Origin of the sequence: Azovibrio restrictus DSM 23866, from assembly GCF_000429665.1 — a bacterium.
Taxonomy (GTDB): Bacteria; Pseudomonadota; Gammaproteobacteria; order Burkholderiales; family Rhodocyclaceae; genus Azovibrio; species Azovibrio restrictus.
On record NZ_AUCH01000009.1, the window covers coordinates 1 to 55,365 of the forward strand.

Annotated in this window: 58 protein-coding genes (1 of these 58 only partly in view); 26 read left to right on the forward strand and 32 right to left on the reverse strand. The window is 64.0% G+C overall.

Going from position 1 to position 55,365, the window contains the following annotated elements; genetic code table 11:
• Positions 1-1,445, forward strand: a 1,445-nt coding sequence (locus tag G474_RS20390; RefSeq protein ID WP_043464022.1) for a choice-of-anchor U domain-containing protein, incomplete at its 5' end; no start/stop codon positions are given.
• Positions 1,446-1,522: 77 nt separating this feature from the next.
• Here the strand turns inward: G474_RS20390 and fdhE are convergent.
• Positions 1,523-2,386: a formate dehydrogenase accessory protein FdhE gene (gene fdhE, locus G474_RS0110295; RefSeq protein WP_026686901.1), complete on the reverse strand. Its 864-nt coding sequence runs from the start codon at positions 2,384-2,386 to the stop codon at positions 1,523-1,525.
• Between the two features lie 328 nt (positions 2,387-2,714).
• Between fdhE and fdnG the strand changes: the two genes are divergently transcribed.
• The 4 genes from fdnG to fdhD all read left to right on the forward strand — a co-directional run bounded on the left by fdnG (position 2,715) and on the right by fdhD (position 8,316).
• Positions 2,715-5,762 carry a formate dehydrogenase-N subunit alpha gene (gene fdnG / locus G474_RS0110300; RefSeq protein ID WP_084513702.1) on the forward strand — a complete coding sequence of 1,016 codons (3,048 nt, stop codon included), beginning with the start codon at positions 2,715-2,717 and terminating at the stop codon, positions 5,760-5,762.
• Positions 5,763-5,773: 11 nt separating this feature from the next.
• The gene (gene fdxH / locus G474_RS0110305) at positions 5,774-6,679 is read left to right on the forward strand and encodes a formate dehydrogenase subunit beta (protein WP_026686903.1); all 906 of its coding nucleotides are present in this window, start codon (positions 5,774-5,776) and stop codon (positions 6,677-6,679) included.
• A complete protein-coding gene (locus G474_RS0110310; RefSeq protein WP_026686904.1) occupies positions 6,676-7,296 on the forward strand; it encodes a formate dehydrogenase subunit gamma in 621 nt (206 codons plus the stop codon). Before fdxH ends, G474_RS0110310 begins: the two co-directional genes overlap by 4 nt.
• Before the next feature lie 66 nt (positions 7,297-7,362).
• Complete coding sequence (fdhD, locus tag G474_RS0110315) at positions 7,363-8,316, forward strand: formate dehydrogenase accessory sulfurtransferase FdhD (RefSeq protein WP_026686905.1); 954 nt, start codon at positions 7,363-7,365, stop codon at positions 8,314-8,316.
• Positions 8,317-8,329: 13 nt separating this feature from the next.
• On the opposite strand, the gene G474_RS0110320 is transcribed toward fdhD, so the two are convergent.
• From G474_RS0110320 to G474_RS0110335, 4 genes are read right to left on the reverse strand one after another with little or no spacing between them, the layout of a single operon-like run.
• On the reverse strand, positions 8,330-8,629 hold the full coding sequence (locus tag G474_RS0110320; protein ID WP_026686906.1) for a DUF167 domain-containing protein: 300 nt from the start codon (positions 8,627-8,629) through the stop codon (positions 8,330-8,332).
• Entirely contained in the window at positions 8,626-9,159 is a 534-nt protein-coding gene (locus tag G474_RS0110325; RefSeq protein WP_026686907.1) for a YggT family protein, read from the reverse strand. Before G474_RS0110325 ends, G474_RS0110320 begins: the two co-directional genes overlap by 4 nt.
• Positions 9,159-9,971: a pyrroline-5-carboxylate reductase gene (proC, locus tag G474_RS0110330; protein ID WP_026686908.1), complete on the reverse strand. Its 813-nt coding sequence runs from the start codon at positions 9,969-9,971 to the stop codon at positions 9,159-9,161. The genes G474_RS0110325 and proC overlap by 1 nt, the downstream gene beginning before the upstream one ends.
• The gene (locus tag G474_RS0110335) at positions 9,968-10,675 is read right to left on the reverse strand and encodes a YggS family pyridoxal phosphate-dependent enzyme (protein ID WP_026686909.1); all 708 of its coding nucleotides are present in this window, start codon (positions 10,673-10,675) and stop codon (positions 9,968-9,970) included. Before G474_RS0110335 ends, proC begins: the two co-directional genes overlap by 4 nt.
• A gap of 72 nt (positions 10,676-10,747) precedes the next feature.
• Between G474_RS0110335 and G474_RS0110340 the strand changes: the two genes are divergently transcribed.
• Both G474_RS0110340 and G474_RS0110345 read left to right on the forward strand, forming a co-directional pair.
• Positions 10,748-11,791, forward strand: coding sequence for a type IV pilus twitching motility protein PilT (locus tag G474_RS0110340; protein ID WP_026686910.1), 1,044 nt, complete (start codon positions 10,748-10,750; stop codon positions 11,789-11,791).
• Between the two features lie 36 nt (positions 11,792-11,827).
• Positions 11,828-12,994, forward strand: coding sequence for a PilT/PilU family type 4a pilus ATPase (locus tag G474_RS0110345; protein WP_026686911.1), 1,167 nt, complete (start codon positions 11,828-11,830; stop codon positions 12,992-12,994).
• A gap of 80 nt (positions 12,995-13,074) precedes the next feature.
• Here G474_RS0110345 and G474_RS0110350 read toward each other — a convergent pair whose 3' ends face one another.
• Genes G474_RS0110350 through G474_RS0110360 form a run of 3 tightly spaced genes read right to left on the reverse strand, consistent with a single transcriptional unit; the run spans position 13,075 to position 15,553 of the window.
• Positions 13,075-14,232: a THUMP domain-containing class I SAM-dependent RNA methyltransferase gene (locus G474_RS0110350; protein WP_026686912.1), complete on the reverse strand. Its 1,158-nt coding sequence runs from the start codon at positions 14,230-14,232 to the stop codon at positions 13,075-13,077.
• A gap of 10 nt (positions 14,233-14,242) precedes the next feature.
• Positions 14,243-14,659 carry a CopD family protein gene (locus G474_RS0110355; RefSeq protein WP_026686913.1) on the reverse strand — a complete coding sequence of 139 codons (417 nt, stop codon included), beginning with the start codon at positions 14,657-14,659 and terminating at the stop codon, positions 14,243-14,245.
• Positions 14,660-14,674: 15 nt separating this feature from the next.
• On the reverse strand, positions 14,675-15,553 hold the full coding sequence (locus tag G474_RS0110360) for an SDR family oxidoreductase (protein WP_026686914.1): 879 nt from the start codon (positions 15,551-15,553) through the stop codon (positions 14,675-14,677).
• 49 nt (positions 15,554-15,602) lie between these two features.
• Here G474_RS0110360 and G474_RS0110365 point away from each other — a divergent pair, with 49 nt between their 5' ends.
• The 5 genes from G474_RS0110365 to G474_RS0110385 all read left to right on the forward strand — a co-directional run bounded on the left by G474_RS0110365 (position 15,603) and on the right by G474_RS0110385 (position 19,194).
• The gene (locus G474_RS0110365) at positions 15,603-16,619 is read left to right on the forward strand and encodes a CDP-6-deoxy-delta-3,4-glucoseen reductase (protein WP_026686915.1); all 1,017 of its coding nucleotides are present in this window, start codon (positions 15,603-15,605) and stop codon (positions 16,617-16,619) included.
• 579 nt (positions 16,620-17,198) lie between these two features.
• On the forward strand, positions 17,199-17,336 hold the full coding sequence (locus tag G474_RS24585) for a BPSL0067 family protein (protein WP_156919242.1): 138 nt from the start codon (positions 17,199-17,201) through the stop codon (positions 17,334-17,336).
• A 68-nt stretch (positions 17,337-17,404) separates the two neighbouring features.
• Entirely contained in the window at positions 17,405-17,851 is a 447-nt protein-coding gene (locus tag G474_RS22080; RefSeq protein ID WP_342663576.1) for an STY0301 family protein, read from the forward strand.
• Complete coding sequence (locus G474_RS22085; RefSeq protein ID WP_156919231.1) at positions 17,838-18,887, forward strand: hypothetical protein; 1,050 nt, start codon at positions 17,838-17,840, stop codon at positions 18,885-18,887. The genes G474_RS22080 and G474_RS22085 overlap by 14 nt, the downstream gene beginning before the upstream one ends.
• Before the next feature lie 13 nt (positions 18,888-18,900).
• On the forward strand, positions 18,901-19,194 hold the full coding sequence (locus G474_RS0110385; protein WP_026686916.1) for a helix-hairpin-helix domain-containing protein: 294 nt from the start codon (positions 18,901-18,903) through the stop codon (positions 19,192-19,194).
• Between the two features lie 449 nt (positions 19,195-19,643).
• Here G474_RS0110385 and rsgA read toward each other — a convergent pair whose 3' ends face one another.
• On the reverse strand, positions 19,644-20,762 hold the full coding sequence (gene rsgA / locus G474_RS20405; RefSeq protein ID WP_211228100.1) for a ribosome small subunit-dependent GTPase A: 1,119 nt from the start codon (positions 20,760-20,762) through the stop codon (positions 19,644-19,646).
• On the opposite strand from rsgA, the gene G474_RS23375 reads away from it, so the two are divergent.
• Positions 20,761-21,132 carry a hypothetical protein gene (locus tag G474_RS23375; RefSeq protein WP_156919232.1) on the forward strand — a complete coding sequence of 124 codons (372 nt, stop codon included), beginning with the start codon at positions 20,761-20,763 and terminating at the stop codon, positions 21,130-21,132. The two genes, rsgA and G474_RS23375, sit on opposite strands and share 2 nt — an antisense overlap.
• Positions 21,133-21,387: 255 nt before the next feature.
• Positions 21,388-21,978, forward strand: coding sequence for a hypothetical protein (locus G474_RS23380; protein ID WP_156919233.1), 591 nt, complete (start codon positions 21,388-21,390; stop codon positions 21,976-21,978).
• Here the strand turns inward: G474_RS23380 and G474_RS0110400 are convergent.
• From G474_RS0110400 to G474_RS0110410, 3 genes are all read right to left on the reverse strand, one after another.
• On the reverse strand, positions 21,941-23,113 hold the full coding sequence (locus G474_RS0110400; RefSeq protein WP_026686918.1) for a hypothetical protein: 1,173 nt from the start codon (positions 23,111-23,113) through the stop codon (positions 21,941-21,943). The two genes, G474_RS23380 and G474_RS0110400, sit on opposite strands and share 38 nt — an antisense overlap.
• Positions 23,110-24,618 carry an SH3 domain-containing protein gene (locus tag G474_RS0110405; RefSeq protein WP_026686919.1) on the reverse strand — a complete coding sequence of 503 codons (1,509 nt, stop codon included), beginning with the start codon at positions 24,616-24,618 and terminating at the stop codon, positions 23,110-23,112. Before G474_RS0110405 ends, G474_RS0110400 begins: the two co-directional genes overlap by 4 nt.
• Positions 24,619-24,879: 261 nt before the next feature.
• A complete protein-coding gene (locus G474_RS0110410) occupies positions 24,880-25,746 on the reverse strand; it encodes an AraC family transcriptional regulator (RefSeq protein ID WP_026686920.1) in 867 nt (288 codons plus the stop codon).
• Positions 25,747-25,881: 135 nt separating this feature from the next.
• Between G474_RS0110410 and G474_RS0110415 the strand changes: the two genes are divergently transcribed.
• Positions 25,882-26,100, forward strand: a complete 219-nt coding sequence (locus tag G474_RS0110415; protein ID WP_026686921.1) for a hypothetical protein — start codon at positions 25,882-25,884, stop codon at positions 26,098-26,100.
• A 143-nt stretch (positions 26,101-26,243) separates the two neighbouring features.
• Here G474_RS0110415 and infA read toward each other — a convergent pair whose 3' ends face one another.
• The 4 genes from infA to G474_RS0110440 all read right to left on the reverse strand — a co-directional run bounded on the left by infA (position 26,244) and on the right by G474_RS0110440 (position 29,522).
• On the reverse strand, positions 26,244-26,501 hold the full coding sequence (gene infA / locus G474_RS0110420; protein ID WP_026686922.1) for a translation initiation factor IF-1: 258 nt from the start codon (positions 26,499-26,501) through the stop codon (positions 26,244-26,246).
• Positions 26,502-26,636: 135 nt separating this feature from the next.
• Complete coding sequence (locus G474_RS0110425; protein ID WP_026686923.1) at positions 26,637-26,999, reverse strand: hypothetical protein; 363 nt, start codon at positions 26,997-26,999, stop codon at positions 26,637-26,639.
• Between the two features lie 367 nt (positions 27,000-27,366).
• Positions 27,367-27,570 (reverse strand): cold-shock protein, encoded by a 204-nt coding sequence (locus G474_RS0110435; RefSeq protein WP_026686924.1) that lies wholly within the window; start codon positions 27,568-27,570, stop codon positions 27,367-27,369.
• Positions 27,571-27,920: 350 nt separating this feature from the next.
• Entirely contained in the window at positions 27,921-29,522 is a 1,602-nt protein-coding gene (locus tag G474_RS0110440; RefSeq protein WP_245589344.1) for a peptide chain release factor 3, read from the reverse strand.
• Positions 29,523-29,729: 207 nt separating this feature from the next.
• On the opposite strand from G474_RS0110440, the gene G474_RS0110445 reads away from it, so the two are divergent.
• Positions 29,730-30,107 carry an oxidoreductase gene (locus tag G474_RS0110445; protein WP_026686926.1) on the forward strand — a complete coding sequence of 126 codons (378 nt, stop codon included), beginning with the start codon at positions 29,730-29,732 and terminating at the stop codon, positions 30,105-30,107.
• A 12-nt stretch (positions 30,108-30,119) separates the two neighbouring features.
• On the opposite strand, the gene G474_RS0110450 is transcribed toward G474_RS0110445, so the two are convergent.
• From G474_RS0110450 to G474_RS0110490, 9 genes are all read right to left on the reverse strand, one after another.
• Positions 30,120-30,824: an ABC transporter ATP-binding protein gene (locus G474_RS0110450; RefSeq protein ID WP_026686927.1), complete on the reverse strand. Its 705-nt coding sequence runs from the start codon at positions 30,822-30,824 to the stop codon at positions 30,120-30,122.
• Complete coding sequence (locus G474_RS0110455) at positions 30,817-31,593, reverse strand: ABC transporter ATP-binding protein (protein ID WP_026686928.1); 777 nt, start codon at positions 31,591-31,593, stop codon at positions 30,817-30,819. The genes G474_RS0110450 and G474_RS0110455 overlap by 8 nt, the downstream gene beginning before the upstream one ends.
• The gene (locus G474_RS0110460) at positions 31,590-32,681 is read right to left on the reverse strand and encodes an ABC transporter permease subunit (protein ID WP_084513703.1); all 1,092 of its coding nucleotides are present in this window, start codon (positions 32,679-32,681) and stop codon (positions 31,590-31,592) included. The genes G474_RS0110455 and G474_RS0110460 overlap by 4 nt, the downstream gene beginning before the upstream one ends.
• Complete coding sequence (locus tag G474_RS0110465) at positions 32,678-33,601, reverse strand: branched-chain amino acid ABC transporter permease (protein ID WP_026686930.1); 924 nt, start codon at positions 33,599-33,601, stop codon at positions 32,678-32,680. The genes G474_RS0110460 and G474_RS0110465 overlap by 4 nt, the downstream gene beginning before the upstream one ends.
• 71 nt (positions 33,602-33,672) lie before the next feature.
• On the reverse strand, positions 33,673-35,022 hold the full coding sequence (locus tag G474_RS20415; protein WP_051282212.1) for a branched-chain amino acid ABC transporter substrate-binding protein: 1,350 nt from the start codon (positions 35,020-35,022) through the stop codon (positions 33,673-33,675).
• 119 nt (positions 35,023-35,141) lie between these two features.
• Positions 35,142-35,447: a c-type cytochrome gene (locus tag G474_RS0110475; protein WP_026686931.1), complete on the reverse strand. Its 306-nt coding sequence runs from the start codon at positions 35,445-35,447 to the stop codon at positions 35,142-35,144.
• A 154-nt stretch (positions 35,448-35,601) separates the two neighbouring features.
• The gene (locus G474_RS20420; protein WP_043464030.1) at positions 35,602-36,231 is read right to left on the reverse strand and encodes a LysE family transporter; all 630 of its coding nucleotides are present in this window, start codon (positions 36,229-36,231) and stop codon (positions 35,602-35,604) included.
• A 52-nt stretch (positions 36,232-36,283) separates the two neighbouring features.
• Positions 36,284-38,149 carry a dihydroxy-acid dehydratase gene (gene ilvD, locus G474_RS0110485; protein ID WP_026686932.1) on the reverse strand — a complete coding sequence of 622 codons (1,866 nt, stop codon included), beginning with the start codon at positions 38,147-38,149 and terminating at the stop codon, positions 36,284-36,286.
• Positions 38,150-38,304: 155 nt separating this feature from the next.
• Positions 38,305-38,523, reverse strand: coding sequence for a Nif11-like leader peptide family natural product precursor (locus G474_RS0110490; RefSeq protein WP_026686933.1), 219 nt, complete (start codon positions 38,521-38,523; stop codon positions 38,305-38,307).
• 213 nt (positions 38,524-38,736) lie between these two features.
• Here G474_RS0110490 and lgt point away from each other — a divergent pair, with 213 nt between their 5' ends.
• The 10 genes from lgt to mnhG all read left to right on the forward strand — a co-directional run bounded on the left by lgt (position 38,737) and on the right by mnhG (position 48,754).
• A complete protein-coding gene (lgt, locus tag G474_RS0110495) occupies positions 38,737-39,537 on the forward strand; it encodes a prolipoprotein diacylglyceryl transferase (protein WP_026686934.1) in 801 nt (266 codons plus the stop codon).
• Positions 39,534-40,916 (forward strand): malonyl-CoA decarboxylase, encoded by a 1,383-nt coding sequence (locus tag G474_RS0110500; protein WP_026686935.1) that lies wholly within the window; start codon positions 39,534-39,536, stop codon positions 40,914-40,916. Before lgt ends, G474_RS0110500 begins: the two co-directional genes overlap by 4 nt.
• A gap of 84 nt (positions 40,917-41,000) precedes the next feature.
• Positions 41,001-41,480, forward strand: coding sequence for a VOC family protein (locus G474_RS0110505; protein WP_026686936.1), 480 nt, complete (start codon positions 41,001-41,003; stop codon positions 41,478-41,480).
• Entirely contained in the window at positions 41,455-42,594 is a 1,140-nt protein-coding gene (locus tag G474_RS0110510; protein WP_026686937.1) for a FimL-related protein, read from the forward strand. The genes G474_RS0110505 and G474_RS0110510 overlap by 26 nt, the downstream gene beginning before the upstream one ends.
• A gap of 117 nt (positions 42,595-42,711) precedes the next feature.
• Positions 42,712-45,600 (forward strand): monovalent cation/H+ antiporter subunit A, encoded by a 2,889-nt coding sequence (locus tag G474_RS0110515; protein ID WP_026686938.1) that lies wholly within the window; start codon positions 42,712-42,714, stop codon positions 45,598-45,600.
• On the forward strand, positions 45,600-45,944 hold the full coding sequence (locus tag G474_RS0110520) for a Na+/H+ antiporter subunit C (RefSeq protein ID WP_026686939.1): 345 nt from the start codon (positions 45,600-45,602) through the stop codon (positions 45,942-45,944). The genes G474_RS0110515 and G474_RS0110520 overlap by 1 nt, the downstream gene beginning before the upstream one ends.
• Positions 45,941-47,554: a monovalent cation/H+ antiporter subunit D gene (locus G474_RS0110525; protein WP_026686940.1), complete on the forward strand. Its 1,614-nt coding sequence runs from the start codon at positions 45,941-45,943 to the stop codon at positions 47,552-47,554. The genes G474_RS0110520 and G474_RS0110525 overlap by 4 nt, the downstream gene beginning before the upstream one ends.
• On the forward strand, positions 47,551-48,045 hold the full coding sequence (locus G474_RS0110530; protein WP_026686941.1) for a Na+/H+ antiporter subunit E: 495 nt from the start codon (positions 47,551-47,553) through the stop codon (positions 48,043-48,045). Before G474_RS0110525 ends, G474_RS0110530 begins: the two co-directional genes overlap by 4 nt.
• A gap of 4 nt (positions 48,046-48,049) precedes the next feature.
• Positions 48,050-48,328, forward strand: coding sequence for a K+/H+ antiporter subunit F (locus G474_RS0110535; protein ID WP_026686942.1), 279 nt, complete (start codon positions 48,050-48,052; stop codon positions 48,326-48,328).
• A gap of 24 nt (positions 48,329-48,352) precedes the next feature.
• The gene (gene mnhG, locus G474_RS20425) at positions 48,353-48,754 is read left to right on the forward strand and encodes a monovalent cation/H(+) antiporter subunit G (RefSeq protein WP_043464033.1); all 402 of its coding nucleotides are present in this window, start codon (positions 48,353-48,355) and stop codon (positions 48,752-48,754) included.
• Here mnhG and hemF read toward each other — a convergent pair.
• From hemF to purD, 7 genes are all read right to left on the reverse strand, one after another.
• Positions 48,727-49,641 (reverse strand): oxygen-dependent coproporphyrinogen oxidase, encoded by a 915-nt coding sequence (hemF, locus tag G474_RS0110545; protein ID WP_026686943.1) that lies wholly within the window; start codon positions 49,639-49,641, stop codon positions 48,727-48,729. The two genes, mnhG and hemF, sit on opposite strands and share 28 nt — an antisense overlap.
• A gap of 266 nt (positions 49,642-49,907) precedes the next feature.
• Positions 49,908-50,405, reverse strand: a complete 498-nt coding sequence (locus G474_RS22765; protein ID WP_084513705.1) for a DUF4240 domain-containing protein — start codon at positions 50,403-50,405, stop codon at positions 49,908-49,910.
• A gap of 202 nt (positions 50,406-50,607) precedes the next feature.
• Entirely contained in the window at positions 50,608-50,997 is a 390-nt protein-coding gene (locus G474_RS0110555; RefSeq protein ID WP_026686945.1) for a hypothetical protein, read from the reverse strand.
• A gap of 107 nt (positions 50,998-51,104) precedes the next feature.
• Positions 51,105-51,635, reverse strand: a complete 531-nt coding sequence (locus G474_RS22770; protein ID WP_084513706.1) for a GNAT family N-acetyltransferase — start codon at positions 51,633-51,635, stop codon at positions 51,105-51,107.
• A gap of 171 nt (positions 51,636-51,806) precedes the next feature.
• Positions 51,807-52,298: a hypothetical protein gene (locus G474_RS23925; protein ID WP_211228101.1), complete on the reverse strand. Its 492-nt coding sequence runs from the start codon at positions 52,296-52,298 to the stop codon at positions 51,807-51,809.
• A gap of 142 nt (positions 52,299-52,440) precedes the next feature.
• Positions 52,441-53,970: a TIR domain-containing protein gene (locus tag G474_RS0110565; RefSeq protein ID WP_026686947.1), complete on the reverse strand. Its 1,530-nt coding sequence runs from the start codon at positions 53,968-53,970 to the stop codon at positions 52,441-52,443.
• A gap of 332 nt (positions 53,971-54,302) precedes the next feature.
• Positions 54,303-55,365: the 3' portion of a phosphoribosylamine--glycine ligase gene (purD, locus tag G474_RS0110570; protein WP_026686948.1), read on the reverse strand. The gene runs 215 nt beyond the window's last position; the window shows 1,063 of its 1,278 coding nt (coding positions 216-1,278); its start codon lies off the right edge, out of view; the stop codon is at positions 54,303-54,305.

Here is a 55,365-nt window from a genome sequence, read left to right on the forward strand (position 1 = left end):
CCGATGCCGACCCAGGCATCCCGGGCATTCAGCTCTCCGGCTCCGCCGCTCACATCAATGCGCTGCTCGCCAATGCCACCTTCTCCGCTACTGCCGCTGGCGCCGCTTCCATTTCCTTCTCCCTCTCCGATGGCACTGCCCCTCCCGTCACCGCTTCCTACCTCCTCAGCGCTTCTTCCGGTGGAACTCCCGGGGGGGACCCCGGTAACGGTAATCCCGGCGGCGGCGACCCCGGCGGCGAAACAACCGATGATGGGGACGATGTCCCCGATACCATCGAGGATGATGTCCCGGCTCTGCCTCCCTCTAATGGCGCCTCACCCGTCGCCGGCGACGGTAACGGCGACGGCATCAAGGACAGCTCTCAGGCCAGCGTCACTTCCCTGACCTTCCTCGATACCGATACTGCCGTCAGCAATCCCGGCAATGCCCCTACTACCTATGTCTCTCTCGTCGCCGATTCCAACAGCGGCATCCCCAATAATCAGTCCGGCGCCACCATCACCCACATCGCCCAGCTCGATGCCCCCGCCTCCCTCCCTTCCGGCGTCCAGATGCCCCTCGGACAAATCGCCTTCTCCGTCGACCTCCCTGCCTCCGGCATCACCGAAACCTTCAGCCTCTTCGTCGATGCCGACTCCGGCATCAACAGTTACTGGAAGCAAAACACCGACGGTATCTGGGTCGATATCGCCTCACAGGTCACTTACATCGGTAACAAGGTCCGCATCGATTTCAGCATCACCGATGGCGGCCCCTTCGACAAGGACGGCATCGCCAACGGCGTCATCGTCGACCCCGGCGCCCTCGGCGTCGCATCCCGGCCTCTGCCTACCACCGCTCAACTCGTCACCGGCCTTTATGTCGGCTACTACGATCGTGCCCCCGATGCCGAAGGCCTTGCCTACTGGGTCAGTCAGATCGACCAAGGCACAGCTTCCCTCGATGACGTCTCTTCCCTCTTCTCCTCTCATCCCAGGTTCGCCCAGGAGTATGGCTCTCTCTCCGATGCTCAGTTCGTCGCCGCACTCTACGAGAACATCCTCGGCAATACCGGCGACGCCGAGGGCCTTGCCTTCTGGCAGAACCAGCTCGCATCCCTTTCCAAGTCCCAGCTCGTCACCCAGTTCGTCTACAGCTCCCTTAGTGCCGATCTATCTGCCGCACTCCAGAACGGCGACCTCTCCCAGAGCGAGTTCCTCTCCGCTTATCAGCGCCAGTCCCTCTTCGACAACCAGGTCGATACCGGCCTTGCATTCGCCGACCTCGGCAGTCTCACCGTCCCATCCCATGATGCCAACCACCTCGGCGACGATGTCGCCTATCTCGCCGCCATCCGCGTCCTCGAAAACATCTCTTCCGACTACGCTTCCTTCTCCGATATCTCCGTCACCCTCGCCGGACTACACAACAATCCAGATGCCATGAATATCATCATGGCCTAACCCCCCCTCTCACACCCCCCCGCCTGGCCGGCGGGGGGGGCAAGGACTGTCACACCAAAATTCCAGCGAGCTTGGCCTCACTCCCCCATCAGCAAGAAGGGGTTGATGCCGATGCGCTGGTAGTTTTCCTCGCTCACCAGGATGTCCAGGGCCAGGCTGGCCAGGTCGTCGGCGATGGGGTCCAGGCCCGGGGCCTTTTTCTCCACCAGAAGTTTCAGGTAGCTGCGGCAGCCGTCGCAGGTTTCGGCCTGGGCGCCGCCCTCCTGGCCGTCTATGGATTGATAGCTCAGGTCCTTGGCGTCGCCGCAGCTGACGCAGGTGGCCCGCACGTGGTGCCAGGCCGTGTGGCAGAGACCGCAGTGGAGATGGCGCTGGCCTTCCACTTCGGCGCCACTGTGGATGACGCCGGCCACGGGGGCGCTGCCGCAGACGGGGCAGGCGCGGGCGGTGGCCGTGGCGGCGATGCTGCCCGGCGTGAGGCTGGCCGCATGGCGGCTCCAGGCCAGTTGCAGGGCCGCCATGGCGAAGGGAGCGTGGATCATGTCCGCCGCCCCCAGCTGGCCGCCGATGATGCGGCCCGCCAGGGCCTCCTGCTCAGCCGCGCAGCTGCCGGCCAGCGCGGCCCGGGCCGCTTCGGCGGTTTGCGGCAGCCGGCCCGCCAGCTGTTGCAGCAGGGCGGCCAGGTCGTGGCGCCATTGCTGTTCGGGGCTGTCGGCCTGGGCCGGCTGGGTGGCCACCAGGTGCTGGGCATCATTCAAACAAGCCACGAAACCCATCCAGTCTTCCAGGGGGTTCCCCGGAGCCAGCTGCCGCAGGCGCCCGGCCCGGGCCTGGAACAGGCGGCCGGGATCGGGCAGGCGCAGGGGCACCGGGGACTGGCCGGGGACTAGGCCGGCGGCTTCCATGGCGGCAGCGGTGTCATCGGAGGGGTGCAGGGACATGGGTGAATCTCCAGGAAAAGGGGGCCGGAGCTTCCGGCTCCGGGCAAAGGCGGAACGATAGCAAAAAACGGGCGCGCCCTGCCTGCGGCGCCAGCAGGGGCGGCGGCCGCTCCAGCCGGCTGCCCGACCGGGCCATTTTGTCCCGCCTCCTGGACAAAATGGCCCGGTCGGAACCAGGGTTGGCGGGAATATCCCTTGCAGCAACAAGGATTCAGCCCGTGGCATGGAACCTGCCTGTAGGGCGGCTCAAGCCGGGGAGAAAGGGGCTTTCCACGGCCCCCGAGGGGCAACAGGAATCCCGGCAGGTTCCGCACATAAGGGAGGTTTCATGCAAGTCACTAGACGGCAGTTTTTCAAGGTCTCGGCCGCAGGTCTTTCTGCTTCCAGCCTGGCTGTCCTGGGTTACGCACCCGGCACGGCGCTGGCCGATGTCCGCCAGTACAAGCTCAACCGCGCCACCGAGACCCGCAACAATTGCACCTATTGTTCCGTGGGCTGCGGCATTCTGATGTATAGCCTGGGCGATGGCGCCAAGAACGCCACGAAGAAGATTTTCCACATCGAGGGGGACCCGGACCATCCGGTCAGCCGCGGCTCCCTCTGCCCCAAGGGCGCGGGCCTGATCGACTACATCCATAGTCCCCAGCGCCTCAAGTATCCCGAGGTGCGGGAAGCCGGCAGCAATGAATGGAAGCGCATCTCCTGGGACGAGGCCATCGAGCGCATCGCCCGGCTGATGAAGGATGACCGGGACGCCAACTTCATCGAGAAGAACGAGAAGGGCCAGCTGGTGAACCGCTGGACCACCACCGGCATGTTGGGCTCCTCCGCCGCCAGCAACGAGACCGGCATCCTCGACGTGAAGTTCGCCCGGGCCCTGGGCATGGTGCACCTGGAAAACCAGGCCCGCCTCTGCCATGGCCCCTCCGTGGCCGGCCTGGCGCCCTCCTTCGGGCGCGGTGCCATGACCAACAACTGGGTGGATATCAAGAACGCCAACGTGATCCTGGTGATGGGCGGCAACCCCGCCGAAGCCCACCCGGTGGGGTTCAAGTGGGCCGTGGAAGCCAAGATCAAGAACAACGCCTACATGATGGTGGTGGACCCCCGCTTCAACCGCAGCGCCGCCGTGGCCGACTTCTACGCCCCGATCCGGGCCGGCGCCGATGCCGCCTTCCTGCTCGGCATCGCCAACTACCTGCTGGGCAACGACAAGATCCAGCACGAGTACGTCAAGGCCTACACCAACGCGCCCCTGATCGTGCGCGAGGATTTCAGCTTCGAGGAAGGCCTGTTCAGCGGCTACGACGCCGAGAAGCGCAGCTATGACCGCTCCTCCTGGGCCTACGAGCTGGGTGCCGACGGTTATGCCTTGCGCGACGACACCCTGCAGCATCCGCGCTGCGTCTTCAACCTGCTCAAGAAGCACGTGGAGCGCTACACGCCGGAGATGGTCAGCAGCATCTGCGGCACCCCCAAGGAAGACTTCCTGCACGTCTGCGAGAAGCTGGCTGCCACCTCGGCACCCGACAAGACCACCAGCATCCTCTACGCCCTGGGCTGGACCCATCACGTGGGCGGCTCCCAGATCATCCGCGCCTCGGCCATCGTGCAACTGCTGCTGGGCAACATCGGTATGCCCGGCGGCGGCATCAACGCCCTGCGCGGCCACTCCAACGTCCAGGGCTTCACCGACCTGGGCGTGCTCACCACCATGCTGCCCGGCTACCTGACCCTGCCCAACGAGAATCAGGAATCCCTGAAGACCTACCTGGAGCAGCGCACCCCCAAGACCCTGGTGGACAAGCAGATCAACTTCTGGAAGAACACCCCCAAGTTCATGGTCAGCTTCCTCAAGGGCATGTGGGGCGAGCATGCCACCGCCGAGAACGAGTGGGGCTACCACTGGCTGCCCAAGTGGGACCGCAGCTACGACGTGATGGCCTTCGTCGAGCAGATGGCCAAGGGCAAGGCCAACGGCTACCTCATCCAGGGCTTCAACGTGATCGCCGCCGCCGCCTCTTCGGGCAAGGTGCGCGAGGGCCTGGCCAAGCTCAAGTACATGGTGGTGATCGACCCCCTGCAGACGGAAACCTCCTCCTTCTGGCAGAACCACGGAGAGTTCAACGAGGTGAACCCGGCCGAAATCCAGACCACCGTGTTCCGCCTGCCCTCCTCCTGCTTTGCCGAGGAAACGGGCTCCATCGCCAACTCCGGCCGCTGGCTGCAATGGCACTGGGCCGGCCAGACGCCTCCCCACGAAGCCTGGCACGACGGCAAGATCCTCGGCACCCTGCTGATGAAGCTGCGCGAACTCTATGCCAAGGAAGGCGGCGTCTGCCCCGAGCCGCTGATGAACGTGGACTGGCATTACCACGATCCCAAGGACCCGCATCCGGAAGAGGTGGCCAAGCAGATGAACGGCTACGCGCTGGCTGACCTGTTCGACGACAAGGGCAACCAGATCGCCAAGAAGGGGGACCTGCTCGCCAGCTTCGCCCACCTGCGCGACGACGGCACGACCACCAGCCTGTGCTGGATCTACACCGGCCAATGGACCCAGGCCGGCAACATGATGGCGCGCCGGGACAATACCGACACCGGCTTTGGCAACACCCCGGGCTGGGCCTTCGCCTGGCCGGCCAACCGGCGCCTCTTGTACAACCGCGCCTCCGCCGACCCGGCCGGCAAGCCCTGGGACCCGAAGCGCCAGTTCCTGAGCTGGGACGGCGCCAAGTGGAGCGGCGCCGACGTGCCCGACTACCCGATCACGGCAGCCCCCGGCAGCGGGGTGAGTCCCTTCATCATGCTCCAGGACGGGGTGGGCCACCTGTTCTCCCTCGGGGCCATGACCGACGGGCCCTTCCCCGAGCATTACGAGCCCGAGGAAAGCCCGATCCCGGCCAACCCCCTGCACGAGAAAAACGGCCAGAGCCCGGTGGCGCGCATCTTCAAGGATGACAAGCCCAGCTTCGGCAGCCGGGAGGAGTTCCCCTACGTGGCCACCTCCTACTCGATCACCGAGATGTTCCGCCACTGGACCAAGCACGCCCGCCTGAACGCCATCGCCCAACCCGAGCAGTTCGTGGAGATCAGCGAAAAGCTGGCCGCCAAGAAGGGCATCAAGGCCGGCGACCTGATCAAGGTCTCCAGCAAGCGCGGCTTCATCCGCGGCAAGGCCGTGGTCACCAAGCGGGTGATGACCCTGCAGGTGGCCGGTCAGGAAGTGGAACAGGTGGGCATTCCCGTGCATTGGGGCTTCGAGGGCACGACCCGCAAGGGCTTCCTGGCCAACACCCTGAGCCCCCGCGTCGGCGATGCCAACACCCACACCCCGGAATACAAGGCCTTCCTGGTCAATGTTGAAAAGGCTTGAGGAACAACACCATGTCCATGCAATCCCAAGACATCATCCGGCGCTCGGCCACCTCCGGCCTGACGCCGCCCCCCCAGGTCCGCGACCACAAGCTGGAAGTGGCCAAGCTCATCGACGTGTCCATCTGCATCGGCTGCAAGGGCTGCCAGGTGGCCTGCTCCGAATGGAACGACATCCGCGACGAAGTGGGCCACAACCACGGGGTCTATGACAACCCGGTGGACCTTTCCGCCAAGAGCTGGACCGTGATGCGCTTCGCCGAGCACCAGGACGAAGGCGGCCGGCTCCAGTGGCTGATAAGGAAGGACGGCTGCATGCACTGCGCCGACCCGGGCTGCCTCAAGGCCTGCCCCTCCCCCGGCGCCATCATCCAGTACGCCAACGGCGTGGTGGATTTCCAGTCCGAGCAATGCATCGGCTGCGGCTACTGCGTCGCTGGCTGCCCCTTCAATGTGCCGCGCATCAACAAGGACGACAACAAGGCCTACAAGTGCACCCTGTGCTCGGACCGGCTCGCCGTCGGCCAGGAGCCTTCCTGCGTCAAGACCTGCCCCACCGGCGCCATCCAGTTCGGCACCAAGGAGGACATGAAGCAGGTCGCCGCCCAGCGCATCAAGGACCTGCAGGCCCGGGGTTTCAAGAACGCCGGCCTCTACGACCCGGAAGGGGTGGGCGGCACCCACGTGATGTACGTGCTGCACCACGCCGACCGGCCCGAGCTGTACAGCAACCTGCCCAAGGACCCGCAGATCAGCACCACCGTCAGCCTCTGGAAGGGCATGTTGAAACCCCTGGCCACCATCGGCATCGCCGCCGCCGGCCTGTTCGGCTTCCTGCACTACACCACGGTCGGCCCCAACCGGGCCGAAGAGGAGGACGAGCATGAACAACACGAAACCGAAGAGGTGAGCAAATGAAGGAACAGCTGATCCAGCGCTACAGCGCCGCCGAACGCATCAACCACTGGGTGGTGGCCTGGTGCTTCATCTTCCTGGCGATTTCCGGCCTGGCCTTCTTCTACCCGGCCTTCTTCTGGCTCACCGGCATTTTCGGCACGCCCCAGCTGGCCCGCATCGTCCATCCCTTCATCGGGGTGGTGATGTTCCTGGGCTTTGCCCGCCAGTTCTTCCGCTACTACCACCACAACTTCATCAACAAGGAAGACGTGAAGTGGATGAAGGCCGTGGGCGAGGTGATGAAGGGTAACGAAGTGGGCGACATCGGCCGCTACAACGGCGGCCAGAAGGGCATGTTCTGGCTGATGGTGGGCTGCATGGTGGTGCTGATGGCCACCGGCTTCATCGCCTGGCGTCCCTATTTCGCCGGCCTGTTCCCGATCCCGGTGATCCGCCTGGCCCTGCTGCTGCACGCCAGCGCCGCCCTGGCCCTGATCGCCGGCATCATCGTGCACGTCTATGCGGCCATCTGGGTCCAGGGCACGATCCGCGCCATGGCCGAAGGGGTGGTCACCCACGCCTGGGCCAAGAAGCACCATCCCCGCTGGTTCCGGGAAATGACCGGACGCAAGTCCTGAGTCCCATCCGGCAGGCGGGGCCTCCGGGCCCCGCCACCTTCAGCTGAACTCCGCACTGGACAGACCATGAATCTGGAATCCCGCAAGCTGCTGCCCCAGGAGGGCTACGACGACGAGGCCGATACCGGCGAATACGCCACGGTCTGCCGCACCACGGTATTGCGCCTGGATGGCGGCGAGGCCGACACCTGCGACGATCACGTGGTGGAAGAGGTCCCGGTGGCCCTGGTGTACAACGGCATTTCCCACGCGGTGATGCTGGCCACGCCGGACAATCTGGAAGACATGGCCCTGGGCTTTTCCCTGACCGAAGGCATCCTGGCAAGCCCGGGCGAGCTGTACGGCATCGAGCTGGTATCCGGCTGCCAGGGGCTGGAAGTGCACATGGAAATTTCCTCCCGCCGCTTCGCCGCCTTGAAGGAGCTGCGCCGCAGCCTGTCCGGGCGCACCGGCTGCGGTCTGTGCGGGGTGGAAAGCCTGGCCGCCGTGGCCCGGCCCTACCGCCCCCTGCAGCGAGGCCTGCTGCTGCCAGCCGGGGCCGTGGCCCGGGCCCTGGGCCAGCTGCCGGACTGGCAGCAGTTGCACCGGATCACCGGCGCCGTACATGGCGCCGCCTGGGTGGATGGCCTGGGTCAGATCCATGCCCTGCGGGAAGACGTGGGCCGCCACAATGCCCTGGACAAACTGATCGGCTGGATGGCCAAGCACCGGATGGACCCGTCCAGCGGCTTCGCCCTGGTATCCAGCCGGGCCAGTTACGAGATGGTGCAGAAGTGCGCCACGGCGGGCATCGGCTGTCTGGTGGCCATTTCCGCGCCCACCGGTCTGGCTGTGCGCATGGCTACGGAAGCAGGGCTGACCCTGGCCGGCTTTGCCCGGGGCCAGCGCCTGGTGGTCTATAGCCACCCGGAATATCTGGCCGCTGAAGGCGTGAGCGCCTCCCGTCCCCTGGGGCCCTGCCAGGATGACGTGGCCCAGGAACCCCTGCCCCCCAGGAGCGGCGGCCGCACCCTGATGTGAGGCAGGAGCGGTCCTAAGCCGCCAGGCTGGCCAGATCGGCCAGCCTTTTTTCGTCCACGCCTTCCACCCGCAGCACCTTCTGCCGGGAAGTCTGGCCGCTCTTCAAGCTCACCGCGGCCCGGGGCAGCTGCAGCAGTTCCGCCACGAAGGCCACCAGGGCCGTATTGGCCTTGCCATCCACGGGAGGCGCGGCCAGGCGTATCTTCAGGGCCTCCCCGTGCAGGCCGGCGACGCTGCTCTTCTTGGCGCCGGGCTGGATGTGCAGGGAGAGGCAGAAAGCCCCGTCCCGGTCCTGACGGTACCAGCTGCTCACAGATACATCAGCAGCAGTTGCAGCAGCAGGATCAGCGCCAGGGGCGAAAGATCGATGCCGGAGATGGGCGGAATCAGGCGCCGGAAGGGCGCCAGGAAAGGCCGGGCCAGCTGGCTCACGGGAGCGGCGATGGGGGAATAGGGATTGACCCAGGACAGGACGGCCTGGAGGATCACCACCCCCATGACGATATAGACGAACAGGCGCAACAGGCCCCGCACTGCCAGCATCAGCAGCATCAGGACCATGCCGAAGCCGTCGGCGCTCAGGACGGCGCTGGAGAGGGACAGGATCAGCCCCGCCAGCAGCAACTGCAGCCACAGGGCGGCGATCAGGCTGGCCCAATCCACCCCGCCCACTCCGGGAACGATGCGGCGCAGGGGCTTGACCGCCCAGTTGGTGAGCTTGACCACGAAATCCCCCAGCTGCCCGGAGAAGGACACCCGGCCCCACTGCATCATGAAACGCAGCAGGAACAGGGTGCTGAAAAATCCCACCAGGGCATTGGCCAGGAACAGCAGCGCCTCCATCACGAGGCTCCCAGCTGCTGCGCCAGCTCCCGGCCCCGGGCCTCGGCGGCCTTGGTGCCGGCGACGATGCCGGCAGCCACGCCCTGCTCCTGCATCACCTTCAGGGCCGCTTCGGTGGTGCCGCCCTTGGAGGTCACCCGCTGGCGCAGGACGCTGGCAGGATCAGGGGAACCGGCCGCCAGCCGGGCCGAACCCAGGGTGGTTTCCAGGGCCAGGAGACGCGCCTGCTCGGCGGAAAAGCCCAGCTCCAGGGCAGCCTGCTCCAGGGCCTCGATGAACAGGAAAAGATAGGCAGGGCCGCTGCCGGAGATGGCGGTCACCGCATCCATCATGGCCTCGTCCTCCACCCACAGGGTGGTGCCGGCGGCCTGCAGCACCCGCTCGGCCGCCAGCCGCTCGTTCAGGGCCACATCGGGCAGGGCGCACAGACCAGCCACCCCGGCGCCGATCAGGGCCGGCGTGTTGGGCATGGCGCGCACGATGCGGCGGTAGCCCCCGAGCCAGCGGGACAGGGTGTCCAGGGTCAGGCCAGCGGCGATGCTGACCACGATCTGGTGCTGCAGCCGCCCGCTCATGGGCGCCAGGGCCTCGCGCATCTGCTGGGGTTTCACCGCCAGCACCAGGAGTTCGCAGGCCAGGGCCTGGGCGCCGGCCTCGGCCAGACAGGTGACTCCATAGCTGTCCGCCAGCTTCTGACGCTGCTCGGGCAGCAGCTCCACCACCTGGATGTCCGCCGGGGCAAAGCCCTGCTTGATGAGGCCGCCGATCAGGGCCTGGGCCATGTTGCCGCCGCCGAGGAAAGTAATCTTCATGGGGTGTTTCTCGCTCCGAAAATGGCTGTGCCCACCCGCACCAGGGTGCTGCCTTCCAGCACGGCAGCCTCCAGGTCGTGGGACATGCCCATGGACAGGGTATCCAGCGCCAGCCCCCCGGCCTGCAGGGCAGTCAGCAACTGCCGCAGCTGGCCCAGGGGAAGCCGCTGGGTTTCTAAATCGTCGGCCGGGGCCGGGATGGTCATCAGCCCCCGCAGGCAGAGACGCGGCAGGGCCGCCACCGCCCGGCACAGGGCTTCCACCTGGTCCGGGGCGCAGCCGCTCTTGCTGGCCTCGCCGGACACATTGACCTGGACACAGACCTGCAGGGGCGGCAGATGTTCCGGGCGCTGCTCGGAAAGCCGCTGGGCCACCTTGAGCCGGTCTATGGAGTGAACCCAGTCGAAATGCTCGGCCACCGGCCGGGTCTTGTTGCTTTGCAGGGGCCCGATGAAATGCCAGACCAGAGGGGCGTGGTCAGCAGGCAGCAGCTGTTTCAGGGCGAGAATCTTCTCCACCCCTTCCTGCACGTAGTTTTCGCCGAAATCCCGCTGCCCGGCCAGGGCCGCCTCCAGCACGTCGCCGGCCGGCTTGGTCTTGCTCACCGCCAGCAGGGTCAGTTCCCCGGGCTGGCGCCCCGCGCGCCGGGCGGCCTGCTCCAGGGCCTGGCGTACGGCTTGCAGGTTGGCGGGTATTGCGCTCATAATCGTCTGGAATTAAGTAGGCTTTTCCAGTATACCGCCCATTCTTCCCCAAGGACGAAATCAGGACCTTTCATGGACATCACCGAACTGCTGGCTTTCAGCGTCAAGAACAAGGCTTCCGACCTCCACCTTTCCTCCGGCCTGCCCCCGATGATTCGGGTCCACGGGGATGTGCGCAAGATCAACCTGCCCCCCATGGAACACAAGGACGTGCACTCCATGGTGTACGACATCATGAACGACGGGCAGCGCAAGATCTACGAAGAAACCCTGGAATGCGATTTTTCCTTTGAAATCCCCAATCTGGCCCGTTTCCGGGTCAATGCCTTCGTGCAGCACCGGGGCGCTTCCGCCGTGTTCCGGACCATTCCTTCCAAGGTGCTGACCCTGGAAGACCTGAACTGCCCGCGAATCTTCAAGGACATCTCCGAGTACCCCCGGGGCATAGTGCTGGTCACCGGGCCCACGGGCTCGGGCAAGTCCACCACCCTGGCGGCCATGGTGAACCACATCAACGAAAACGAGTTCGGCCACATCCTCACCGTGGAAGACCCCATCGAATTCGTGCACGAGCCCAAGAAGTGCCTGATCAACCAGCGGGAAGTGGGGCCTCATACCCTGTCCTTCTCCAACGCCCTGCGCTCCGCCCTGCGGGAAGACCCGGACGTGATCCTGGTGGGCGAAATGCGCGACCTGGAAACCATCCGCCTGGCCATGACGGCCGCGGAAACGGGCCACCTGGTGTTCGGCACCCTGCACACCTCCTCGGCCGCCAAGACCATCGACCGGATCATCGACGTGTTCCCGGCGGCGGAAAAGGAAATGATCCGGGCCATGCTGTCCGAATCCCTGCGCGCCGTCATTTCCCAGACCCTGATGAAGACCAAGGACGGCAGCGGCCGGGTGGCGGCCCACGAAATCATGATCGGCACCCCCGCCATCCGCAACCTGATCCGCGAAGCCAAGGTGGCCCAGATGTATTCCGCCATCCAGACCGGCCAGGCCCTGGGCATGCAGACCCTGGACCAATGCCTGATCGACCTGGTGCGCCGCAACGTGGTCTCGAGTTCCGAGGCCCGCAGCAAGGCCGCCAACAAGGATGCTTTCCCGGCCTAAGCACGGCCCCACCACATTCAACCGGAGCTCCACAGGATGGAACGCGATCAGGCCCTAAAATTCATGCACGACCTTCTGCGCTTGATGAGCAGCAAGAAGGGTTCGGACCTTTTCATCACCGCCGGCTTCCCGCCGGCCATCAAGATCGACGGCCGGGTCACCCCGGTATCGAACCAGGTGCTGACCACCCAGCACACGGCGGAACTGGCCCGCTCGATCATGAACGACCGCCAGGCGGCGGAATTCGAAGCCTCGAAGGAATGCAACTTCGCCATCTCCCCCACCGGGATCGGCCGCTTCCGGGTCAACGCCTTCATCCAGCAAGGCCGGGTCGGCGTCATCTGCCGGACCATCAACATGACCATTCCCACCCTGGACGACCTGAACCTGCCCCCGGTCCTGAAGGACGTGGCCATGACCAAGCGCGGGCTGGTGATCTTCGTGGGCGGCACCGGCACCGGTAAGAGCACCTCCTTGGCCGCCCTGGTGGATTACCGCAACCAGAACAGCTACGGCCACATCATCACCATCGAAGACCCCATCGAATACGTGCACGAGCACAAGAACTGCATCGTCACCCAGCGGGAAGTGGGGGTGGATACCGATGACTGGGGTCCGGCCCTGAAGAACACCCTGCGCCAAGCCCCCGACGTGATCCTGATGGGGGAAATCCGCGACCGGGACACCATGGATTACGCCATCGCCTTTGCCGAAACCGGCCACCTCTGTCTCGCCACCCTGCACGCCAACAGCGCCAACCAGGCCATCGACCGGATCATCAACTTCTTCCCCGAAGAGCGGCGCTCGCAGCTGCTCATGGACCTCTCCCTCAACCTGCGCGCCCTGGTCTCCCAGCGCCTGCTGGTGAAGAAGGATGGCAAGGGCCGCATCGCCGCCATCGAGATCATGCTCAATTCGCCCCTGATTTCCGACCTGATCTTCAAGGGCGAGGTGCACGAGATCAAGGAAATCATGAAGAAATCCCGGGAACTGGGCATGCAGACCTTCGACCAGGCCCTGTTCGACCTCTACGAAAACGGCATGATCAGCTACGAGGACGCGCTGCGGAACGCCGACTCCCTCAACGACCTGCGCCTGCAGATCAAGCTGCACGGCAAGGAATCCGTGGACCGGGACCTGACCGCCGGGATCGGCCACCTGGCCCTCACGGAAGAAGCCAAGGAACAGCAGGGCATGTTCTGACCCGGCACCGCCGCCGGCCAGCAAAAAGGGAGGCGCCGCCTCCCTTTTTCACGTCTGCCGGCCAGGCCGGAAGGCGAACCTTACTCCCCGTCCCGGACCTTGCGGTTGCTGCCGGCCACCAGCTCGATTTCGTACAGCCGGCATTCCAGGGCGCCGTTGAAGAGCGGCGTCTTGCGCCGGGGCTTCAAGCGCAGCAGTTTCGGGAAACGGGTATCCGCCGTGAAGAAGCAGGCGGTCCAGCCGGCGAAGTTGCGCTTCAGGGTGGCGCTCATGGCCGGGTACAGCTCGGCCAGCTGATCCAGCTCGCCGATCCGCTCTCCGTAGGGAGGATTGGCCACCAGGATGCCCTCGGGCGCCGGCGCCGCACAATCCAGAAAATCCTGCTGCTCCACCTGCACCACGCCCCCCAGGCCCGCCTGCTGCAGGTTGCGTTTGGTGGCTCGCACGGCCCGCTCGTCCAGGTCGCTGGCCCAGATTTGCTGGAAGGAGGCTTCCTGCACCCGGGCCAGGGCGGCATTGCGGATTTCCAGCCAGACGTCGCGCTGATAGTGCTTCAAGGCCTCGAAGCCGAAACGCACCCGCTCCAGGCCCGGAGCCCGCTGCAAGGCCATGCAAGCGGCTTCCAGGACAAAGGTGCCGCTGCCGCACATGGGGTCCAGCAGGGGCGTGCCCGGCTGCCAGCCGGACAGCTTGAGGATGCCCGCCGCCAGGTTCTCCTTGAGGGGGGCCTCCACATTGGCATGGCGCAGGCCCCGCTGCCACAGGGGAGCGCCGGAAGTGTCCAGGTACAGGGTGCAGTCCCGCTCGGTGAGGAACACCTGGACCCGCACATCCGGCTCCCGGGTGTCGATGCTGGGGCGTTCGCCCACCTGGTCCCGGAACCGGTCGCAGAGGGCATCCTTGACCCGCAGGGTGACGAAATCGATGCTCTTCAGGGGGCAGCGGATCGCCGTGGTCTGGACCCGGAAGGTGCGGAACACATCGAAATGCCGCTCCCAGGCCAGCTTCAGGGCCAGGCGGTAGATGTCCTCCTCCCGTTCATAGGGCGCCCGGGCCAGGTACCAGAGGATGCGGGTGGCCAGGCGGGATTCCAGATTGGCCCGGTAGCAGGTGGCCCATTCCCCCTTGAACTGGACCCCGCCCGGCACGACCCGGACATCCTGGGCGCCGACGCCCTGCAGCTCATCGACCAGCAGGGGCTCCAGGCCCCGGGGACAGGTGGCGAAGAATTTTTCCATGAAGATTCGCTCAGAAAGGTTTCAGGACCACCAGGAACACCACGGTGAACAGCACCAGCACCGGCACCTCGTTGAAGAAGCGGAACCAGACGTGGTTGCGGGCATTCTGCTGGGCCTGGAACTTGCGCAGCAGCTGGCCGCAATACAGGTGATAGGCGATCAGGAACACCACCAGCAGGGTCTTCACGTGCAGCCAGCCTCCGGCAAAATCGAAGCCGAACCACAGCCACAAGCCCAGAACCACGGCCAGGACGCCCAGGGGCGTCATGAACCGGTAGAGCTTGTGGGCCATGAGCAGCAGGCGCTGTTCCTCGGCCTTACTGCCTTCCGGCACCATGGCCAGGTTCACGAAGATGCGCGGCAGGTAAAAGAGCCCGGCAAACCAGGCCACCACGAAGGAAATGTGCAGGGCTTTGAGCACGAGCAACATGGAACGATCCTCTCAGTCAGGGTTAGGGGACAAGGCCGCCAGACCGGCCGCCACGGTGGGATAGCCAAGGCGCAGGCCCAGTTCCGCCTTGATGCGGCGGTTGCCGATGCGGCGCGACTCGGCCATGAAGGAAAGCTGCAGGGGCGACAGGTGCGCGGCCAGGTCTGCCCGGGCCAGGCGGGGCGGCCGGGGCAGGCCGCAGGCATCGGCCACAGCATCGAAGTAATCCCCCATGGGCAGGAGACTGTCATCCACCACGTTGTAGCAACGGCTGGCACCGCCCCGGAACAGGGCAAGGCAGCAGGCCCGAGCCAGGTCTTCGGCGTGGATGTGATTGCTGAACACATCGTCGGAGCGCGCCAGGACCGGCAGGCCCATCCGCAAGCGCTCCAGGGGCAGGCGTTCAGGGGCATAGATACCGGGTGCCCGCAGGATCAGCACCGCCACCCCGTTGCGGGCGCCCCAGCGGCGCAGCTGCTGCTCCGCATCCACCCGGCGCCGGGCCCGGCCGGAATCCGGCCGGCAGGGGCGGGTCTCGTCGATGGCAGCGCCGCCGCAATCGCCGTAAACCCCCGTGGTACTGATGTAAACCAGGCGCCGTGGTAGACTCCGACCCCGGCTCAGGGCCGCCAGCAAATGGCGGGTCCGGGTATCCCCAAGCCCTTCCCGGGGCGGTGGCGCCAGATGCAGGACCCGTTCCGCCAGCCCGCCCAGACGGATCAGACTGGCCGGATCGTCCAGATCACCGAATACGGGCTGCACCCCCAGGCGCCGCCAGGCATCCGCCCCCGCCTCATGGCGCAACAGGGCGGACACCCGGAAGTGCCCCGTGAGCCAGGAAGCGGCGCGCCGGGCCACATCCCCGCTGCCGACGATTAACAGTCTTTGCACGGCGGCATTCTAGCCCATCCGTGCCCGGACCAAGGGACCAGAGCACAACATGAGCTATCAGATCACCGTTCAGCCCAGCGGCGCCAGCTACAGCGCCGAACCCGATGAAACCCTGCTGGATGCGGCCCTGCGCCAGGGCCTGAGCATGCCCTACGGCTGCAAGGACGGCGCCTGCGGCGCCTGCAAGGGCACCGTCCAGAGCGGCACCGTGGACCTGGGCCGCTACCAGGCCCACGCCCTCACCGCCGAAGACATCGCCGCCGGCAAGGTGCTGTTCTGCTGCGCCCGGCCCACCAGCGACCTGAGCATAGAAAACCGGCAGATGATCCGCATGGGCGACATCCAGGTGAAGGTCATGCCCGCCCGGGTGGAAAAGCTGGACAAGGTGGCCCCCGATGTCATCGAACTGCATCTGCGCCTGCCCGCCAGCGAGAAATTCCAGTTCTACGCGGGCCAGTACATCGACTTCCTGCTCAAGGACGGCAAGCGGCGCAGCTACTCCCTGGCCAGCGCTCCGGAAAAGGAAGGGGTGCTGGAACTGCACATCCGCCACGTGCCCGGCGGCCTGTTCACCGACCAGGTGTTCGGCACCATGAAGGTGAAGGACATCCTGCGCTTCGAAGGCCCCCACGGCGGCTTCTTCCTGCGCGAGGAAAGCAGCAAGCCGGTGATCCTGCTCGCCTCCGGCACTGGCTTCGCCCCCATCAAGTCCATCGTCGAACACGCCCTCGCCCAGGGCAGCAGCCGTCCCCTGCACATCTACTGGGGCTGCCGCAAACAATCCGACCTGTACATGAACGCCCTGCCCGAAGACTGGGCCGGCAAGTACCCGCACGTCCAGTACACCCCGGTGCTCTCCGAACCGGAAGCCGGCTGGACCGGACGCACCGGCTTCGTGCACCAGGCCGTCATCGCCGACTACCCCAGCCTCGCCGGGCACCAGGTGTACGCCTGCGGCGCCCCGGTGATGATAGACGCGGCCCGCAAGGATTTCCTCGCCCAGTGCGCCCTGCCCGAAGAGGAGTTCTACTCGGACGCCTTCACCTTCTCGGCCCCGGGCAAGTGATCCCGATTTGAGGCCCAGCAAAAAGCCCGGCTGCGTGCCGGGCTTTTTGCTGGGAGAGGGTTGCTATCCATGCGACGGGATTTGATCATGGTTTTCTCCGCAAGCGCATCGAATCGGTTTCAGGGTTCCGCCGTCGGCGCGGGCTGCCGGTTTTCCCGGCAAGCCCCCGCCGATTCTCACAGCTAGCCTCAATACTCGTGCCGCCGCCCCTTCGCCTTGCCGGCGGCGCGCTGGATGGCGCAACCCGGCTCGCGCTCGTGGGTGCAGTCGGCGACATCGGCACCCGCGGTAGGAGGCCAACCCCGCACTAACTGCCGCCAGGTCTTGTCGGCGTGCGAAGACGCGGAAAAGGGGACTGACTCAGCTCCCTAAACATCTCTGCGCGTCCTTGGCGTGCTCTCCCTATCCTTGGAAAAGCCTCGGGAGGCCGTTTTGTCATTCTTTTCTTGCCCGGCTATCGATGATGAATTCATAATATGCCATTGTTTTTGCGGCACTGCTGCTCGGTTCGCCAATCCTCATGGCCGGGGGCTGCGGGGTCATCGACGCGAAACCCAGTAGCATCCCAGGGGCACGGCGATCGCGACTTTCGACAAGAATGGCCGTTATCCGACCGATTCCCATGGCAGGCATGCTGCCATCTACTTGAGCCATGATGCGAGCGGGATTCGGGTGCTCGACCAGTGGAACAAGCAGGCGAGGTGCTGGAACGGGTGATTCGTGTCAACCAGCCGGAATTTCCGCGCAGCAATGCAGCGATCCATTTTTACGTGATCGAGTGAATGATGAAGCATCAAGGAATGATCCTCCTGCTCACGGCGATGGCCTTGCCAGGCGCTGGCGCGGTGGCGGGCGAATTGCGGATCGACTGTCCGGAGAGCGTCGCCGCGCTCGAGTCCCTGGACGGGGCAGGCGAGGCGTGGCGGGTCGAAACCGATCTCGGGAAGCGCGGCAAGTTTCTCGATTCGATCAGCGTCTTCTCCGGGCCGCCAGCGGAAATGGCCAGCCTGGTTCCCGACCGGACGCGCCGCAAGAAGCAGTTGCGGACCTCCACCTGGCAGTTCGCCGCGCCGTCGACGGCCGCCTACTGGGTGGCCTGCACCTATACCAACAGCACGCTGCAACTGACCCGGCAACTGCCGAGCGGGGTGCGGCGCTGCGAGCTGGGCGAGCGTCTGTTGCCGAACGGCGTCAGGCTCGGCATCGACGGCATGAAGTGTGAACTCGATTGAAACCCATGCCGTGCCGGCTCGCTGGCGCGGAAATCCGGACAAGGAAGACAGGCATATGCGGGCGAGCGGTGGAACATGGCGACGGAGATTGGCCGGTGGATTGCTCCTCGGGTTGGCGGGGACGATGGCCCAGGCGGCACCTTATCTGCAGATCGGCGAAGGTCATCTGGCCTATGTCTATCGCTGGTTGTTGCCCGATGGCACGGTCCTGAAGCAGGGGATGACCGACAAGCGGGGGCGGGCCAGCCTGGTTGCCCGGCCTGGCGTCACCGACTACGTGCTGGAAACCATGTGGGGCATCTATCGGGTCAAGGTGCCGGAACAATGCTGGAAGGCGAAAGCGGACCAGTTCGCGGCCTGCATCCAGGTATCCGAACGCGAGGATAGCGAGGAGCAGAAGCGCCAAGCGGCAGCCAGCGCCCGCGCGGCCGAGGCGCAACGGGAGTTGCGGCAGGCGCGTGCCGAATGGGTGGAGAAGGAGATTTCGCCGGCGCAGCAGGAGCAGGTGCTGCAGGAAGCCTTGCGCGAGCAGTATTCCTGGGTGAATACGCCGGCGGCGCGTTTTCCCGAGGCGGACTTTGTCTGCCACTCGCTCGATCTGCCGCCGCCGTCGGCGGAAGCGGCGGAATGGTTCGATCTGGCACTGGGCAAGCCGCGCGGCCAGGGGCAGGAGATGGCCTACGTCGAGGCGGCCACGCGGGGCCACTGGCGGGCCGCGGCGCGCCTGGCGAGTTCGGCCCTGGACGACGAAGACTGGGAGGCGGCGCAGCCGGTCATCGCCTGGTTGCTCAAGCACCAAATTCCCTCCGGCTACGCCAAACTGGCCGAGCTGCTCGCCGCCACCTCGGCTTACGACGGCGCGCCGGTGGCGGAATCGACGCAGTCCATGGTCACTTCCCTGCGCTGGCGGGCGGCCCAACTGGGCGACCCGGTGGCGCTGGCGGCGATGAGCCGCCATTTCGCGCGGCAAGGCCGGACGCAACTGGCGGACGAGTTGCTCGCCTGCGCCCAGCGGCAGAATCCCGACATCCGCTGAGACGGGCAGGAAAATGAACCCGGCCAAGGTCGACCGCGCCAGCGTGCGCAAATTCACCGACCTGCCCAATGTCGGGCCGGCGCTGGCGGCGGATTTGCGCTTGCTCGGCTATGCGTCGCCCGGCGAACTGGCCGGGCAGTGCCCGTTCGCGATGTACCGGCGCCTGTGCGAAATCACCGGCCAGCGCCAAGATCCCTGCGTGATCGACGTCTTCATGTCGGTCGTCGACTTCGTCGATGGCGGGCCGCCGCGCCCCTGGTGGGAATTCACGGCGCGGCGCAAGGCCCGCCTGGCGACCTCGTCCTGAACCGACGCCCCTATTCGTCCAGCCCAAACACCCACAGCGCGTCGCATTGCGCATCAAGTCCGGCGGGAAAAGGGTGGGGAAAGGGGAAAAAGGGGTCTGGCTCGCTTTATCAATTCCGTCCGCCTCGCCCAGGGCATTCTTTACCGTGGCGCCGGCCTCGACATCGTCTGGCAGGACCTTGTTGCGATGACCGCCATCGGCGCAATCTTCTTCGCCATTGCGCTGGCCAGGTTTCGCGATACGGTGACGTGGAATCAAGGCTGAGAAGGGCGCGTGAAGCGGCCGCCGCCAGCCGCGAGCAAGCACTTGACCGGCCGATGCCACCGATTACGACGAAGCGGCTGGAAGCGTGACATGTTCCACAACCGCATCGAATCGGTTTCGGGATCCCGCCGTCGGCGCGGGCTGCCGTTTTCCCGGCAAGCCCCCGCCGATTCTCACAGCTAGCCTCAATACTCGTGCCGCCGCCCCTTCGCCTTGCCGGCAGCGCGCACCAGCTTGCCGAAGGCCCGATCCTTGTCGCGTTTCTCGTGCAGGGGCATCTCGTGAAACGCCGATTCCCGCAGCAACTTCTGGTAGTTGCGGAAATGCTCGGCGTCCATTTCACCCTCGGCGATGGCGCGCTGGATGGCGCAACCCGGCTCGCGCTCGTGCGAGCAGTCGGCGAAGCAGCAATCGGGCGCCAGCGCCCGGATGTCGGCAAAGCTGTCGGCGATGCCCCCGCTGACATCGAGCATGCCCAGTTCGCGCATGCCCGGCATGTCGATCAGGCTGGCACCGCCCGGCAACGGGATGAGCTGGCGGCGCGTGGTCGTGTGCCGGCCTTCGCCGGACTGGCTGACTGCGCCGGTCGCCAAACCCTCGTCGCCGAGCAGCCGATTGACCAGCGTCGTCTTGCCGACCCCGGACGAGCCAAGCAGGCAGCAGGTCTGGCCAGGCTGGATCAGCTCGCGGATGGCCGCCATGCCCTCGCCGCTGACATTGCTCAGCGCGACGATGCGGGCGACGATGCCGGCCTGGCGGATCTGCGCGATGAGCTGCTCCAACTCCGCCGCGGCGATCAGGTCGGTCTTGGTCAGCACAACGACGGGCTCGATCTTCCCCTCGCTGGTCAGCACCAGATAGCGTTCCAGCCGGCGCACATTGAAATCGAAGTGGCAGGACTGGACGATGAAAGCCAGGTCGATATTGGCGGCGATCATCTGGAACTCGACCGCGCTGCCCGGCCGCTTGCGGCGCAGGAAGGAGCGGCGCGGCAGCACCGCCAGGATGCTGGCGTGGGCGCCGCCGTCGTGCATCCTGACCCGCAGCCAATCGCCCACGCAGGGCAGGTCGACGGCGGAAACACTGGTGTAGGCCGCCCGGCCGGTGAGCCGGGCCGGAATTTCGCCGGCGGCGACATGGATCAGGTACTGGTCACGGTCGACCGCCGTCACCCGGGCAATCGCCTCGTCCGGGCCGCAAGGCACGGCGGGCGGCGCCCCAGTTTCCCGACAGTCGGCAGCAGAAAAAGTGGATGGGTCGGCCGGCGCGGACAAAGGCGCGGCCATCGGTTTGGAAATCGTCATGTTGGTCTTCCATTGGCGTCATTTGAACGAACAGAAACGGCAAACCACCAGCGGGTGGTCTGCCCGGTCTTTCGATCCCGATAACCTCAATTCCCTGCGGCAGCAGGGATCGGGGTTATCGGATGACGGCAAGCTCCAACATCCAAACCTCTATCAAGTCAGGCGCGCCAAAACGGACAACGCCGGGCGCATGGTAGCCAGGGGGCGGGGGGAAGGCAATGAAGATGGACAAGCGAAGGCATGCAATCGAGAAGCTGTCTGCAATTTCACGACACAAGCACCGCAGGCGATTCGCGGCAGAATTTTCTACAAGGAGAAGTTATTCAATAAATCTGAAGCTGACCCCAATGGTTGTACATGCGAGAACTAACGACGAAAGGGGCATGCCTCAAATTATCGATGCATCCCGCCTAAATGCTCGGCGACGACTGGTACACTTTGGGCGACTGGGGCATAGAGCCGAGAAGCACAAAACGCAAAAGGGGCTAGCTCACATTTCCGGGAAAGAAAGCATTTCGACGCACATAGCATGCCTGTGCAGTGGTCGATTGTCCGCTAATGCGACGAGAGGGGCCTAGCTCAGATTATCGCTCTTTCCGCCGACGATACCGCAGCAGGAGGGGTAATGAAACATCCGGTACGCTGGCCAGCCCGACTGGTTTGCACTGTGGCGCTGGCGATTCTGGCAGCTCTGATCGGACTAAGCTGGCCGGATCTCGAAATTGGCCTGGCGCTTGAGCAATCGCCATTGGGCTGGCTTCAGGCTGCCTGCCTAGTGGCATGCGCATCGGTGACAGGAACACTGGCCTGTCAGAGTGAAAGGCGTGAGGCCGCAGGCTGGTGCCTGATTGCGCTAGCCTTTTTGGCAACTGCACTCGATGAACGTTTCATGGGACACGAGCGCCTTCAGGAATGGTTGTACTACGCTTGGTTAAAGGATATCGAGGGTGGATTGCGCTGGGCGCAGTCGGTAATGGGTGTGTATGGTCTGGCTGGACTGGCTCTGCTGGGCTGGCTGAGGCTGCACATGGACGCACAGGCACGGCGATGGGGTGTGGCGGCAGTGCTAGTCGGTTTGGCGGCAGTAGCCATGGATTTGACCTTCGAAACAGTAACGGCGCAGGTGCTTGAGGAAGTACTGGAATATTTGTCCGAGACCTTGCTACTGGCCGGATTATTTACCGAGGCAGGCATTCGGGCGTACCGGCCGCGCTGATGCGGGCGAGTTGCCCCTGCTCCGGCACGGCGGTTTCTATAATGGTGCCCCAAGCGGTCCCAAGGATTGGCGGTGTTTCTTTTTCCCGTTGAGGGTATTTTCTCCATTGGAACTTCTTGGCAGAAACAGTGAGCATTGGCAGACGCATGTCCGGCCAAGAAACTGTCAATTTGCTGTGCATGGCAAGTAGATAGGGATCGGAATCCGGCTCAGGCTTCAGTCGCTCGATAATGGCTGCACTGGCGCGAACCTCCTCTGGCAAGAAGAGAATGGCCCAGATGGCCGGCCTTAAACCGGCGCCAGCTTCCAGTTCCAGCCAGCCTCCGCCGAGGCAGGGATCACCGGTGTGCAGACTGGTCAGTCTTGCCGCAACCAGCCCCTGCGGGGTAACAAGCCAAACCGGGATGTTGGTTTTGGCGAGAATGGGTAACGGCTTTACGCTATCGAGCGGCTTGCTTGCATCCAGGGACAGTTTCAGTGGCAAACCGCGCTGGTAAGCCCAAGCCACAAGTACTTTAAGGGAATTCTCCTGCGTGCGGGAAACACGGATGCGCGTATGGCCATCGTTTTCCACATATTGTGCATGGTCGCGCACCGCCGGCCCCGCCCAAGCCATCGCTGCGAATTCGAGTTCGGTGTAAGCGGACTTCTCGGGTTCGTACCATGGTGAGTACTGCCAGCGCAGAGGGCGCACTGGCCGCTTGGCAGCCCCACCCTGTAGCCCAAGTTGCTGCACGCGACGAACCAACGCTTCGGTCAACCATTCCGGCACACTTCGCTCACTAGCGACAGCGTAATTAGTGATTCGGATACCAAGCAAATCCAGATCACCGTCGTAAGGGTTTGCCATCGTGCCATATCCCCAGCGTAATGCTGGCAACAATTGAGACAGTGGATAATCCAGTTGGTCGAGCGAAATGGCTGCCACGTTGTCCAGAAGCCGCTGACGGTGCTTATCCGGAAAGGCAATGGCTTTTAGTTGCTCTTCGCCCGACTGACGCGGTAGCGGGGCTAACAGGGAGCTTTGCCAAAGCTTGCCAAGCTGTTGCGCAACTTCATCGTCGCCTGCCTTTGCCGGCAGCACCAACAGCACTCCAGTCAGCATAAGAACCCTGGAAAACAAAGACCGCCTCATGTGCAAGTTACCAGGTTGTACAGCGACAGCGAATGCCAGCGGCCATTCTCGTTAACCTCCAGCTGATAGATATTTTGCTCATACCAGCCGGCAACCGGGCGCAAATACCAGCCCCGCCAGGCGGAGCCGGATGCACCAGCCAGCTGTGGGAAATTCCGTTGGCTGACCGAGTGATCCTCTTTGATCGTGGTCCGCAAGTCCACTACCCCGTCACCGTCAAGATCAATTTCAGCCTGGATGCGGTGACTGAAAGTCGTCTCGTCGGAATACAGCGGTTCAAGCCAGGTGCGCCGCTTCAGCGTAACTCTGGCCTGCGCCGGGTCTATCGGCACGCTGCTGATGAAGGCCGCGTGCAGCGTACCTGCGACAGGTTCAGGAAAAACAAGCTCGGCATTGGTCGCTTCGCTGCCGTCCGAGCAGCTACCCCCACCATAGCTGACCTTGCGAAGCTGCCCGCGTACTAATCCCTTATCGGTCACTCCCCAGACCGGCAGAGCGGTAGCCAACGTAACAAATTCGAATTTCCCATCCCAGCCGGTTTGCATCCGGGAAAGGTCGCCAGATGAGTCTTCACGCTGGAAAGTGGTACTGACCGCCGCGCGATGTACTTTGGCCATTTCGAAGACATCAGCGAGGGACGCAGCACTGTTTCCGTCGAACTTTATGCGATACCCAACGCCCTGGCCTAAAGGCATTTTGAAACGCCCAACGAGCGGCCCTCCTGCCCAGCCGACAGCCCAGCGTTCGTCATGGAAAAAGGAGCGCTCAGCCTTCTGGGAAAGCCGAGATTGTTCTGTATAACGCGCCGCCTGGCGCGCCTCCAGTACTTCACCCAAGGTTGCCGTGATGGCCCGGCGAACAAGGGGAGTGCTACCAGACGAGAAATCCGCCGTTAGCGCCTTGCGCATCGCGCGCAACTGTTCCGCGCGCGCTTTATATAAGGCCTCGAGCTTTCCCGGCATGGGCTTGAGGCTATGTGCCGGCAACCAGGTAAGCCCCGCCAGCAATCGCTCGTAATCAACATAGGTGCGAAGGGAAGGCGAGAGGGCGAAGTGCTTTTCGAACTGCTGGAACAATTGCTCGAAGATGCGCTGGAATTCGACCGGAGATTTTTCATAAGCCCAGCCCCAATCGACTGATTCGCTGGGCAAATCATGCCGGGAACGAGCCGCCAACCGGTTCAGTTCGAGAATGAGGTCGGCTGTTTCTGTTTCTATGGCGGCCAACGTCAGAGCCTGGCGGGCAAGGTACTGGCAATCCGTATAGCCAGGCCGCTCAAGTGCTGACGCTGTAATCTCGCACCAACGGCCGTTGCTATTACGCAGGGTGACCGCTTGGTTGATCTTCAGGCGTGCCTGCACGGGGGCGCCCACAGACGGTTGAGCACGCACGTTGAGCGTAGTCGCGTTGACATAACGAATGTCCTCCACAGCAGCGCCGACTGGCTGTACCAACAGCAAAGCAAGCAGCCATGGCAGCTTGTCCGCGACCTTATTGAGAGCCATAAAATGAATCGTTTTGCTGAAATGTACGGATAATCGGAAAAGCGCGAAGATTGGCTCAGCGCCTTTACTTATGCCAGTATCTTGAGGCTAAAAACAGCTGTCAAGAATGTTCTTGAAGGAACCCATCAAACCGAGTGCCATGGGGCCATGCTCTTTTTTCGGGGACGAAAGCATTTAGTACGCTAAGCATATCGGTACCGGAATCGACTGTCCGTGCCGCTGCCCGGACCGCCCCCGGCGGCTACCGGGCAGTGCAATCGGCTACTTCAACGGCAGATAGATGTCCGTCAGCAGATCCGCTTCCGCAGTTTGCGGGAGCAGATTCAGATATTGAAAATACAGCGGAAAGTCGCGCAGTTCCTCGCCGCTTGCCGGTAGCCACTCGCGATACAGCGGGTAGATGCTTTCGCCGATGCGGGTATGCGAGCCGACATGGCGCACCCGCGCGCAGCGGCCGCCGGGAATGTGCTTGGTGACGACGCCCTGCGCATTGGGCGGCACCTCGGCCTGCACTTCGCCGGCAATGTCGAAGCGGAATTGGTCCGGCGGCGTCGTGTCGGGGTTGTCGTAGGCGATGCCGAAGGTACGGCTGCGCTCCTTGGGCGACAGCCCGCTTTGCTGCCGCCAGGCGATGAACTGGCCGACCGATTCATTGACGCGTTCGGCCGGGCCGCGGTGCTCGTACACGGCAACCGCCGTGGGGGTGAAATTGACGATTTCGACCTGCATGTTTCTGGTCCTTTCCGGGATACGGAATCGATAGCGCTCGTGCCACGAGACCCAATCCGGCGCTTTGCGGAATGCGGAAGGCGATTTGCCGAAGACATTCCGGAAGGCGCGGGAAAACGATTCCGGGCTTTCAAAGCCGGCCTCCAGCGCGATGTCGATCACCTTCACCTTGCGATTGAAGGCCAGTTGGTAGCTGGCCCGCCGCAAACGCAGCAGGAGAACGTAACGACCGACGCTGGCGCCGACAAAGTCGGCGAATTGCCGGTGGAAATGGAATTTGGAAAAGTTGGCGACCTGGCTCAGTTGTTCCAGGTCCAGGTTTTCATCGAGATGGGCCTCGATGTAATCCAACACCCTGCCCAATCGTGCCGCGTAGGCCTGCGCCCTGGTTTCGCTCATCGTCTTTCCTCTATCCACGGTGGCACTATGCGCGACGCCGTGGCGGAAATCCTGACGCCGATTGCTCTATATCCCCGCCGCCCTCGCCCGCGTTGCGCGGCATGCAGCATAACTGGCTCGGCAAGCCGGCAAGCCTTGGATGGCTTGCGAACCTGGGCCACTTGGATCCAGACGTGGACGCATCGCAACAAGGCCGTCATCGCCGACTCCCCCAGCCTCGCCGGCCACCAGGTCTACGCCTGCGGCGCCCCGGTGATGATAGACGCGGCCCGCAAGGATTTCCTCGCCCAGTGCGCCCTGCCCGAAGAGGAGTTCTACTCGGACGCCTTCACCTTCTCGGCCCCGGGCAAGTGATCTGAGTTTGAGACCCAGCAAAAAGCCCGGCTGTTTGCCGGGCTTTTTTTGACTGCAACAGCAGCGGAAAGGCAGCAAGCTGGTTGGACCGCTCACTGCCCAAGCGCCCCTTGCATGCGGAACGCCCTGCAGATAGCAAGGTATTACCGGTGACGCGCCCGTGCGGCAGGCGGGGTGCGCCCCTCGATGTGGCGGAAAGTGATCCGCCCCTTCGTCAGGTCATAGGCGGACATTTCCAGGGACACCTTGTCGCCCGCCAGCACGCGGATGTGGTTCTTGCGCATCTTGCCGCCGCTATAGGCCACCAGCGTGTGGCCGTTGTCCAGGGTGACGCGAAAACGTGAATCGGGCAGCACCTCCATCACAACGCCTTGCATTTCAATGGGTTCTTCCTTGGCCATGGTCGTTTCTCCAGGGGTAAGTCATCAGGACAAGCCCGAAGGAAACAGGGCTCTGGGTAAAAGTTTTCTCGAACTTCCGGGGCGACTCACAGCCCCCCGGAACTTCTTTTCTGGCGTGTGCCCATCGGGCACCCGTCATTCAGTGGGGGCGAATCCGTAGTAGGAGCCGTAGGCCGACGGTGCCGGCGCGTAGGCGGCGACCTTGATCGCATCGGCCAGGGTGACCTGATTGGTGAGGCCATCGACTCCGTCCGCCTCCTCCTGCCACCGCGCTTCGACCTCCTGGTCGCTCAGGCCGTCGAGCTGGAGGTTTCTGTCGAACCGTTCCGAGCGGTATTCAAAAGCCGTGTCATGGGCGATGAACAGGGTATGGGGACAGGCGGTGATGTGGGTCTCGTCCACTGGATCTGCACCCATGACCCGAGTGCCACAGAAAGGGCAATGGACCGGGGTGTAGTAGAAGGTCTTGAGCTCGGTACGCTGAATGGCATTGCTCATGCTGTACTCCGTGTCGTTTGAGACGGCTTGCCCTGAATGCTGCCAGCCCGCCCGCCTCGTAAGGTTTATCGCTGTGTTGCCGGATAGCAACGAAGGTCGGAATGGGACAGACCGGCCAGTTCGCCAACGACTCGATTGACCCCTTGTCCCAGGAGCCACCAGGCGTCTCCATAGGGCAGGACGGCAATGCGCGCGTCGGCACAGAGCTTTTGAGCTATCGCTCTTTGTTGTTCTAGATTCATTGATTTTCTTGCTGGGTGTGCATGGGAATCGGTGTGACTCGATTCCACTCCCCTGCCAACCTTCAGGCTGGCCAAGGGGGACAAGCGGCTGCATGGATGCAGCCGCCCGGGTTGATGCGGTGCGATCAGGCGACCTGGATGTTGCTGGCCTGCTTGCCCTTGGGGCCGGTCGTGATGTCGAAATTGACACGCTGACCTTCAGCAAGGGTCTTGAAACCCTGGGATTGAATCGCAGAAAAGTGGGCGAAAAGATCTTCGCCCCCGCCGTCGGGGGTAATGAAGCCGAAACCTTTGGAATCGTTAAACCACTTGACGCTACCTGTTGCCATATCTTGAATCTCCGAAAAATGACGGGGCAAAGCCCCTGGGTGGGGCGAGATCAAGAGGGCGAGGTAAAAATGGGGGAATGCGACCGCAGAAACGCGGGTACTAGACCAACAAGATAACAACACAATCAGAAATCGCTGCGGTGCACAATACGCAGGATTGCGCCACAAAGCAAACGAAATCTGGAATTCCCGAAATCTCCGTGCCCACGGGCCCGGCGTGAATACGCCGGAACCCGGGGTCCCCGGCGTATCCGGCGCTCATCCAGCCACAGAAATCTGCGGAGAAAAGCCGGACCTCCGCCCCCGGCAGCTGCGCCGGAAGTCCCGCCTTCACCCGCAGCAGCTGAGGCTCAGCCCTGCAGCATCAACCCCGCGTGTTCCCGCATCAGGTGGAATTCGATCTTGGGGAAGCGTTCCCGGGTCAGGTCCAGGTCGAAGCGGGAGGTCATCAGGCAGGTGGGAGCTTCGGCGGCGTCCAGGAACATCTTGGCGCCATTGGCGTGCACGAAGCGGTTCAGTTCCACCGGGTCCGGGCAGGTGACCCAGCGGGCACCGGCGTAGTTGGCGGCGCCCAGGCGCACCTCCACCCCGTATTCGGTCTTCAGCCGGTGGGCCACCACTTCGAACTGCAGCTGACCGATGGCGCCCAGGAGCATCAGGCTGCCCATCATGGGCTTGAAGACCTGGATGGCGCCTTCTTCCCCCAGTTCCTGCAGGCCCTTGTTGAGCTGCTTGCTCTTCATGGGGTCGGCCAGCTCCACGGTGCGGAACAGTTCCGGGGCGAAGAAGGGCAGGCCCGTGTATTGCAGCAGTTCGCCTTCGGAGAGGGTGTCCCCCAGCTGCAGGCCCCCGTGGGTGGTGATGCCGATCACGTCGCCGGCAAAGGCCTCATCCACCCGGTCCCGGCGCTGGGAGAGGAAGGTGACCACGTTGGTGGGGCGCATTTCCTTGTTGGTGCGGCGCACCTTGAGGCGCATGCCGGGCTCGAACTTGCCCGAGCAGACCCGCAGGAAGGCGATCCGGTCCCGGTGGGCCGGGTCCATGTTGGCCTGGATCTTGAACACCACGCCGGAGAATTTTTCCTCCTCGGGCTTCACTTCCCGGGACAGGGCGAGACGGGGACCGGGAGCCGGGGCCAGGTCCACCAGGGCATCCAGCACTTCCTGGACACCGAAGTTGTTGATGGCAGAACCGAAGAACACCGGGGTCTGGCGCCCGGCCAGGAATTCCTCCCGCTCGAAGGCGGGCATGGCTTCCCGCACCAGTTCCATTTCCTGGCTGGCGGTGGCGTACTCGGCGCCGAAACGGGCGGCCAGGGCCGCCGTGTCGGTGCCGTCGAGCATTTCGTCCTCGTCGGAGCGGCGGTCCTCACCGGGACGGAACACCCGCATGGAGTCGTTGCGCAGGTTGTAGATGCCGTGGAAGCGTTTGCCCTGGCCGATGGGCCAGGCCAGCGGCGCGCAGGGCATGCCCAGGGTAGCTTCGATTTCGTCGAGCAGGTCCAGGGGGTCCCGCACTTCCCGGTCCAGCTTGTTGATGAAGGTCAGGATGGGCGTATTGCGCGCCCGGCAGACCTCGATCAGGCGCAGGGTCTGGGCTTCCACCCCGTTGGCGGCGTCGATCACCATCAGGGCCGCGTCCACGGCCGTGAGCACCCGGTAGGTATCTTCGGAAAAGTCCTGGTGGCCCGGGGTGTCGAGCAGGTTGATGACGCAGTCCCGGTACTCCATCTGCATCACCGAGGAGGCCACGGAAATACCCCGCTGCTTTTCGATTTCCATCCAGTCCGAGGTGGCGTGGCGGCTGGCCTTGCGGGCCTTGACGCTGCCGGCGATCTGGATCGCGCCTGCGAACAGCAGCAGCTTTTCGGTCAGCGTGGTCTTACCCGCATCCGGGTGGGAGATGATGGCAAAGGTGCGGCGGCGGGCCACTTCCTGGGCGATGGGGGACACGAGCACTCCTGGCAGCAGCAGGCCAAGTGCCTGATGCATCGCAACAAAAACGCGGAATGATACGGAGCCGGAGGTTTCCCGGCAAGCTGCCGCAGCGGGGACCGGCGGCGCCCTTGACTCAGGTCAAGCCCTGGAAAGGCTGCCCGGGGCAGACTGGTGCCCTTTTCGCGCCTTTTCCCAACCCTTTGAATGCATAAGGAAAGCCTCATGAACGGATTCCGCATCGTCGTGATCGGTGCCGGTGAAACCGGAACCCCCCTGCTCAAGCAGCTGTTTACCGCCCCCTACGTCCAGGTCCTGGGCGTGGCCGACCTGGACCTGAGCCTGCCCGGCATCGCCCTGGCCAAGGAGCACGGGGTGGCCACCACCAACGACTTCATGACCCTGGTGAGCAAGGGCAAGGAAGTGGACATCATCATCGACGTGACCGGCGCCCCCAAGGTGCGCGAGACCCTGCGCAAGTACATGGTGGATACGGGCAACGACCACACCCTGATCATGCACGAGCGCATCGCCCTGCTGATGATGTCCCTCTCCGCCGGCCAGCTGGTGACCGGCAAGCACGACAAGCTGGAATACAACTGAGCCCCCGGGGGATCACTCCCCCAGATAGGCCGCCCGTACCCGGGGATCGGCCAGCAGTTCGGCGGAGGGGCCCGTGTGGCTGATGCCGCCGCTTTCCATGACGTAGGCCCGCTGGCTCACTTCCAGGGCCAGACGGGCGTTCTGCTCCACCAGCAGGATGGTCATGCCCTGGGCCGCCACGGCCTGGATCACCTCGAAGATCTTCTGCACCATCAGGGGCGCCAGGCCCATGGAAGGCTCGTCCAGCAACAGCAGTTTCGGCCGCCCCATCAGGGCCCGGCCGATGGCGAGCATCTGCTGTTCGCCGCCGGAGAGGGTGCCGGCCAGCTGTCCGGCCCGTTCCCGAAGGCGGGGAAAATGGCCATAGACCTGCTCCAGATCCCGGGCGATTTCCGCTCTGTCGTTGCGGATGTAGGCGCCCATCATCAGGTTCTCGGCCACCGTCAGGCGGGGGAACACGCCCCGGCCTTCCGGCACCAGGGCGATGCCACTGCCCAGCACCTCATGGGCGGGCAGGCGGGTGATGTCCCGGCTGGCGAAATGCACGTCACCGCCAGCCGCATCCAGCACCCGGGCGATGGCTTTCAGGGTGCTGGTCTTGCCGGCGCCGTTGGCGCCGATCAGGGCCACCATTTCCCCTTCGCTGACGTGGAAGGTGATGCTCCTGACGGCCTGGATACCGCCATAGGCGACCCGGAGTCCGGTGACTTCAAGCATTTTCGGGCACCTCCCCCAGATAGGCTTCGATCACCCGTTTGTCCTTCTGCACCACGGCGGGCACGTCCTCGCAGATTTTCTGGCCATAGTCGAGCACCGCCAGCCGGTCGCACAGGCCCATCACCAGTTTCACGTCGTGTTCGATCAGCAGCACCGTGGTGCCATCCTTCCTGATGCCTTGGATCAGCACCTTGAGTTCTTCGGTTTCGGCCCCGTTCATGCCGGCGGCCGGCTCGTCCAGGCACAGGAGCTTGGGTTCCGTGGCCAGGGCCCGGGCGATTTCCAGGCGGCGCTGGTCGCCGTAGGAGAGGTTACGCGCCAGGTCACCGGCCCGGTCGGCAATGCCCACGTAATGGAGCAGCTCCTCGGCCCGGCGGCGGATGGCGGCTTCCTCCTCCCGGGTGGCCCGGTTGCGCAGGATGGCGCCGAGCACCCCGGTGCGGGTACGCACGTGGCGGCCCACCATGACGTTCTCCAGGGCCGTCATCTGGCCGAACAGGCGGATGTTCTGGAAAGTCCGGGCTATGCCCCGCACGGCGGCCTTCTGGGGCGCATCGGCCTGGAGGGGCTGGCCGTCGAAGGTGAAGCCGCCCCCGTCAGGCACGTAGAGGCCGGTGAGGCAGTTGAAGAAGGTGGTCTTGCCTGCCCCGTTGGGACCAATCAGGCCGTAAATCTCGCCCCGGCCTATGGTCAGGGACACATCGGTGAGGGCCTTCACCCCGCCGAAATGCTTGCACACCCCCCGGGCTTCCAGCAGCAATTCGCTCATGCCTTGCCCTCCTCGCCCGCCAGCAGTTCCCGCTTGCGTTCCCGGGAAGGCCACAGCCCCTGGGGCCGGAAACGCATCACCAGCACCAGGGCCAGGCCGAACACCAGCATGCGCAGGCTTTCCGGGTCCACCAGGACCTTGCCGAACAGGGCCTGCTGGGCCGGCACCACGCCAAAACGCAGGGCCTCGGGGAGGATGGAGAGCAGCACGGCCCCCAGAATCACGCCAGGAATATGGCCCATGCCCCCCAGCACCACCATGGCCAGAATCATGATCGATTCCATGAGGGAGAAGCTTTCCGGCGAGACGAAGCCCTGCATGGCCGCATACACGCCCCCGGCGATGCCGCCGAAACTGGCGCCCATGGCGAAGGCCAGCAGCTTCATGTTGCGGGTGTTGATACCCACGGCCTTGGCTGCCACCTCGTCCTCCCGGATCGCCTGCCAGGCCCGGCCGATGCGGGAATGCTGCAGGCGGTAGTTGATCAGCACCACCAGCACGCACAGGGCCAGCAGCAGGTAGTAGTACTTCTGCGGCCCCACCAGGGTGTAGCCGAACAGCTCCGTGCGGCCGGACAGCTTGAAGGCGCCGAAAGCGACGGGGTCGATCAGGGTGATGCCCTGAGGCCCGTTGGTGATGTTCACCGGAGCATTCAGGTTGTTCAGGAAGATGCGGATGATCTCCCCGAAACCCAGGGTGACGATGGCCAGATAGTCCCCCCGCAGACGCAGGGTGGGGGCCCCCAGCAGCACGCCGAACAGGCAGGCCAGCAGGGCGCCGATGGGCAGGATCACCCAGAAGGGCAGGTGCAGGCCGAAATGGGGGCTGGCCAGCAGGGCCCAGGTATAGGCGCCCACGGCATAGAAGGCGATATAGCCCAGGTCCAGAAGCCCGGCAAAACCCACGACGATGTTGAGCCCCAGGGCCAGGAACACGTAGAGGATGGCCAGGTCCAGGATGCGCACCCAGGCCTGGCCGCCCAGCATGGCGACGACGGGTAGAGCCAGCAGGATGGCGCCGCCGGTAAGGGCCAGGAATGCCGTGTGCCGGGGCAGGCGCAGCAGCCAGTGCAGAAAGGGATGTCTCATGCCCGTTCCCCCGTCTTTTCACCGAACAGGCCCGAGGGGCGGAACATCAGCACGCCGATCAGTACCACGAAAGCGAAGATGTCCTGGTAATGGCTGCCCAGGAAGCCCCCGGTCAGGTCGCCGATGTAACCGGCCGCCAGGGCCTCGATGATGCCCAGCAACAGGCCACCCAGCATGGCGCCCCCCAGGTTGCCGATGCCGCCCAGCACGGCGGCGGTGAAGGCCTTCAGGCCCAGCATGAAGCCCATCTGGTAGTGGGCGATCTCGTAATAGGCCCCCACCATGAAGCCGGCCAGGGCGCCCATGGCGGAGCCGATGATGAAGGCGGCGGCGATCACCCGGTTCACATTCACCCCCATCAGCTGGGCCACGGGCAGGTTCTGGGCCGTGGCGCGCATGGCCATGCCCAGCCGGGTGCGGTAGATGAGCAGCAGCAGACCGGCCATGGACAGTCCGGCCAAGACCACGATCAGGAGCTGCACATTGGAAAAATGGGCCCCCGCCACTTCGTAGGACACCTTCTCGATGATGGGCGGAAAGCTCAGGTAATTGCGGCTCCAGATGATCATGGCCAGGTTCTGCAGCACGATGGACATGCCGATGGCGGTGATCAGCGGCGTCAGCCGCGGCGCGTTGCGCAGGGGCCGGTAGGCGATGCGCTCCAGACTCCAGCCCAGGATCATGCACACCAGCATCGCCGCCAGCAGGGCCAGCACGGCCGCCAGCCCCATGGGCACCCCCAGGCCGAGGAGTATGCCCAGGACCGTGATGGACACCATGGTGCCTATCATCACCACTTCCCCGTGGGCGAAATTGATCAGCCCCATGATGCCGTACACCATGGTGTAGCCCAGGGCCACCAGAGCATAGATGCTGCCCTGGACAATGCCGTTGATGAGTTGCTGCAGGAAAGTATCCATGCCTATGGCTTAGTCCGGTAGACATGGAAACGGCGCCTAAAGGCGCCGTTTCCATGGGTTGAGGCCGATGCTTACTTGGCCGGGGCGGGAGCAGCAGGGGCTGCGGCTGCCGGAGCCGCCGGGGCCGGAGCTGCCGCCGGAGCCGCAGCAGCGGGAGCAGCAGCAGGTGCCGCGGCAGCCGCCTCAGCCGGGGCGGCCGGAGCAGCAGCCTCGGGGGCCGGAGCCGGGGCAGGGGCACCCAGGGTTTCCAGGTATTCCCACTTGCCTTCCTTGACCTGGTACAGGGAGATGGCGCCATCCTTCAGGTCGCCGTGCTCGTCGAACTGGATGGAGGCCGTCACGCCCTGGTAACTGGTCTTGGGCAGCTCGGCCAGGTACTTGGCGGGCTCCACGGAGTTGGCCCGCTTCATGGCGTCAGCCACGACCATCACGGCATCGTAGACGTAGGGGGCGTAGAGCTGGATTTCCTGGCTGTACTTGGCGGTGTACTTGGCCTTGAAATCGGGACCCTTGGGCATGTTGTCCACCGGCAGACCGGGCAGGGAGCAGAACTGGCCTTCGGTAGCCTCGCCGCCCAGCTTGATGAACTCGGGAGTGCAGCCGCCATCACCGGTGAGGAACTTGGTCTTGAGGCCCAGCTCCTTCATCTGCTTGGCCATGGGACCGGCCTGGGCGTCCATGCCGCCGAAGAAGACCAGGTCGGGCTTCTTGGACTTGATCTTGGTCAGGATGGCCTTGAAGTCGGTGGCCTTGTCGGTGGTGTACTCGGTGGTCACCACCTTGATGCCGGCGGCTTCGGCAGCCTTCTTGAACTCGTCGGCCAGACCCTGGCCATAGGCGGTACGGTCGTCAACGATGGCCACCTTCTTGATGCCCTGCTTGGCGGCGAACTCGCCCAGGGCCTTGCCCTGCTGCACGTCGTTGGCGAAGACGCGGAAGGCGGTGTTGAAGCCTTGCAGGGTGTAGGTGGGATTGGTGGAAGCGCCGGAAACCTGGGGAATGCCGGCATCGAAATAAATCTTGGAGGCCGGGATGGTGGTGCCGGAGTTCAGGTGGCCGATGACGCCACTGACCTTCTCATCCACCAGCTTCTGGGCCACCACGGTGCCTTGCTTGGGATCGGCCTGATCATCCTCGGAGAGCAGCTTGAAGGTGACGATGGCGCCGCCGATTTCCAGCTTCTGGGCGTTCAGGTCTTCGATGGCGAGCAGGGCGCCGTTCTCGTTGTCCTTGCCCAGGTGGGCCTGGGGACCGGTCATGGGGGCCACATGCCCCAGATTCACGGTGATTTCGGGCTTGGGCGGCGGCGCCACGGGGGCGGGAGCAGGCGGCGGCGGGGGCGGCTCTTCCTTGCCGCAACCCATCAGGGTGACGGCAGCAGCCAGGGCAAGCATGATTCCGGGAAAACGAGAGGTGGTCATTCAGCTTCTCCGCATGGGTAGGTCAGAAAGACCCGATTCTGGAAACACCCCCCGCCCTTGTCAAGCCGCGCGCATAAAAAAAGCCGGCCCGAGGCCGGCTTCTGCTGCGACAGGACAGCTTACTTCTTCAGGGACAGGACCCAGGTGACCAGCTTCTTGGCTTCGTCGTCGGTCACGTTGTTAGGAGGCATGGGCACGGGACCCCAGACGCCGGAGCCGCCCTTCTTCACCTTTTCAACCAGCTTGGCGGCATCGGCAGCCTTGTACTTGGCAGCCACGTCCTTGTAGGCGGGGCCAACCAGCTTCTTGTCGAGTGCGTGGCAGGACATGCAGTTCTTGGCCTTGGCCAGGGCTTCATCAGCATGGACCTGACCGGCCATCACGATACCAGCGGCGGCCATCATGGCTACGTAGATTGCTTTCATTACTCTCGCTCCGTTTATGGGTGGGTTAAACAGCGTTGGGATGTTAATTCAGAAGCCCGGCCTTGGAAACCGGCAGGAAACCATTTCTGCAATACTTGTCGGCTCCGTAGGGAAATAACGACACTCCCCCACGAAAGTTGACAGCCCCGGCGCCTCAGGGCGCACGCTCCATGCCTAGCATGGCCAGCCCCAGAAGGATGAAGGTGCCGCCGAACAGAAAGTTGCGCCAGCGGGCCAGACGGGGGGACTGGAACCAGGGCTGCAGGTGGGCCGCCAGGGTGGCGTACCCCCCCATCACCAGGGCATCCACGCCGCACATGGTGACGGCGATCAGGAGGTACTGCCAGACCAGGGGACGGGCCGGATCGATGAACTGGGGCACCAGGGCGGCCATGAACAGGACCGCCTTGGGATTGGAGAGATTCACCAGCACTCCGCGCCAGACCAGCCCACTGGCGGGCCAGACGGCACCGGTCTGCTGGGCCTGGACGGAGGCCATCCAGGCCGCCCGCCACTGGGCCAGCCCCAACCAGACCAGGTAGGCGGCCCCGCCCCAGCGCAGGATCTGGAAGGTGGTCTCCGAGGCGGCCAGGAGCGCGCCCGCGCCCAGGGCCACCACCGAGAGCTGCAGCAGCAGGGCCAGCTGCAGCCCCAGCACCAGGCGCCAGCCGCCCCGGCTGCCCTGGGCCAGTCCGGCGTTCATGGAAGCCACCGCCCCGGGTCCGGGGCTCAGGGAAGCCAGGAGATTGACGGCGAAGAAGGTCGCCCAGAGATGCAGATCCACAGAAAGACAAGGGCGGACACCTGGTCCGCCCTCCTCGTCCGGAAAGCCCGGATCAGGCCCGCTTGACCTGGGTGAGGTCGCGCACGGCGCCCCGGTCCGCCGAAGTGGCGAACAGGGCATAGGCCTGCAGGGCCTTGGATACGGGCCGCTCCCGATTCACCGGCTTCCAGGCGGCATCGCCCTTGGCCTCCATGGCGGCCCGGCGGGCGGCCAGGTCGGCATCACTGACGGCGAGGCGGATGCTGCGCCCGGGGATGTCGATCTCGATGGTGTCGCCCTCTTCCACCAGGCCGATGGCACCGCCGTTGGCCGCCTCGGGGGAAGCGTGGCCGATGGAGAGGCCGGAGGTGCCGCCGGAGAAACGCCCGTCGGTGAGCAGCGCGCATTCCTTGCCCAGGCCCATGGACTTCAGGTAGCTGGTGGGGTAGAGCATTTCCTGCATGCCGGGACCGCCCTGGGGACCTTCGTAGCGGATCACCACCACGTCGCCAGCAACGATCTGGCCCGCGAGAATGCCTTCCACGGCGGCATCCTGGCTCTCGAACACCCGGGCCCGGCCGGTGAACTTGAGGATGGACTCATCCACCCCGGCGGTCTTCACGATGCAGCCCTTTTCGGCGATGTTGCCGTACAGCACCGCCAGGCCCCCATCCAGGGAGTAGGCGTTGGCCTTGTTACGGATGCAGCCGTGGGTGCGGTCCAGGTCCAGCTCCGGCCAGCGGCGGTTCTGGGAGAAAGCCACCTGGGTGGGCACGCCGCCCGGGGCTGCCTTGTAGAACTCCAGCACATCGGGGCTGGCGGTCATGGTCACGTCGTAGGTGTCGATGGCTTCGCCCAGGGTCTTCATGTGCACCGTATGGACGCTGCGGTCGATCAGCCCGGCCCGGGACAGCTCGGCCAGGATGGCCATGATGCCGCCGGCCCGATGCACGTCCTCGATGTGGTACTTGTCGGTGGCCGGGGCCACCTTGCACAGGCAGGGCACCTTGCGGGAGATGCGGTCGATGTCGGCCATGGTGAAATCCACCCCCGCCTCGTGGGCGGTGGCGAGCAGGTGCAGCACCGTGTTGGTGGAGCCGCCCATGGCCACGTCCAGGCTCATGGCGTTCTCGAAGGAGGCCTTGGTGGCGATGGCACGGGGCAGCACGGAGGCATCGTCCTGCTCGTAGTAACGCTTGCAGAGTTCCACGATCAGGCGGCCGGCGCGCAGGAACAGTTCCTTGCGGTCCGCGTGGGTGGCGACGATGGTACCGTTGCCGGGCAGGGACAGGCCCAGGGCCTCGGTCAGGCAGTTCATGGAGTTGGCGGTGAACATGCCGGAGCAGGAGCCGCAGGTGGGGCAGGCGGAACGCTCGATGGCATCCACTTCTGCGTCGGAGACGTGGCTGTCGGCAGCCTTGACCATGGCGTCCACCAGATCCAGCTTGATCACCTTGTCGCCGCCGGGCTGGTGCACGGTGACCTTGCCGGCTTCCATGGGACCGCCGGAGACGAAGATGGCGGGAATGTTGAGGCGCATGGCGGCCATCAGCATGCCCGGGGTGATCTTGTCGCAGTTGGAGATGCACACCAGGGCGTCGGCACAGTGGGCGTTGGCCATGTACTCGACGGAATCGGCGATCAGGTCCCGGGAGGGCAGTGAATAGAGCATGCCGCCGTGGCCCATGGCGATGCCGTCGTCGATGGCGATGGTGTTGAATTCCTTGGCCACGCCGCCGGCTGCCTCGATTTCCCGCGCCACCATCTGGCCCAGGTCCTTCAGGTGCACGTGGCCCGGGACGAACTGGGTGAAGGAATTGACCACGGCGATGATGGGCTTGCCGAAATCGCCATCCTTCATGCCGGTGGCCCGCCACAGGGAACGGGCGCCAGCCATGTTGCGGCCATGGGTGGAGGTGTGGGAACGGTATTGGGGCATGGAATCCTCCTGATGCGGGCACGCGGGCCCAGAAAACAAGGGAAACGATTCTAGCCGACTCCAGCCTTCGGCCCTAGGGGGCAAACGCAAAAGCCCGGGCAAAAATGACGGAGGCCGGCTGATGCCGGCCTCCTGCGCCCCTAGAGATATACCGGTCAGACCCGGAAGAAGGCCTTCACCAGCCGCTCGGAGAGCTGATCCTCGGTGAACTGCACCTCGTTGGGGGGATACAGCTCATCTTCGATGATATCGAACCCGACCTCCTTGGCCAGTTGCCGGAGTTCCTTGATCTTCTCGCAGGCCTTGAGCTTTGCCTGCAGTTCGCTATCGGCCCTGGCCTTGTCGGCAAAAGCCTTGATGTCTTTGACAGCCATGTGGATATCCATAAGTTGAGGTTGAACACTGGGCTCCCCGACACCACGACCCCTCACGATACCGATCGGGAACCCAATGACCATTCTAACAGAGTGGTTATTGGGATTCGCGCTTCCCTTTCTGGAGGAAAGGGGCCCGGGCTTGCATGCCCGCAAGGCGAAACCCATCATCATGGAGGTTAGAATGGCTCATTTTTCCGCCCCAGCCCTCCCATGCTCATCCACCCCCAGTTCGACCCCGTCGCTCTCTCCCTCGGCCCCCTGGCCGTGCGCTGGTACGGTCTCATGTACCTGCTGGCCTTCATCCAGTTCTGGTGGCTGGGCCGCAGCCGCATCCTGGGCCGCCCCGGGACGGGCTGGGACCTGGAGCAGCTGGATGACCTGCTGTTCTACGGCGTCCTGGGCGTGGTGCTGGGCGGCCGCCTGGGCCAGGTGCTGTTCTACGAGCCCGGCTACTATCTGGCCCATCCCTTCGAAATCATCGCCGTCTGGAAAGGCGGCATGAGCTTCCACGGGGGCTTCCTGGGCGTACTCGCCGCCATGGCCCTGTGGGCCCGCAAACATGGCAAATCCTGGCTGACCACCACCGATTTCATCGCCCCTCTGGTGCCCCTGGGACTGATGGCCGGGCGCATCGGCAACTTCATCAACGGCGAGCTCTGGGGCCGGGTGGCCGATCCCACCCTGCCCTGGGCCATGATCTTTCCCCAGGCCGGGGACGGACAGCCCCGCCACCCTTCCCAGCTCTACCATGCGGGACTCGAAGGGCTGGCCCTGTTCCTCATCCTGTGGTTTTATTCACGCAAGGAAAGACCGGCGGGCGCGGTTTCCGGGGCCTTCCTGATCGGCTACGGCCTGTTCCGCTCCCTGGTGGAGTTCTTCCGGGAACCCGACCACGGCATCTTCGGCCAGTCCTACACCGTCAGCATGGGCCAGTGGCTGTCCCTGCCCATGATCGCCGCCGGCATCTTCCTGATCTGGAAGGCCTACAAGAACCACAAGGAGAGCGCATGAGCCAGAACCTGGTAACCCGGGGCCTGAAGAAGGTCCAGGGCTTCCTGAGCAAGCCCAAACACCCCAAGCCCCTGGACGAACGCGCCCTGCAGAAAATCCGGGCCCAGCTGCAGGAATGCGCCAGCGGCATCGGCGGCGAAGTCTCGGCCCGGCAGCGGGCCACCCGTCTGGGCGAAACCTACCTGGCCCTGGACGAGGCCGGCCGGCATGCGATCCTGCGCCTGATCGCCACCGAATTCGGCCCCGACCCGGCCCGGGTAGCCAAGGCCCACGCCCACTACCAGGAAGCCCTGGGCACGCCCGGGCAGTGGGAAGCGGAAGCCCGCCTGTGGAACGCCCTGCGCTCACCGCGCACCCGCATCCTCACCCAGTTCAACGCCCTGCCCCAGGGGGTGCGCTTCCTGGTGGACCTGCGCGTGGACCTGCTGCGCCTGCTCCATGACGATCCGGAACTGGCCTCCCTGGACCGGGAGCTGGAATACAGCCTCTCGGCCTGGTTCGACGTGGGTTTCCTGGAACTGCGCCGGATCACCTGGAACTCCCCCGCCGCCCTGCTGGAAAAACTGATCCAGTACGAGGCGGTGCACACCATCCACTCCTGGACCGACCTGAAGAACCGCCTGGATTCGGACCGGCGCTGCTACGGCTTCTTCCACCCGCGCATGCCCGACGAACCCCTGATCTTCGTGGAAGTGGCCCTCACCGACCACCTGGCCGGCAATGTCCAGGAACTGCTGGACGAACACGCCCCGGTGTTCGACACCCGGGCCGCCGACACCGCCATCTTCTACTCCATCTCCAACACCCAGGACGGCTTGCGCGGGGTTTCCTTCGGCAATTTCCTGCTAAAACGGGTCATCGACGACCTGCAGAAAGACCTGCCCCAGCTGCAGCAGTTCGCCACCCTGTCGCCCCTGCCCCTGCTGCGGCGCTGGGCCGAAAAGACGCCGGAGGCCTGGACTCAGGCCTTCCTGCCCGGCGACCTGGAGCGGATCGCCAAGCTCACCGAACAGGCACCGACCCTAGACAACGTGCGCCAGGTGCTGGCCGGCCGGGAATGGATAGAGCAGCCCCGGCTGGTAAGGGCCCTGCAGGCCCCCATGACCCGGCTGGCGGCCCAGTACCTGCTCACGGCCAAGGCCAGGGACCGGCTCTACGACCCGGTATCCCGCTTCCACCTGGGCAACGGCGCCCGGGTCGAACGACTCAACTTCCTCGCCGACACCTCGGACAAGGGCATGGCCCAGTCCTTCGGGATGATGGTCAACTACCTCTATGCCCCCGAGGCCATCGAGGAAAACGTGGAAGCCCTGCTACGCGCCGGGGTGATCGCCGCCAGCAGCAGCGTCCGCCATGCCGCCAAGGCCGGCAGCCGCTGAGAACTGGAAGGAAACGCCCCCATGACAAGGCCCGTCTCGGGCCTTAGAATGCCCGCTCCCGTAATTATGAATTAGAGGAATCCCATGAGCAGCGCACGTCCCTTCAAGGTACTCGGTATCCAGCAGATCGCCATTGGCGGCCCCTCCAAGGAAAAGCTCAAGACCCTGTGGGTGGAAAAGCTGGGCCTGGAAGTCACCGGCACCTTCCAGAGCGAACGGGAAAACGTGGATGAGGACATCTGCGCCATGGGCACCGGCCCCTTCAAGGTGGAAGTGGACCTGATGCAGCCCATGGACCCGGAGAAGAAACCCGCGGTGCACGCCACCCCCCTGAACCATGTGGGCCTCTGGATCGACGACCTGCCCAAGGCGGTGGAATGGCTGAGCGCCAACGGGGTGCGTTTCGCTCCCGGAGGCATCCGCAAGGGCGCCGCCGGTTTTGACATCTGCTTCCTGCACCCCAAGGGCAACGAGGAATTTCCCATTGGCGGCGAAGGGGTGCTGATTGAGCTGGTCCAGGCCCCCAAGGAAGTGGTGGATGCCTTCGCCAAGCTCGCCGGCTGAGCCCCTGCCCGATCTCGATACCCTGCGGGCCCGTTACCAGAAGGGCCTGCTGGCCTGGCTCCAGGCCCCGGAATCCGGGGCCGGCCTGGCGCCCATGACCGCCGCCCTGGCGGCCCTGCCGCCCCACCCCCTGTGGGATGCGGCCCTGACCCTGCTGCAGACCATACAGGAAGGCCGCCTGCCTCCCCGGGTCGAATACCGCCGCCTGGCCGGACGGGTGGACCAGGCCCTGCGCAAGGCCTCCGCCAGCCAGCCGCCGGACGCCACCCTGCTGCCCGAACTGCAGGCCCCCCTGGCCCAGCTCGACCCGCCGCCCCAGGCCCCCATGGAAGCCCTGGTGCCCCGCAGCCCCCTGGCGCCGACCCTGGCCGCCACGGCCGCCATCCTGCCCCTGATGGCCCAGTCCCGGGAGCCCCGCTTCACCGGGGAACAGCGCCAGGCCTGGGATGGCGCCGCCCCCTTGCTGCTGGAAACCTGGGCCCGGCGCAGTGCCGACTGGGGCCCCTTGCGCCGGGCCGTGTTCAAGCTGCTGGAAGGCGCCCTGCCCCTGGGCCATCCGGCCCCCCTGCGCCTGGCCGAGGCCCTGGCCTGCGCCACCGATCAGCTCGAAAGCACGCCCCCCGGCCCCCGCCTCCTGGCCGCCCTGAGCGCCACCCTGGAGCTGCTGGCAGAGCCGGACTTTCTCGAACACCCGGCCATGGAACAACGGGTAGCCCAGCTGGTGCCGCGCCTGGAAGGCGCCGACGACAGCAGCCCCTCGGTCACCCTGGAAACCCTGTTCGCCCAGGAAGCCCTGGAGTGCGTCGAACATCTGCACCAGGCCCTGGAAGCCGTGCCCCCAGACCTGGAGGCCCTGGCCCAGGGCCTGGCCCAGCTCAGGGAGGCGGCCGAGCACGGGGAACGGGCGGAAATCGCCAACTGGGCTGCCCGCCTGGACGCCCTGCTGCCCCATTTCCTGCCCCAGCAGCTGGATTACGGCACCGGACGGGTGCTGGTGCAGCAGTTCGTGGCCAGCCTGGAGGAATGGATCAGTTCCGGCACGGCCGTGCGCCAGGAAACCGCCAGCGCCATCAACACCGCCCTGGAACGGCTTGCCGCCAGCCTGCCGGGCTAAGCCCCCTTGCCCCCGGCCTCCCCGGGTAGTCACACTCGGTTTCATTTGCAACAAAAGTAGATGCTATCCTCTGGCCTGCCCTGGCGCCCCTGACGCCAGCCCCAATCCCATGGAGCCATGACGCTTAGCGCCCTGATCATCGCCCCCTTCATCGGCAGCCTGGTGGCTGCCTGTCTGCCCGCCAACGCCCGCAACCGGGAAGCCTGGCTGGCGGGCGCCATCGCACTCGCAGGATTGCTGTTTACCGGCTGGCTGTTCATGCAGGCCGACCCCGGGGAGGTGCTGTACGAACGGATTGCCTGGGTCCCCGCCCTGGGACTGGAATTCGTGCTGCGCCTGGACGGACTGGCCTGGGTCTTTGCCATGCTGGTCCAGGGCATCGGCCTCCTGGTGGTGCTCTACGCCCGCTACTACATGTCGCCGGCAGACCCGGTGCCCCGTTTCTTCTCCTTCCTGCTCGCCTTCATGGGCTCCATGCTGGGGGTAGTCCTGTCCGGCAACCTGGTGCAGCTGGTGGTGTTCTGGGAGCTCACCAGCCTCACCTCCTTTCTCCTGATCGGCTACTGGCACCACCGGGCCGATGCCCGCCGGGGGGCGCGCATGGCCTTCACCGTCACCGCCACCGGCGGCCTCTGCCTGCTGGCCGGGGTGCTGCTCCTGGGCCACATGGTGGGCAGCTACGACCTGGATGCGGTACTGGCGGCCCGGGAGCTGATCATCACCCACGAGCTGTACCTGCCGGCCCTGATCCTGATCGCCCTGGGCGCCCTCACCAAGAGCGCCCAGTTCCCCTTCCATTTCTGGCTGCCCCACGCCATGGCGGCTCCCACCCCCGTGTCCTCCTACCTGCATTCGGCCACCATGGTGAAGGCGGGGGTGTTCCTGCTGATGCGCCTGTGGCCGGCCCTGGCGGGAACCGAGGCGTGGACCTGGATCATCGCCGGGGCCGGCACCTGCACCCTGCTGCTGGGCGCTTTTGCCGCCATCTTCCAGCGCGACATGAAGGGGCTGCTGGCCTATTCCACCATCAGCCACCTGGGCCTGATCACCACCCTGCTCGGCATCGGCACCCCCCTGGCTGTGGTGGCCGCCCTGTTCCACACCCTCAACCACGCCACCTTCAAGGCTTCCCTGTTCATGGCCGTGGGCATCATCGACCACGAAACCGGCACCCGGGACATGCGCATCCTGCGCGGCCTGTACCGGCAGATGCCCTATACGGCCACCCTGGCCATCGTGGCCAGCGGCGCCATGGCGGGGGTGCCGCTCCTGAACGGTTTCCTCTCCAAGGAGATGTTCTTCGCCGAAACCCTGCTGGTGGGCGGCGACAGCAACTGGTGGATGTCCTACGCGGCCCTGGCGGTTGGGGTGTTCGGGGTGATCTATTCCCTGCGCTTCATCGCCGTGTTCTTCGGCAAACCCGATCAGCCCCTGCCCCGGGAACCCCATGAGCCGCCCCGCTGGATGCGCTTTCCGGTGGAGCTCCTGGTCCTCACCTGCCTGGTGGTGGGGGTGGTTCCCGCCATCAGCATCGAACCCATCCTGCACCAGGGAGTGGTGGCCATCCTCGGGGAGGCCACGCCCCAGTACGACCTGGCCGTCTGGCACGGCTTCAACCTGCCTTTGCTGATGAGCTTCCTGGCCCTGGTGCTGGGGGCCTGGAGCTACCAGCTGCTGCGCCGACGCTTCAACCTGCGGCAGCGGGAACAGGCGCCCCTGATCCATCGTTTCAGCGGCGCCCAGGCCTACGAGAACACCATGCTGGCCATCAGCCGGGCCGCCGATTTCATGCTCCGCCACCTGGGCACCCGGCGCCTGCAGCCCCAGCTGCTGGCCATGACCCTGGCCCTGCTGCTGGTCCCGGCCCTCTTGGTCGGAATGCTCCCGGGACTGCTGGCCCCAGCGCCCCACCCGGCCGATGCCTTCTTCGTCATGCTCTGGGTCGCCGGCGGCGCCTGCGCCCTGGCCGCCGCCTGGCAGGCCAAGTACCAGCGGCTGGCGGCCCTGGCCCTGGCGGGGGGCACGGGCATCGTCACCTGCATCACCTTCCTCTGGCTCTCGGCCCCCGACCTGGCCCTGACTCAGCTGATGGTGGAGACCGTCACCACCATCCTGATCCTCCTGGGCCTGCGCTGGCTGCCCCCCCGCCTGCGCGACGCGGGCCCCGCCGCCGCCCCGCCCTGGCCGGTGCGCCTGCGCCGCAGCCGCGACATGCTGCTGGCCCTGGGCGGCGGCCTGGGTCTGGCCCTGCTCAGTTACGCGGTGATGGTGCGCCCCATGCCCGACAGCATCGCCAGCTTCTTCCTGGAAAAGGCCCGCTCCGAAGGGGGCGGCAGCAACGCGGTAAATGTGCTGTTGGTGGATTTCCGCGGCTTCGACACCATGGGCGAGATCACCGTGCTCGCCATCGTGGCCCTCACCGTGTATGCCCTGCTGCGCCGCTTCCGCCCGGCGGCGGAAAGCATCGCCATCCCGGCCCAGCAGGCCAACCCCGTCGATGCGGCGACGCGCCAGCCCCCGGCCGAACAAGCCAACAGCGGCTACCTGCAGGTGGCGGGCATCTACATGCGCCTGCTGCTGCCCTTCATGGGCATCACCGCTGCCTATTTCTTCCTGCGCGGCCACAACCTGCCCGGCGGCGGTTTCGTCGCGGGGCTGATCTTCTCGGTGGCCATCATCGTCCAGTACATGCTGGCCGGCGCCACCTGGGTGGAAGACCGGCTGCATCTGCGCCCCCACCGCTGGCTCGGCTACGGCCTCTGCATCGCCTGCGCCACGGGCCTGGGGGCCTGGGCCTTCGGCTATCCCTTCCTCACCAGCCACACGGCCCACGTGGAACTGCCCCTGCTGGGCGAGCTGCACCTCCCTAGCGCCTTCTTCTTCGATCTGGGCGTGTTCGCCACCGTGGTGGGCTGCACCATGCTGATCCTGGTGGCCCTGGCGCACCAATCCACCCGCAGCCACCGGCTGCCGGAAAAGGCGGACCCCGCCCGGGAGGCCCGCTGATGGAACTCGTCATCGCCATCGCCATCGGCCTCCTGTTCGGCTCCGGTATCTGGCTGATCCTGCGCCCCCGGACCTTCCAGGTCATCATCGGCCTGATGTTGATGTCCTACGCCGTGAATCTGTTCATCTTCGTCATGGGCCGCCTGGCCATCGACAAGGCCCCCCTCACCCTGGCCCCCGGCGCCCCCAACCCCGGGGACTACGCCGATCCCCTGTCCCAGGCTCTGGTGCTGACGGCCATCGTGATCGGTTTTGCCACCACGGCCCTGTACCTGGTGATCATGATCGGCGCCCGGGGCCTGACCGGCACCGACCACGTGGACGGGGAGGAGAGCGAGGAATGAACGCCCTGCCCTGGACCCAGCAACTGATCCTGGTGCCCATCCTGCTGCCCCTGCTGGCCGGCGCCCTGCTGATCCCGGTGAATGAGGCCCGGCACAACCTCAAGTTCGCGGTGAACCTGGGCTGCAACCTGGTGCTGCTGCTCTCCGCCCTGATCCTGCTCGGGCTTTCCGACCAGGAACTGTGGCCCGGCCACCTGGGCGTGTATCTGGCCGCCAACTGGATGGCCCCCTTCGGCATCGCCCTGGTGGCGGACCGGCTCGCCGGCCTGCTGCTGCTCCTCACCGCCACCCTGTCCCTGGCGGCCCTGGTGTTCTCCAGCCAGGGCTGGAGCCGCATCGGGGTGCACTTCCACTCCCTGTTCCTGTTCCTGCTGATGGGCATCAACGGGGCCTTCCTCACCAACGACCTGTTCAACCTGTTCGTCTTCTTCGAGGTGATGCTGGCCGCCTCCTACGGCCTGGTGCTGCACGGCTACAACACCACCCGCATCCGGGCCGGCATGCAGTACATCGCCATCAACCTGGTGGCCTCCCTGCTGTTCCTGATCGGCATCGCCCTGATCTACGCCAGCACCGGCACCCTCAACATGGCCGACCTGGGGCCCCGCATCGCCGCCCTCTCCGCCGCCGACCTGCCCCTGCTGCAGATCGGCGCCGCCATCCTGGCCTTGGCCTTCCTGACCAAGGGCGCCATGTGGCCCCTGGGCTTCTGGCTGCCCACCACCTACGCCGCCGCCTCGCCCCCGGTGGCGGCCTTGCTGGTGCTGATGACCAAGGTGGGCATCTACGCCCTGATCCGCATCTGGTCCCTGGCCTTCGCGGCGGGACCGGCCGCCGGCTTCGGGCTGGATGCCCTGTTCTGGGGCGGCATCGCCACCCTGGTGTTCGGCACCCTGGGCATCCTCGCCGCCCAGGAACCCGGACGCATGGCGGGCTACGCCGCCATCATCTCCTCGGGCACCTTGATGGCCGTGTTCGGCCATGGGGATCCCCAGCTGCTGAGCGCAGGCTTCTACTACCTGCTCGGATCCACCCTGGCCACCGCCGCCTTCCTGCTGCTGGTGGGTCTGACCGAACGCATCCGCAGCCCGGGGGCCGCCCTGCTGGCCCTGACCATGGAGGCCTTCGCCATCGACGAGAAACCCGAGGAACCGGTGGGGGTCGGCATTCCCGCCGCCCTGGCCTTCCTGGGGCTGGCCTTTGCCGCCAGCGCCCTGGTGATCACCGGCCTGCCGCCCCTGTCGGGCTTCATCGCCAAGTTCAGCCTGTTCCATGCCCTGCTGAACGGGGAGGCGGGCATTTCCCTTCGGGACTGGACCCTGATGATCCTGATCCTCTGTTCCGGCCTGGCGGGCATCATCGCCCTGATGCGCTTCGGGGTGCGCACCTTCTGGGCCTCGGGCGCCGTGCAGCCGCCCCGCCTGCATCCCACCGAGGCCGGGCCCGTGACCCTGCTCCTGGGGCTGTGCGTCGCCATGACCGTGCTCGCCGGGCCGCTGCTCGCCTACCTGGAACGGACCACCCGGGACCTGGGCCAGGCCGGCAGCTACGTAGAGCAGGTGCTCTCGACCCCCGCCGTGCCCTCGCCCCCACGGGGAGAAGCCCCATGAAGCGCCTGCTGCCCTCGCCCCTGCTCTCCCTGGTGCTGCTCTTCACCTGGCTGCTTATGAACCAGAGCCTGGAAGTGGCGCACCTGCTGCTGGGGACCCTGCTCGCCATCATCGCCCCCCTGCTGGCGCGGCCCCTGCAGCCCCACGGCTACGCCCGCATCCGCCGTCCGCTGGCTCTGCTGCGCCTGCTGGCCCACGCCAGCGTGGAAGTGCTGCGTTCCTGCTTCAACGTCAGCCGCATCATCCTGTTCGCCCGCCCGGAGGGCCTGAACTCCCAGTTCATCCGCATTCCCCTGGACATGCGTAGCCCCCACGGCCTGGCCCTGCTGGCCGGGATCATCAACCTGACGCCGGGCACGGTCTGGGTGGAAGTGCTGCCCGACAGTCACGAATTGGCCCTGCATGTGTTCGACCTGCACGACGCCCAGTGGTGGATAGACACCATCAAGGGGCAGTACGAGGTCCCCCTGATGGAGATTTTCGAGGGATGACGCCATGACCAGTCTGCTTCCCCTGGCCCTGGGCTTCGCCATGAGCTGCGTCGGCCTGGGCATCCTGTTCTGCACGCTGCGGCTACTGATCGGCCCCTCGGCCCAGGACCGGGTGCTGGCCCTGGATACCCTGTGGATGTGCTGCATGCTGCTCTGCCTGCTGCTGGGCATGCGCTTCGGCAGCATGGTCTATTTCGAAGTGGCCCTGCTGATCGCCCTGCTGGGCTTTGCCTCCACCGTGGCCCTGGCCAAGTTCCTGATGCGCGGGGAGATCATCGAATGAAGCCCCACCCGGGAGGATGTCGCCATGCATGAACAAGCCTGGGAACAGCTGCCCCTGTGGATCAGCCTGCCTGTCTCCCTGCTTCTGGTGCTGGGCGGCTGCATCGCCCTGATCGGCTGCCTGGGGCTGCTGCGCCTGCCCCACTTCTACCAGCGCATCCACGGCCCCGCCATCACCATCACCCTGGGGGCCGGCTGCATCCTGATCGCCTCCATGCTGCTGTTTTCAGCCCTGGAAACCCGGCCAGTGGTGCATGAACTGTTGATCACCCTGTTCGTGCTCCTGACCGCGCCCATGGTTTCCATGCTGGTGATGCGCGCCGCCGTGTACCGGGACCTGCGCAAGCGCCGGGCCCGGCCAGGAACGAAAGACGGGGAAGACGAGGTGTACCCGGTGACTCAGACCCAGTCCCGGGGCGACAGGTAGCGCTCGTACAGTTCGGCTTCCGGGGTGCCGGGCTCCGGCCGCCAGTCATAGCGCCAATGCACCACCGGCGGCATGGACATGAGGATGGACTCGGTACGCCCCCCGGACTGCAGGCCGAACAGGGTGCCCCGGTCGAAGACCAGGTTGAATTCCACGTAGCGGCCGCGCCGGTAACACTGGAAATCCCGCTCCCGCTCCCCGTAGGGCAGCTCCCGGCGCCGGGCCAGGATGGGCAGATAGGCCTGGGTGAAGGCCCCGCCCACGGCCCGGGTCAGGGCAAAACAGCGCTCGAAGGGAGTCTCGCCCCCCTCCCCGGCCTCGTTCAGGTCATCGAAGAAGATTCCCCCCACCCCCCGGGGCTCGTTCCGGTGCTTGAGGAAGAAATACTCGTCGCACCAGCGCTTGTAGCGGGCATGGACCCCGGGCCCGAAGGGCTCCAGGGCTGCCTTGCAGGTGCCGTGAAAATGGCGCACGTCCGCCTCGAACGCGTAATAGGGAGTCAGGTCCATGCCGCCGCCGAACCACCAGACCGGCGCTTCGCCTTCCTTCGTCGCCACGAAGCAGCGCACGTTCATGTGCGCCGTGGGGCAGTAGGGATTTTCCGGGTGCAGCACCAGGGAAACCCCCATGGCCTCCCAGGCCCGCCCCGCCAGTTCCGGCCGATGGGCAGTGGCCGAAGCGGGCAGCGACTTGCCGGTAACGTGGGAGAAATTCACCCCGCCCCGCTCGAAACAGCCGCCCCCTTCGATCAACCGCGAAACCCCGCCGCCCCCTTCGGGGCGCTGCCAGCTGTCGGTCAGGAAGGGCTGGCCGTCGAAGGCCTCCAGCTCGCCGACGATATCGGCCTGCAGGGTGGTGAAGAAATCTTTGAGTTGTTGTGTGTTCATGGGGGGTTGGGGTTGTTGCCGGAGGGGGGATTTTAGGGGGGAATCGGCCAGGTGGGGTGGGGCTGGCGCGGGGGCCGGGTTCCACCATTGCCCGGCGGTTAATTTTGGAGCAGCGATGCGGATAGATTTGAGCGGCGCCTATCGACCGGATTTGGAAAGCAGTCGTTCAGGAACGTTTGACGTGAGGGCCTGCCGGGGCCGAACGCGGAGGGAACCCAGCGCGCTGCTTTTGGGCCGTCCCTCTCGACTGAATTTTTAGGCAAATATCAAGATTCTCCGAACTTCATCCAGAGCTTTGGAAGCTTTTGATTGCAGAGTTCTGGATCATCAAAATCCCAACCCTCACCAGCAGGCTCTTTGGGATGCTCGTATTCCTGCGACGGCATATCAGTTCCAGTAACTTCTTTGTATGCCCGCGCGGCTGCATACCCGAAATCTTCATTTGGAATGTATCCATCATCCGAATCACTGGCAAAAGCAACGAGCGAATCAGGATCATTCAATGCCTCTTCAAAAATACTGCGACCTCTTGAAATGAGGCCGTACCTGAAGTCAATAAATCCATCATCCGAACAACCGCCATCAATCAAATAGGCCGCCCCCCAAAGATCCCATCGATATGCTTCGGAGAAGAATTTATCAAACAGGCGTTGATATTGAATAATCTGTTCCGGGCTGATTGCAGCCAAGCGCTCTTGAACTACTTCTGCCGCGCTTTCCGGAGGTAAACCCACGTTCAAAGCCCAGAATTCATTTGTATCCATGATCTTTTCTCAAAGTGCGAATGTGTCGGGAAAATTTGCCTAACGAATAGCGTTTATCCGCCGACGCGAACGAGTTTTAAGAAGGGATGAAGTCATATTGAAAAATAGGAAAAACAGGGGTCAGAATCCAATTATTCGCTGCTGGCAGACGCCCACCGATCCAAGCTGCTGCTTGAGACGCTAGAAAGCTGGCTTTTGATTGTTAGCCGCGTTGTTGTTCATCAAGCCGCCCTTTGCTGTAATAGTTGATGAAATCTCGCATGACCGAAGAAAGCTCAACCTCGGAAACAATTTTCCAGAATTTCCTCTCGCCCAGCATCACCGAAAAATATTCGATGATTTTTTGTGCGGCATTGTAATGACCTGCGGCCAACCACTTGCGGAGCAAGGCCTCAATTTCTTTTACCGGAAGTTGTGATGACTGGACAAGAATCAGCGCCAAGGGGTAGTTAATCGCCCAAAGCCGAGCAATGAAATCGACCCGTTCCTCTACCGCAATTTGCCTTAGCCACTTCTTCAGCTCGGCCTCCACCTGAGCGATAGCAGGGCGCCTCGAAAACTGCTCAGGGGTAAATACGGGCAACGAATCCATATGGCTAGTTTGTTGAAAGCGAAAGATTGCCGGAGTTCGAAACCCGAAGAGAACCTACAAGTGTAGCCGGCAGGTTGTGTCGCTCGGCCACTGTGAAAAATAGGCAATTAAAAAACAGGGGGCAGACCCCAATTATTACGGCCTTGCCCAGCGAGTTTTTTTGCGTAGATGCCATATGGGACACCGTGGATTGGTGGCGCTTCACGAACGAACTCAAACCCCATGGATTGGTACATCGGAAGTGCCACAGACATGATGGCGCTAGTATGCAGGCCGAACACCTCGGCTCCATCACACAGAGCCTTTGCAATACAAGCGTTGGCAAGTGCGCGGCCAATACCTTTGCCGCGTGATTCTGGGCAAACAACGAGCATTCGCATGACAGCCCATGTGCTCGGGAAAAACGAACTCTTTGGAGCCTCGGGACCAAGGTACGCAACTGCACCCATGACTTTTTCGCCGGATGCCGCAACGATAATCTCGCCCGTTTCCGCCAGCGAAGACATGCATGCGATTTTTGCCCTGAAGCCTGGCCAGTCTTCGTATTGGTGAGCGAACTGCTCGAACGCGGCAACACCAAGTGCATTGACAGCATAAATGTCAGTTAGCTGAAAATCGCGCAGACTTATCGAGCACATGAGTTGCCTAACGAATGAAATGGACTTCCCCGTCCCGAAAATAGTAAAAATAGGGGTCAGACCTCAATTATTGCTAGCGTGGGGCAGAGGGTGCCATACACCTACATAACTTCGATCAATACGCTCTGTTTAGTTAGCATGGCGCTCAGTGCGGAACGAACGCGAGGATGCTTACTTGAACTGCTGTTCATACCGAGCCACATGCTCAGGAAATAGTTGCTCATAGAGAGGATAGGAAATACCAAGAACGTTGAGTTCAATGAAGCCTTCTCCCACTTGTTCTGAGTAGTCCAATATTCCGACTCCCGCGCAGATGATTGTTTCATTGTTTGGCGTTCTGACGCTGAGGCCCAGCTTGGTTTGATCGGCATGGTTTTCAATGCACTGCCGTTGAATTGTCGAGTAGCCGTCGGAAGGTATGAACTGACCAAATGCAACGCCCATCGGTGGATCTCCGCTCTCAAGCTCGGAGTAACCGACAAGCAAATCTCCGCAATAGACATCGAAGGTGGGCATGATGTGAAAAATAGGGGGCAGACCACAATTATTACTTTGGTCAGGCGACAGGCCTGGTTCCGTGCTTGATGCGGGGCGGTGGGTGTTTGCTGAACCGCCAGGTTCCGCCGTTGCCCGGCGGTCAATTTTTGGAGCAGCGATGCGCATAGATTTGAGCGGCGCCTATCGACCCTAAGCCGCCCGTCGACGTTATGAAATGCGGACGCTCAACGTTTTGCTTAAAGGAGTCGCAAGACGGGTGGGTTTCCAGCAAAGCTGCCCCCAGATGATGCGATCGTTAGGCGCGAACTCAAGTTAGCCGCGCAGCTAGCAAGTCCACGCAGTACGGGATATCGTGGTCCTTGAGAAACACTTTCCCAAGCGTGTTCGCCAATCCAACCATTGGGACATCCTCGATGATAATCGGAAGAATATAGGTGTCCGGACGCTTCTGCCCGGCAGACTTTCCTATTTCGAATTCGAATCGAGTCCAATCCTTTTCTGGGTACTTCGAGGAAATGAAGATCACCATATAGAGTGCATCGTTGGCGTAAATATCAGCAAGCTTCTTCTGCAAGTCCACGCCCCATAGCTGCGCTTGGTGGTTGAAATCGTAAAAAGGAAATATCCCCTTTTCCTCCAACTTCTTGACGAACTCAAGGACCACTGGCCTGTCTTCGCCGGCAAAGGAAACAGCTACGTCCCAAGGATACTCATCATTTCTAATGTGAATCTTGCGACGCACATCATCAAGGTTCAAAAGATTTAAGTAGAAACGGAACGTAGGATCTTCAATCGAGATTGACTTCCCTTTTCGATACATAATGACATCGTCAAGCCTTGAATCCTGAATCACATCACCGAGATAGTTGAGGCAGTTGTAGTACGAAGTCGACTTTTGGTTTTTCTTCTTCGGGTCAGCAATCGGTGCGACTATGGTCCTATACAGATACTCTGTAGGAATGTCGGAGCGTTCATCATTCGCTATAGCCGCAACGATATCGAAGTAGGTGTTATGGACCGACTTGGCTTGCTGTTTTCCCTTAGACAGAGAGACTATCTTGTCAAAATACTTGTGCTCAAAGATACGCAGGACTTCCTGCTTAATGTTGGCAATTGTCTCGTCTACTTCTTGCTCGTGGCCTTCGTCTTGGGTCTTCTCTATCCCGTGTTTGATGCATGCGGTACGGCAGATGGCTTGAACAACGGACGGAATGCCCTTTGATCCGATTGCTGTTTCGGCAAGGAAGCGCTCGGAAAACTTGATCCGAAGGTGACTAGCTCCCTGTGTCATTAACTTGTGGACGAAATCTTCGCCTTGAGTTCTGAGATCGAAGACATCATTTCGAATGCCAAGTTCTGAGTCATTTCCCGCTAGATCGCGGGCGCTAGAGGCGATGCCAATCAGGACAAAACGGACACTCTTTTCGTGCCATAGTTTGAGGTCCGCAGACAGTCCCTCCTTCACGGGCTCAGATAGGTGGTGAAAATCGTCAATGACCACTAGTCGCTGTGACGCTAGGTACGGCGTGGTTGCGTCGTATGTCGGGTCGACACCCAACATTGCGCCGAACATCTCCAAATAGTTCGTGTGATTTTTGAATTCGCGCCCATTAACCAAAAGGATGTCCGTCGGCCGTATCTCCAAGTCTCTTAGGACCTTATGAACTACGGTGGTCTTCCCGGAGCCGGAAGCGCCAGCAATCGTGACGTGTTTCCCTTTGGCGCGGAGTGCCGACTTTATGAATGGGTACTCCTTCGGATCGACGTAGGTATATTCGGGAAATGCAGCCTCATTAAAAACTGCCTCAAGGTCGAGAACCGGCGTCGCAGAAGTCATAATTTTCGCTCTTATTGGAAGAAGGGCATACATGCCTTCGGATGGAATAGGCCATTAAGCCCGCATACTGCCGATAACTGAGCAGAATATCAATAAGGCATATGATAGAAGTGTTCCGGCTGGCCGCTTTGTAAAGTGCCTTGCTTGCGACCGCTCCTGGCCGAATGCCGTCAAATTTTATTGAAAACAAGGCATGAGGTAACCCATAGCCGGCTGCAATGACTTCGGCAGCAATGAACCCCTGCTGTTCAGAAACAGGCGGCCACGCACACATAAAAAAACCGGCACCCGGGCAATCACCCCAGTGCCGGTTCGCAGGCAGACGGCGCAGCTTAGCGGCTGATGGCCCGGTAGCCGATATCCTTGCGGTACTGCATGCCGTCCCAGCTGATGGCGACCAGGGCCTCGTAGGCGCGCTTCTGGGCCAGTTTGACGTTCTCGCCCAGGGCGGTAACGCACAGCACCCGGCCGCCGCTGGTGACCACCCGGCCATCCTGCTCGGCCGTGCCTGCATGGAATACATGGCAATCTTCACCGAAGCGGTTGCCGGCGGGCAGGCCGCTGATCACGTCGCCCTTCTTCGGGGTATCCGGGTAGTTGGCGGCGGCGAGCACGACCCCCAGGGCCACGCGGCGGTCCCATTCGGCCTCCACCTGGTCCAGGGTGCCGTCGATGCCGTGCTCCAGCAGGTCCACGAAATCCGACTTGAGGCGCATCAGGATGGGCTGGGTTTCCGGGTCGCCCATGCGGCAGTTGAATTCCAGGGTCTTGACCGAGCCGTCCTTGCCTATCATCAGGCCGGCGTAGAGGAAGCCGGTGAAGGGGATGCCGTCGGCGGCCATGCCGCGTACCGTCGGCAGGATGATTTCGCGCATGGCCTTGGCGTGGATTTCCGGGGTGACGCACGGTGCCGGGGAGTAGGCGCCCATGCCGCCGGTGTTGGGGCCCTGGTCGCCGTCGAAGATGCGCTTGTGGTCCTGGCTGGAGGCCAGCGCGAGGACGTTCTTGCCGTCCACCATGACGATGAAGCTGGCTTCCTCGCCGTCGAGGAAATCCTCGATCACGACGCGGGCGCCAGCGTCGCCCAACTTGTTGCCGGACAGCATGTCGTCGATGGCCGCGTGTGCTTCTTCGAGGCTCATGGCGACGACGACGCCCTTGCCGGCGGCGAGGCCGTCAGCCTTGATGACGATGGGCGCGCCTTGCTTGTCCACATAGGCGTGGGCCGCGGCGACGTCGGAGAAGGTCTCGAAGCCGGCGGTCGGAATGTTGTGACGGGCCATGAAGCGCTTGGCGAAATCCTTGGAGGATTCGAGCTGGGCAGCTTCCTTGGTGGGGCCGAAGATCTTCAGGCCGCGGGCCCGAAAAATATTGACCACACCGGCGGCAAGAGGA

Excerpts from the sequence above, each read along its gene's own strand:
- fdhE (WP_026686901.1), bottom strand. The coding sequence starts at position 2,386 with ATGTCCCTGCACCCCTCCGATGACACCGCTGCCGCCATGGAAGCCGCC.
- fdnG (WP_084513702.1), top strand. The coding sequence starts at position 2,715 with ATGCAAGTCACTAGACGGCAGTTTTTCAAGGTCTCGGCCGCAGGTCTT.
- fdxH (WP_026686903.1), top strand. The coding sequence starts at position 5,774 with ATGTCCATGCAATCCCAAGACATCATCCGGCGCTCGGCCACCTCCGGC.
- G474_RS0110310 (WP_026686904.1), top strand. The coding sequence starts at position 6,676 with ATGAAGGAACAGCTGATCCAGCGCTACAGCGCCGCCGAACGCATCAAC.
- fdhD (WP_026686905.1), top strand. The coding sequence starts at position 7,363 with ATGAATCTGGAATCCCGCAAGCTGCTGCCCCAGGAGGGCTACGACGAC.
- G474_RS0110325 (WP_026686907.1), bottom strand. The coding sequence starts at position 9,159 with ATGGAGGCGCTGCTGTTCCTGGCCAATGCCCTGGTGGGATTTTTCAGC.
- proC (WP_026686908.1), bottom strand. The coding sequence starts at position 9,971 with ATGAAGATTACTTTCCTCGGCGGCGGCAACATGGCCCAGGCCCTGATC.
- G474_RS0110335 (WP_026686909.1), bottom strand. The coding sequence starts at position 10,675 with ATGAGCGCAATACCCGCCAACCTGCAAGCCGTACGCCAGGCCCTGGAG.
- G474_RS0110340 (WP_026686910.1), top strand. The coding sequence starts at position 10,748 with ATGGACATCACCGAACTGCTGGCTTTCAGCGTCAAGAACAAGGCTTCC.
- G474_RS0110345 (WP_026686911.1), top strand. The coding sequence starts at position 11,828 with ATGGAACGCGATCAGGCCCTAAAATTCATGCACGACCTTCTGCGCTTG.
- G474_RS0110350 (WP_026686912.1), bottom strand. The coding sequence starts at position 14,232 with ATGGAAAAATTCTTCGCCACCTGTCCCCGGGGCCTGGAGCCCCTGCTG.
- G474_RS0110365 (WP_026686915.1), top strand. The coding sequence starts at position 15,603 with ATGAGCTATCAGATCACCGTTCAGCCCAGCGGCGCCAGCTACAGCGCC.
- G474_RS22080 (WP_342663576.1), top strand. The coding sequence starts at position 17,405 with ATGAAGCATCAAGGAATGATCCTCCTGCTCACGGCGATGGCCTTGCCA.
- G474_RS0110385 (WP_026686916.1), top strand. The coding sequence starts at position 18,901 with ATGAACCCGGCCAAGGTCGACCGCGCCAGCGTGCGCAAATTCACCGAC.
- G474_RS23375 (WP_156919232.1), top strand. The coding sequence starts at position 20,761 with ATGTTGGTCTTCCATTGGCGTCATTTGAACGAACAGAAACGGCAAACC.
- rsgA (WP_211228100.1), bottom strand. The coding sequence starts at position 20,762 with ATGACGATTTCCAAACCGATGGCCGCGCCTTTGTCCGCGCCGGCCGAC.
- G474_RS23380 (WP_156919233.1), top strand. The coding sequence starts at position 21,388 with ATGAAACATCCGGTACGCTGGCCAGCCCGACTGGTTTGCACTGTGGCG.
- G474_RS0110400 (WP_026686918.1), bottom strand. The coding sequence starts at position 23,113 with ATGAGGCGGTCTTTGTTTTCCAGGGTTCTTATGCTGACTGGAGTGCTG.
- G474_RS0110405 (WP_026686919.1), bottom strand. The coding sequence starts at position 24,618 with ATGGCTCTCAATAAGGTCGCGGACAAGCTGCCATGGCTGCTTGCTTTG.
- G474_RS0110410 (WP_026686920.1), bottom strand. The coding sequence starts at position 25,746 with ATGAGCGAAACCAGGGCGCAGGCCTACGCGGCACGATTGGGCAGGGTG.
- infA (WP_026686922.1), bottom strand. The coding sequence starts at position 26,501 with ATGGCCAAGGAAGAACCCATTGAAATGCAAGGCGTTGTGATGGAGGTG.
- G474_RS0110425 (WP_026686923.1), bottom strand. The coding sequence starts at position 26,999 with ATGAGCAATGCCATTCAGCGTACCGAGCTCAAGACCTTCTACTACACC.
- G474_RS0110435 (WP_026686924.1), bottom strand. The coding sequence starts at position 27,570 with ATGGCAACAGGTAGCGTCAAGTGGTTTAACGATTCCAAAGGTTTCGGC.
- G474_RS0110445 (WP_026686926.1), top strand. The coding sequence starts at position 29,730 with ATGAACGGATTCCGCATCGTCGTGATCGGTGCCGGTGAAACCGGAACC.
- G474_RS0110450 (WP_026686927.1), bottom strand. The coding sequence starts at position 30,824 with ATGCTTGAAGTCACCGGACTCCGGGTCGCCTATGGCGGTATCCAGGCC.
- G474_RS0110455 (WP_026686928.1), bottom strand. The coding sequence starts at position 31,593 with ATGAGCGAATTGCTGCTGGAAGCCCGGGGGGTGTGCAAGCATTTCGGC.
- G474_RS0110460 (WP_084513703.1), bottom strand. The coding sequence starts at position 32,681 with ATGAGACATCCCTTTCTGCACTGGCTGCTGCGCCTGCCCCGGCACACG.
- G474_RS0110465 (WP_026686930.1), bottom strand. The coding sequence starts at position 33,601 with ATGGATACTTTCCTGCAGCAACTCATCAACGGCATTGTCCAGGGCAGC.
- G474_RS20415 (WP_051282212.1), bottom strand. The coding sequence starts at position 35,022 with ATGACCACCTCTCGTTTTCCCGGAATCATGCTTGCCCTGGCTGCTGCC.
- G474_RS0110475 (WP_026686931.1), bottom strand. The coding sequence starts at position 35,447 with ATGAAAGCAATCTACGTAGCCATGATGGCCGCCGCTGGTATCGTGATG.
- ilvD (WP_026686932.1), bottom strand. The coding sequence starts at position 38,149 with ATGCCCCAATACCGTTCCCACACCTCCACCCATGGCCGCAACATGGCT.
- G474_RS0110490 (WP_026686933.1), bottom strand. The coding sequence starts at position 38,523 with ATGGCTGTCAAAGACATCAAGGCTTTTGCCGACAAGGCCAGGGCCGAT.
- lgt (WP_026686934.1), top strand. The coding sequence starts at position 38,737 with ATGCTCATCCACCCCCAGTTCGACCCCGTCGCTCTCTCCCTCGGCCCC.
- G474_RS0110500 (WP_026686935.1), top strand. The coding sequence starts at position 39,534 with ATGAGCCAGAACCTGGTAACCCGGGGCCTGAAGAAGGTCCAGGGCTTC.
- G474_RS0110505 (WP_026686936.1), top strand. The coding sequence starts at position 41,001 with ATGAGCAGCGCACGTCCCTTCAAGGTACTCGGTATCCAGCAGATCGCC.
- G474_RS0110510 (WP_026686937.1), top strand. The coding sequence starts at position 41,455 with ATGCCTTCGCCAAGCTCGCCGGCTGAGCCCCTGCCCGATCTCGATACC.
- G474_RS0110515 (WP_026686938.1), top strand. The coding sequence starts at position 42,712 with ATGACGCTTAGCGCCCTGATCATCGCCCCCTTCATCGGCAGCCTGGTG.
- G474_RS0110520 (WP_026686939.1), top strand. The coding sequence starts at position 45,600 with ATGGAACTCGTCATCGCCATCGCCATCGGCCTCCTGTTCGGCTCCGGT.
- G474_RS0110525 (WP_026686940.1), top strand. The coding sequence starts at position 45,941 with ATGAACGCCCTGCCCTGGACCCAGCAACTGATCCTGGTGCCCATCCTG.
- G474_RS0110530 (WP_026686941.1), top strand. The coding sequence starts at position 47,551 with ATGAAGCGCCTGCTGCCCTCGCCCCTGCTCTCCCTGGTGCTGCTCTTC.
- G474_RS0110535 (WP_026686942.1), top strand. The coding sequence starts at position 48,050 with ATGACCAGTCTGCTTCCCCTGGCCCTGGGCTTCGCCATGAGCTGCGTC.
- mnhG (WP_043464033.1), top strand. The coding sequence starts at position 48,353 with ATGCATGAACAAGCCTGGGAACAGCTGCCCCTGTGGATCAGCCTGCCT.
- hemF (WP_026686943.1), bottom strand. The coding sequence starts at position 49,641 with ATGAACACACAACAACTCAAAGATTTCTTCACCACCCTGCAGGCCGAT.
- G474_RS22765 (WP_084513705.1), bottom strand. The coding sequence starts at position 50,405 with ATGGATACAAATGAATTCTGGGCTTTGAACGTGGGTTTACCTCCGGAA.
- G474_RS0110555 (WP_026686945.1), bottom strand. The coding sequence starts at position 50,997 with ATGGATTCGTTGCCCGTATTTACCCCTGAGCAGTTTTCGAGGCGCCCT.
- G474_RS22770 (WP_084513706.1), bottom strand. The coding sequence starts at position 51,635 with ATGTGCTCGATAAGTCTGCGCGATTTTCAGCTAACTGACATTTATGCT.
- G474_RS23925 (WP_211228101.1), bottom strand. The coding sequence starts at position 52,298 with ATGCGCATCGCTGCTCCAAAAATTGACCGCCGGGCAACGGCGGAACCT.
- G474_RS0110565 (WP_026686947.1), bottom strand. The coding sequence starts at position 53,970 with ATGACTTCTGCGACGCCGGTTCTCGACCTTGAGGCAGTTTTTAATGAG.